Origin of the sequence: Sphaerisporangium sp. B11E5 (assembly GCF_039871875.1) — a bacterium.
Classification (GTDB): Bacteria; Actinomycetota; Actinomycetes; order Streptosporangiales; family Streptosporangiaceae; genus Sphaerisporangium.
This window is the reverse complement of the sequence record NZ_JBDPMD010000006.1, coordinates 1-57,671: the sequence shown is the minus strand read 5'-3', so window position 1 is coordinate 57,671 and position 57,671 is coordinate 1. Positions and strand designations below refer to the sequence as shown.

Here is a 57,671-nt window from a genome sequence, read left to right as displayed (position 1 = left end):
CCGGCGCGGCCCGTCAGCGGTGGCGGCCCCGGGGCTTGAGGCGGGTGGTGGGGAGGGCGGGGGCGGGGAGGGGGTCGCCGTCGAAGCCGGCGACGGTGCCGAACTCCTGGCCGTGCGACCACTCCTTGCGGAAGCGCTCGATGTCCTCGTGGCTGCGGCCCACGAAGTTCCACCACATGACCAGCTCCTCCTCGAACGGCTCGCCGCCGATGAGCAGGACCCGCGCGGGCGTCGGGGCGTGGAAGGCCAGCTCTGTGCGGCCGGAGCCGAGGTACAGCAGCGGCCCGGGGTCGAGCGTCACCCCGTCGGCCTCGACGCCGCCGGACAGGGCCAGCACGGCGTACTCGAAGTCCGGCCTGACCGGGAAGACGACCTGGGCGCCGTCCTCGAACGCCAGCTCGGCGCCGACCAGCGGGGTGTAGGTGCGGGCGGGCGAGACCAAGCCGTCGAACTCGCCCATGATGACGGTCGCCGCCACCCCCGGCCGGGTCGCCACCGGCAGGTCCGGGTGGTGGTCGAAGGCGGGCGGGGCGTGCCGGTGCGCCTCGGGCAGCGCCACCCAGAGCTGCACGCCGTGCAGCACGCCGTCACCGCCCTCGGCGGACTCCTCCGCGTGGGAGATCGCCCGCCCGGCGGTCATCAGGTTCAGCCGGCCGGGGGTGACGACCTGCTCGCTGCCGAGGCTGTCGCGGTGCAGCACCTCGCCGCGCAGCAGCCAGCTCACCGTCTGCAGGCCGGTGTGCGGGTGCGGGGGCACCCGCATGACGGCCTTCTCGGGGCCGTAGTTGTCGACGAAGCACCACGCGCCGACCATCCTGCGGTCGCGGTTCGGCAGCGTGCGGGTGACCTTCATCGCCCGCGGCCCGCCGAGCACGACCTCCCGGCCGATCAGCGGCTCGCGCACGGGACCGTCCAGGGCCTCGGCCCTGCCACCCCACGAGGTCTCCCGTGGTTCCTGTTCCAGGTTGCTCACCACACGACTGTACGGTCCGCTCGCGGGGGAAATACCAGAGTTTTGCCCGATTTGTGATGCAGGCCGTCACACGGCGTGCCGATCCGGTCACGCTACCGGCGGCGACGGCACGCCCGGACGCCGAGGCGGCGTCAGCGGGGGCGGGCCTCGACGTAGGAGACCGCGGGCATGGGGAGCTCGAAGGCGGTGGTGACGGTGCCGCGCTCGGCCCGCACCACGGCCGGAGGGTGGAGCTCGTCGAGCGTGTTGCGGGCCCGCAGCTCGGCCCACTGGTCCTCGGACGGCCAGTCGCCGCCGCCCATGGACGCCCACACCCCCTCGATGTCGGAGTGCCCGCCGTCGATCCGGTGGTGGGTCAGGACGTACTCGCCGTCGGCGAGCCCGGCGAGGGTGAGGGTGACCCGCCGGCCGAGAAGCGGGGCACCGCCGGCCTTGGCGTGGTCGAGCGTGCCGTTCCACAGCAGCGCCCCGACACGGCCGTCGTCGTGCCGGGCCGCCCACGTCTCCACCCCGCCCGCGTCGCCGGTGACCGCCACGGCCAGCTCGTGGTCGCCGAGCCGCTCGGCCAGGGCGAGCGCGAGATAGCGGGGCTTGCGCAGGTTCCCGACGGTGAGCAGGCCGAATCCGCCGTGGAACAGCCGCGGCGGCCGGCCGAGCTCCTCGAAGTGATCGGAGGCCACCCAGTGCGACAGCGCGTCCACCCGCCCCGCCGCCGACCGCATCCCGTGCAGGACGAACGCCGCGCCGAACGGCCCGTCGCCGACGCCGTGGAAGTGCGTCGGCGTCGGGCCCCACTCGGTCCACCAGATCGGCGTGCCCGCCCTGCCGTACCGGGCGAGCACCGGCCGCCAGTCCAGCGGCGCGTTGCCGTAGGTGTGGGTGGAGACGAAGTCGAGCGCCGCGCCCGATCGGACGGTGTGCGCGACGAGCTCCTCCACCCAGCCGTTGGCGGCGCTGGCGGGGCCGCCGACGCGCAGGTCCGGATGCACGCTCTTCACCGCCGCGGCGGTGACGTCGTACAGCCGGAGGTACTCCTCGGGGGTGCCGCTCCAGAAGACCTCCAGGTTGGCCTCGTTCCACACCTCGAAGGACCATTCGGCGACCAGCTCGGCCAACCCGTAGCGGCCGGCCAGGTGCCGCACCAGGTCGTGCACCAGGTCGCCCCACCGGTCGTAGTCCTTGGGCGGGGAGATGATCGCCCGGTAGTCGAAGACGGTCTTGGACGGGTCGGCGGCCAGGTCCCGCGGCATGAAGCCCAGCTCCACGACCGGACGCAGGCCGAGACCGGTCAGGGTGTCGTAGACCCGGTCCACCCCGGTGAAGTCGTGCACCGGCGCGCCGTCCACCTCGCGGTAGACGCCGAGGTCGTCGCCGAGGATGGCGTGCGCGCGCACGGCGCGCACGCCCAGTTCCTCGCGGGCCATGCGCAGCGCCCCGGCCAGCTCGGCCCCGATGGGACGGCCGCCGGTCTCCTCGGTGCTGAACATGTGCGACAGGTGTTCCGAGCCGATCATCGGCCGCCAGGGCCGGGGCAGCGGCCGGGTGACGCGCCCGGTGTCGACGCCGATCGCCACCGCGCGGTCCCCGCCGTCGTGCGGGGTCGCCGCGACCGGGGCCGAGAACTCGCCGTGGACGTCCATCGCGCCGAGGGCGGCCACGACGTAGTGGGCGGTCCTGCCCGGGGGGGCCGCCGTGTCGGTGTACCGGGTGCCCGGCACGCCGGCGACGTCCACGTGCGGCGGCTTGGTGCTGGTGAACGGCCCGTCCGGGCTCTCGCCCCGGTGGACGAGGTAGCCGATCGCCCCTTCCACCGGTTCCCACTCCAGCGTGACGTGCCCGGCGCCGGCGGACGCGCGCAGTCCCCGCGGCACGGCGGGAGGCGCGGGCGCGACGCCGGCGGCCGCGCTCGCGTCGCCCGACCTCCGGTAGATGCGCGCCAGCCAGTCGGTGCGTGCGGAATCGGTCATGTCGTCGTCTCCCCGATCGATGGGTGGGTTCCGCGAGGCCGGTCGCCGGTGTCAGCGCATCCGGGAGGCCCACTGCTCCTCGCCGAGCACGGGCTTGAGCAGCCGCTCGGCGCCGCCGCGGGTGTAGTAGCGGCGCATGGCGTCGCCGGCGAGGGCGTTGCCGAGGGCGGCCATGACCATCCCTTGGTCGAGGGCCAGGTACTCCTTGGCCACCATGCCGCTGCGCACGGCCACGGCGTCGTAGAAGCCGCCGGGGCCGTAGGAGTCGAAGTCCGCCCGCAGCCGCGCGAGGTTGTCCAGCGCCTCCCCGGCCGCGTAGCGCAGGGCGAGGAAGGACGCGTGCGGCGTCACCACGCCGTCCCCGTACCGGCTGGGTTCCGGCTTGGCGGGCCGGCAGTCGCCGAACCCCGGGTCGGTGGAGGTGCGCTCCTGGTCGGAGGTGTAGCCGTCGGTGTCCATGCCGAGGGGGTCCACCCCGTACTCGCGGTAGCCCCCGGCCGGGTTGTCGGACGGCGAGAAGCCCCAGTAGCCGTACTTCGCCTCCTTCATGCCGTGCTCGATCTGCGCGGCGACGTAGACGGGGTGGTTGCGGCCCCAGCTCCGCGCGCCCCAGACCTCCTCCGGGACCACGAGGTCGGCCATCAGGGCCTCGAACATGCTGCCGCCCCAGGTGGGGACGAACCGCATGCCGCGGTAGCCGTAGGTGCCCTCGAAGACCTCGATGCCCCGGTGGGTCCGCCAGGTGCCCTCGGGCTTCTGGTCGGACCAGCCCCAGTCACAGGTGCCGGGGAAGGTGCGCCACATCCCGAAGTAGTGGGTGGCGGGCACCTGGCCGAGCGCGATGGCGACGTAGCTGACGATGCGGGTCTCGGACATGGCGCCGTAGCGGTGACAGGTCGAGTACACCGTCGTGCCGGTGTGCGCGTAGTCGGTCTCCTGGGAGCAGCCCTCCGGCTTCTCCGGCCAGTAGCCGCCGGTCATCAGCCCGGTGCCGACGTCCGCCCGGCCCTGCGGGTCGTAGAAGGCGGTGAAGTCCATCCGCGACAGCAGGGCGCCGGCCTTGGCGGACTGCTCGGGCACGGCGTTCCTGACCATCGTCAGCGCGGTGGCCAGCCAGGCGTTGTCGACGCTCGACACGAACGGCCGCACCGGGTCGCCGGTGTCCGGCCAGGTCCGCACCACCTGCAGCGTCGCGGGGTCGTACCAGTTGTAGTACAGCCCGGTGGCGGCGTCGTGGTCGAGCCGCGCGATCGCGTCGAGCACACGTCCGGCGCGCGCGGCGGCCTCCCGGCGATCGATCAGCCGCAGGTCGCGGGCGGCCAGCGTGCTCCACAGGTAGGTACCGGCGTTGGTCGGCGAGGTCACCCTGGCCCGGGTGGACAGGTCGCCGGACACCTTGTCGGCGGGCAGGCCGGTGCCGGGGTCCACCATGGCGGCCATGGACCGCCAGGTGTCGGCGGCGTACCGCCGGAGCACCGAGGCACGCGAGTCGGCCGCGGCGGCGGGGACGCCCGTGACCACGGGTGCCGTCCCGGCGGCCAGGGCGAGTAAGCAGGCGAGCATTTTCTTGCGCATGGGCACCTCAGATCGCTCGAACTGTCGGGGGGTCATCTGAGCCCGGCCGTGGCCACGCCCTGGACGAAGTAACGCTGGAGGAACACGAACAGCAGCAGGACGGGGGCGATGACGACGATCACTCCGGCCAGCAGCAGCCCGTAGTGGACGGCCTCCCGGCCCGACAGGCTCGCCAGCGCGACGGGCAGGGTGTACATCTCCTTGTGCTGGGCGACCACCGCCGGCCAGATGAAGCCGTTCCACGAGGTCATGAAGGTGATCAGGCCGAGGGTCGCGAGCACCGGCTTGCACAGCGGCAGCACGATGCGGAAGAAGATGCGCAGCTCCCCCGAGCCGTCCACCCGGGCCGCGTCCACGAGCTCACCGGGGATCTCCCCCATGAACTGCCGCATCATGAAGACCCCGAGCGGGGTGACCAGGCCGGGCAGCACGATGCCGGCGTAGGTGTCGGCCAGGTTGAGGCTCGCCACCGTCACGAACTGCGGGATGAGCAGCACGATGGCGGGCACGAACATCTGCAGCAGCACCAGGCCGAAGATCACCCGGCCGCCGGAGAAGCGCAGCTTGGTGAGCGCGTAGGCGACCATCGAGCAGAACAGCAGGTTGGCGGCCACCACGACGGCCGCCACGACGACGCTGTTGAACGTCACGCGCACGACGTCCATCCGCTCGAACAGCATGGCGTAGTTGTCGGTGACCCACCGCAGGGGCAGGAAGGTGGGCGGGTCCCGCCGCAACTCGGCGTCGGTCTTGAACGAGCCGAGCAGGGTCCACAGGAAGGGCCCGGCGACGGCCACCAGCCCGATCGTGAGCGCGGCGTACAGCGCCGCGACGCGTGCCCTCTTCACGGTCACACTCCTCACCTCCCGGGCCGCAGCCATCGGAACTGGGCGAACGAGAACGCGGCGATGACGGTGAACAGCACGGTCGCCGCCGCCGCGCCGTAGCCGTAGTCGCCGGACCCGAACTGGTTGAAGATCGCCAGCGAGGCCGACAGGGTCGAGTTCAGCGGCCCGCCCCTGGTCATCACCAGGGGCTCCTCCAGGAACTGCATGAACCCCGCGGCGCTGTAGACACTGCAGAACAGCAGCGCGGGGCGCAGCATCGGCACCGTGACGCGCCGGAACCTGGCCCACGCCCCGGCGCCGTCCACGGCCGCCGCCTCGTACAGCTCCTTCGGCACGCCCTGCAGCGCGGCGAGGAAGACGACCATGTCGAAGCCGAAGTTGCGCCACGCCGTCATCACGACCAGCGCCGGCAGCGCCGTGCGCTCGTCGAGCAGCCAGGCGGGCCCGTCGACGCCCACGGTCCTGAGCAGGTCGTTGACCAGCCCGGCCTGCGGGTCGAGCAGCAGCCGCCAGGCCACGGCGACGCCGATGATGCTCGTGACGTAGGGCAGGTAGTAGCCGAGCCGGAAGAACGTGCGCAGCCGGCCGATGCCCGAGTTCAGCAGGACGGCCGCCGCCAGGCCCAGCGCGATGGTCAGCGGCGTGGTGGTCACCACGAAGAACAGCGTGTTGGCGGCCGCCTTGCGCATCGTGTCGTCCTGGAACAGGCGCTCGAAGTTGCGCAGGCCGACGAAGTTCACCGCGAACGGGTCGCGCACGTCGGTGCTGCGCATGTCGGTGAAGCCCATGACGAGCCCGGCGAGCAGCGGCAACGCGTACATCAGGGCGAACACCGCGAGGAACGGGGCCGAGAACATCCACGCCTGGACGTTCTTCCCCGGCGGGTTCCCCGCGGCCGGCCGGCCGGCGGCCGTTCCCCGCGCACGTGTGCCGCGGCCCGTGCCCCGCCCGGCGCGAAGGCCGCGGCGCGCCAGGCCGGGGGCGGGGGCCGCGGCCATCACAGGCCGGTGCCGACCGCGTCGGCCTGCGACTGGATGGCCTTGGCCGCCTCCTGCGGGGTCGACCGGCCGAGGACGACCTTCTCCACCTCCTGGTCGATCACCTTGGAGATCTGGTCCCAGCTCGGGAAGGGCGGGGGCGACTTGGCGTCCTTGAGCTGCTCGCCGAAGACGGCGACGCGCTTGTCCGCCTTGAGCTCAGGGCGCTGCCACGCGGCCTGGACGGCCGGCAGGTCCTTGACGGCCTCGAACCAGGCGGCCTGCGTGGCCGGGTCGGTGAGCCATTGGACGAACTTCCAGGCGGCGTCCCTGTTCTTGGCGTCCTTGAAGACCACCAGGTCGCTGCCGCCGATGAAGCTCGTGCCGCCCGCGCTGCCCTTGGGGTAGGGCGCGACGTCGAACTTCCCGGCGAAGCCGGGGCCGCCGTCCTTCTCCATGGCGGCGATCATCCACGGCCCGGAGAAGTACGCGCCGACCTTGCCCTTGAAGAAGCTCGCGGGGAACGACGCCGGGTCGACCTCGCTGGAGGCCAGGCCCTCCTTGAAGTAGGACTGCTGCTGGGCCAGGGCCTTGACCATCTCGGGGGTGTCGAAGGTCCACGTGCCGTCCGGCCCGGTGATCGAGCCGCCCTGCTGCCAGACCAGCGGGAGGATCTCCTGCCAGGACCCCACGGTGTAGTTGAGGTTCATGCCCTGCGTGGCGCCGGCCTTCTGCAGGCCCTTCGCGAAGGCCTTGGTCTGCTCCCAGGTGGCCGGAGGGGTGAGCCCGGCCTTGGCCGCCAGGTCCTTGCGGTAGTACAGGACGCGGGTCTCCACGTACCAGGGGACGCCCCAGGCCGTGCCGTTCACCTCGACCGTGTCCCACGCGCTGGGGAAGAACGCGGACTCGTCGATCAGGTTGCCCGGTGTCGGGTCCACCGCGCCGGTCTTGGCCAGCTCGCCCATCCAGGTCGAGCCGATCATGCTGACGTCGGGGGTCGCGCGACCGGCGATCGAGGCGGTGATCTTGTCGTGCGCGACGTCCCAGCCGATGGGCGTCACCGTCACCTTCAGGCCCGGGTTGGCGGCCTCGAACCGCTTGGCGAAGGTGGCGAGCGCCTCGCCCTCCGAGCCCATGGCCCACACCGCGAGGGTGCCGGTCACCGGGGCCGCGGTGTTCACGTCCTTGGGCTTCTCCGCGGCGCCGCCCGTCCCGCGCCCGCAGCCGGGCAGGACGATCAGCGCGGCGGCCAGCAACCCGGTCAGGGCCCTGGTGCCGCGCGCGGCCGCCCGGGCGCGTGCCCTCCGGACGTGCGCCGGGGGCGCCGCCGCCCCGTACGCGGCCGTCGTGTGCGTCTCTCGTGTCGTGCGTGCCGTCCTGTGTGCCGTGGTCCTGTACGCCGTCAACTCAGTGACCTCCTGGGGGGTGCGGCCCGCAGCTGTCCCTGACGATCAGCTCGGTGCCGAGAGTGCGATGGCTTCGCTCCAGGCCCGCGCCGTCGATCAGCCGGTCCAGCGCGCGGGCGGCCTGGGCTCCCAGCTCTCTCATGGGCTGGCGCACGGTGGTCAGCCCGGGCCGCGCGTGGCGCGCGGCCATGATGTCGTCCCACCCGGTCACGGCGACGTCGTGCGGCACGGACAGGCCCAGGCGCTCGGCGGCGAGGATCACGCCCAGCGCCACCTCGTCGTCGGAGCAGATCACCGCCTCCGGCCGCCCCGCGCCGCCCAGCAGCGCGAGCGCGGCCTGGTAGCCGCTCTCGACGGTGTACTCGGCGGTGGCCACCGGCTCGACGGCGTCGCCGAGCACGGCGCGCACGCCCTGCCAGCGTTCGTCCACGTCGTCGCCGGTCGCGTACGGCGCGCCGAGGAAGGCGAACCGCCGGTGGCCGTGGCCGCGCAGGTGGGTCGCCACGGCCCGCGCGGCCTCGGCGTTCTCGCTGCGCAGGGTCGCCGCGCCCGGCCTCGGAGCGTGCGAGATGAGCACCAGGGGCAGGCGTGAGGCCACCAGCTCGTCGACGACGTCGCCGGGGACCGTGCTGCCGAACACCGCCAGGCCGTCGACCCGCCCGGCCAGCTCCCGCACCAGCTCCCTGACCGGCCCGCGGTCCTTGGTGGACAGGATGATGACCGAACGGCCGAGCTCGGAGGTGACCTCCTCGTAGCCGATGAGAACCTCGGCGAAGTAGGGCCCGGAGAGGTTGGGGAAGACGATGCCGTTGGCGGCGTGCCTGCCCTCGGCGAGGCTCACCCCCGCCCGGCTGGGCGTGAAGCGCAGCTCCTCGACGGCGCGCAGGACCTTCTCGCGGGTGGCGCCCGCCACCGGCCCGGTCCCCCGCAACGCCCGCGAGACCGTGGCGATCGACACCCCCGCGCGCCGCGCGACCTCGTAGATCGTCACGCCACCCGGCACCGAGGCGTCCCGGCCGTCCATGCGTCCTCCTGGCTGTAAGCGCTTACATCGCAGAAGACGAGGAAAGCGGTGGAAGCGCTTACAGTGCCAGGCACCATGCCCGCGTCACCGGAATGTAAACAACATCGCACAACAACCGCTGGCACGGCTCGCGCCGGCGGCGCGAGCCGTGCCTGGGCGAGGGCTACTCGACGGTGACGCTCTTGGCGAGGTTGCGGGGCTTGTCCACGTCGCGCTCCAGGGCGACCGCGGCGTGGTAGGCCAGGAGTTGCAGCGGGATGCCGAGCAGGATCGGGTCCAGCTCGACCTCGTTCTTCGGCACCACGATGACGTCCTCGGCGAGGCCGCCGTCCGGCACGCGGTGGCCGACCATGAGCACCCTGCCGCCCCGGGCCCGGATCTCGCCGAGCGTGGTGAGGTTCTTGTCCAGCAGCTCGTCGTCCGGCACCACCGCGACCGTCGGCATCTCCGGGCCGATCAGCGCCAGCGGGCCGTGCTTCAGCTCGCTCGCAGGGTACGCCTCGGCGTGCACGTACGAGATCTCCTTCAGCTTCTGCGCGCCCTCGCGGGCCACGGGGTAGCCGCGCACCCGGCCGACGAACATCATGCCGGGGCTGGTGGCGTACTTGCGGGCCAGCGCCTCGATGGCGTCGCTCTGCTTGACGATCTCCTGGATCTGGTCGGGCAGCTTGCGCAGGCCCTGCACGATGCGCCGCCCGTCCGCCGGGGACAGGTCGTGGATGCGGCCGAAGTGCAGCGCCATCAGGGCGAACGCGACGGCCGTGGAGGTGAACGCCTTGGTGGACGCCACCGACACCTCCGGGCCCGCGTGCAGGTAGACGCCGCCGTCCACCTCGCGGGCGATGGCGCTGCCGACGGCGTTGACGACGCCGAGCACCCGGCCGCCCTTGCGCTTCAGCTCCTGCACCGCGGCGAGGGTGTCGTAGGTCTCGCCGGACTGGCTGACCGCGACGTACAGCGTGTCGTGCTCGACGACCGGGCTGCGGTACCGGAACTCCGAGGCCGGCTCGGCGTCGGCGGGGATGCGGGCCAGCTCCTCGATGAGCTGGGCGCCGATCTGCCCGGCGTAGTAGGCGGAACCACAGCCGATGATCTTCACGCGGCGGAACGCCCGGGTCTCCCGGGCGTCCAGGTTGAGGCCGCCGAGATGGGCGATGTGGAAACGGTCGTCCAGCCGCCCGCGCAGGGTGCGGGCCACCGACTCGGGCTGGTCGGAGATCTCCTTGAGCAGGTAGTGCTCGAAGCCGCCGGTGTCGTAGTGGCCGGCGTCCCAGTCGACGGTCAGCGGCTCCTTGGAGGTGGCGCGGGCGTCCATGGTGAACGTGCGGAACCCGTCGGCCTTGAGCACGGCCAGCTCGCCGTCCTCGAGATGCACCACCTGGCGGGTGTAGCGGACCAGGGCGGCGACGTCGGAGGCGCAGAACATCTCCTTCTCGCCGATGCCGAGCACGATGGGGCTTCCGTTGCGGGCCACCACGATCTCGCCGGGCCGCTGCGCGTCCAGCACCGCGATGCCGTAGGTGCCGACGATGCTCTTCAGGGCACGGCGCACGGCCTCCTCCAGGGAGTCGGCGTCCTGCACGGTGCGGGCGAACAGGTGGGCGAGCACCTCGGTGTCGGTCTCCGACACGAAGACCGCGCCGTCGGCGATCAGCTTGGCGCGCAGCTCGTCGGCGTTCTCGATGATGCCGTTGTGGACGACCGCGATGCGCTCGGCGTTGTCGAGGTGGGGGTGGGCGTTGACGTCGTTGGGCACGCCGTGGGTCGCCCAGCGGGTGTGGCCGATGCCGGACCCGCCCTTGAACCGGGCGGGCACCGCCGCCGCGAGGTCGGCGACCCGGCCCTTGACCTTGCGCACCTTGAGGCCCCGGTTGCTCACCACGAGACCGGCGGAGTCGTAGCCGCGGTACTCCAGGCGCTGCAACCCTTCCAGCAGGATCGGCGCCGCGTCCTTCGGCCCGACGTACGCCACGATTCCACACATATCTCGATCTCCTTGGCGCTACCCGTAGACGATGCGGCGCAGTTGCCGCAGCGACAGCTCCGGTGCCGCGACCCGCCGGGCGGACAGCTCCGCGGCGATGCCGGGAAAGATCCGCTCGTTGGTGAGCCCCTGGGCCTTCATCTCACCGTGACGGCGCCGCACGTACTCCTCGGTCGACTCCGAGAAGTAAGCCACGACCTCCGCCACGACGCGCGCAGCCTCACCCGGCCCGAGTGACGTCGTCCGGGTCAGGTGCGCGATCAGGTCCTCATAGGACTGTCGTGCCGTGGACACAGGCCAGGACTTTACGCATGAACGCACGACCACGCCAAGATTCCTGCCCGAATTCGGGCAGGACAACGCCAGAACTCACCCTCACCTCACCCATGCGACTCCCTGGCCGAGCCCCGCCAAGACCTGCCCCCGCGCTACCCAGGATTCCACCCCGCAACCATGGCCCCACACACGCCGAGAACCCGCTAGAGTCGACCCATCACCGGACGGAGATCGCACCTGTTCCATCCGGTAAAGTAGGACTCGCGTCGAAGGGCCACCCGCCCGACCTCGACGCACACGCGGACGTGGCTCAGCTGGTAGAGCATCACCTTGCCAAGGTGAGGGTCGCGGGTTCGAATCCCGTCGTCCGCTCTGATTACCCGATCCACCCGGGGCGATTAGCTCAGTGGGAGAGCGCTACCTTGACACGGTAGAGGCCACTGGTTCAATCCCAGTATCGCCCACCATCGTTTCCCAGGCTCAAGCTCTATCCGTCGTTGAGGCAGAACCAAGGGCCGGCGCCTCCACAGGGTCGCACGAGCCGGCGCCTTCCACCGGGTCGTTCTCATCAGCCGCGAACTCGCCGCGCTCCCACCGCCCGAGATGATGGTGAACCGCCGTCATCATGAATACGAATGGTGGCTCCAGCATGATGCGCCGGCGCCGATCTGGACCGTGGTCGCGGGGGCCGTGCAGACCGGCCGGACCCTCGAGGAGGTGATGGGCCGCCTACGTCGGCTCGGTTTCACACTCCCGCAGCTTCCCGCGCTACCCGCGATCCCAGGGCTCTCGGCGGGCACGAGTGCGGTTCAGCCGTGAGAACGTGCGGCGATCCGTCCCCACCACCGGGTCAGCGGACCGGTGAGCAGCCGGACGAGCAGTGCGTGGTAGCCGACGCCAGGGAGCGTCACCGCGAGCACGAAAGCCAGGACGAGGAGGGCCGTGGCCGTGAAGGCGGCCCTGACGACGCGCGGCGGGATCGGGTTCTCCGCGACCACCGCGTCCGGGGTCATGACCACGAAGCTCAGCACGAAGCCGAAGATCTGCGGCCAGTGCTCACGCACCACCTCGGCCGCCGGGCGGCCCACGCCTCCGGAACCATCTCCACCAGGGGGAGGATCAGCAGGGTGAGGGCGATCACGACGACGGCCTCGGTGAACAGGACGAGCCGGTCAGGGGCCGGCGGATGGTCATGGCGCCGCAACTCCACCCTCACCCCTTCCCGGCCGGCCGGGGGTGGGGTGCGAAACCCGCGCGCCACCGTCTCGCGTACGGCGGGGGCGAGCGTCTCGGGTCAGGCGGGCGATTGCCGGGGTCTTCTGGCCAGGGTGAGGTAGGCGATCGGGCCGAAGGGCTGGATGGCGAGGATCGGCCACCACAGTGCCTTGCTTCCCCGGAGGCGGCGCTGGGGGCGGCGGAACAGGTCCACGGCGGCGGTCGCGGTGAGCGCGAGTTCGGTGGAGGCGGCGACCAAGACGGCCGTTTTCTGCGCCTCGGTGAGGTCCGACCAGCGCTTGCGGTTCCCGCCGCACCGGGTGGCGTTCTCGGTCATGGTGTTCATGAGTCCTGCCTTTCTGTCAGCGGACCCCTGCCCACAGGGCACGCTCGTGGGATCTGGGGTCGTCGACGACTTCTGAGGTCGTGTCGAAACGCATGGTCGCCCTGCGGGCGAGGTCGTACTCCGGCCAGCCGCTCTCTCCTTTGGCGGCGAACGCGGTCCAGGAGGCGTGCATGAGGTCGGCGAGCCGCTGCGGAGGGCGCGTCCCGAGGAGCGGTCCCATGAACGGCTTGAGCGCGGGGTCCAGGGTGTCGAAGACGAAGGGGATCTCCAGCGCGTGGCACGCGCCGAGGAGCCCGCCGAACTCGGGCGAGGGCCAGGCGAACTCGTACATGAAGGTGGCCGAGGGGGCCGCCGCGTGCGCGTCGGCCAGGCGGATGGCCGGGACGCGCATCCACCAGTCGGTCTGGACGGCCGCGAGCAGGTCGCCGGGACCGGCGCCTGGACACGCGGCGCGGTAGGCCGCAGGCGCGTGGGCCGGAAGGCCGCAGGCTGCCGTGGCCGCCGCCAGAGCGTCGTCGGTGACCTGCCCGATCGCGCCGGACAGGACCAGGAAGAGTCTCCACTCGTCGGTGTTGGTCCCGACCATGAGATCGACGTCCGCGGCGGCACCGGCGGCGATGCGCTCGATCGGCGGCGCCGGGACGCTGTCCCCGTCGACCACCGGCTGCCACGGCATGGTGGTGGCCACGACTTCGCTGCCCCAGCGCTCCGGGTCGGGGCGGGCGGCGAGCGCGGCCTTGAGGTCGGCCTGCGCCGTGAGCAGGCGGCCGACGGGGACGGCCGCGATCGCCTCCAGGGTCGCCTCGACGCCGAGCCGTTCGGCGAGCCGCTCACCGACCAGGCGCGCGGTGGACGCCGTCATGACGGTGTGGGCCGCGCCGCTCTGGGTGATGGCCCGCCGGAACAGCCCCGCGGCGCGCGGCATCGACAACAGCGTGCCCACGCTCATGGCGCCTGCCGACTCGCCGAAGACGGTGACGTTGCCGGGATCACCGCCGAAGGCGGCGATGTCGTCCCGGACCCACTCCAGGGCGGCGAGCTGGTCGAGCAGGCCGAGGTTGGCGCTTCCCTCTCCCAGGTACAGGAAACCGTCGGCGCCGAGCCGGTAGTTGACGGTCACGCACACGACGCCGTCCCGCGCGAAGCGGCTGCCGTCGTACGACGCCCCGGACCCGGCCTCGAACATGCCGCCGGGGATCCACACCATGACCGGCAGGCCGGCCGCGCCTGTCTCGGGTGTCCAGATGTTGAGGTTCAGGCAGTCCTCCCCAGGAACCGCCGGGTCGGGGACGAGTCCCTCGATCCGCGGATCGAGGGGACGTGGCTGCGGCGCCTCGGGACCGAAGGCCAAGGCGTCGCGCACGCCGTCCCACGGCCGCACCGGCCGCGGCGGCCGGAACCGGCCGGCGCCGAACGGCGGCGCCGCGTAGGGGACGCCCTTGAACGAGTACACCCCCTCGGTGCGGCTCCCTCTCAACCTGCCGTACCGGGTCCTGACGACCGCCGTGTTCACCATGTTGTCTTCTCCTTCCGCGCATCGGCGCCGGTGGCTCGCCCTCGGCCCGGCCGGCCCCGCGCGGCGCGTGCGGTGCCCGAGGTCACCGGCCGCCGGGCACGACCTCCCGTCCCCGGGGACCGCGCACGCGGGGCGTGGTGCCGGGTTCAGGCGAGGGTGACGGTGTCGTCGAGGTAGACGTCCTGGACGGCGTGGATGAGGGCGACGCCCTCGTCCGTGGGGCGCTGGAAGGCCTTGCGGCCGACGATCAGGCCCATTCCGCCGGCACGCTTGTTGATGACGGCGGTGCGCACGGCTCGCGCCAGGTCTGCGGCGCCGGAGGAGGAGCCGCCGGAGTTGATCAGCCCTACCCGGCCCATGTAGCAGTTGGCCACCTGCCAGCGCGTGAGGTCGATCGGGTGGTCGCTGGTGAGTGCGTCGTACACGAGGTCGTGGGTCTTGCCGAAACCGATGGCACGGAAACCGCCGTTGGTCTCGGGCTGCTTCTGCTTGACGATGTCGGCCTCGACCGTGGCGGCCAGGTGGTTGGCCTGTCCGGTCAGGTCGGCGCTGAGGTGGTGGTCCACGCCGTCCTTCTTGAAGGCGGGGTTGCGCAGGTAGGCCCACAGCACGGTGAACATGCCGAGTTCGTGTGCGGCCTGGAACGCCTGCCGGACCTCCTGGAGTTGCCGTGAGCTCTCGGCGGCGCCGAAGTAGACCGTGGCGCCGACCGCGACCGCGCCGAGGTCGAACGCCTGCCTCGCCGAGGCGTACATCACCTGGTCGTAGCGGTTGGGGTAGGTCAGCAGTTCGTTGTGGTTGAGCTTGACGATGTACGGGATCTTGTGGGCGTACCGGCGGGAGGTCATGCCGAGGACGCCGAGGGTGGAGGCGATGGCGCTGCATCCGCCTTCGACGGCAAGTTCGCACAGCGCCATCGGGTCGAGACAGCGGGGGTTGGGCGCGAACGACGCCGCCGCCGAGTGCTCCACCCCCTGGTCGACCGGCAGGATCGACAGGTACCCGGTGCCGCCCAGCCGGCCGTGGTCGACGACATGCTGCAGGTTGCGCAGCACAGCAGGCGTCCGGTCGGTGCCGGCCAGGACGCGGTCGACGAAGTCCGGGCCGGGCGGGACCAGCCAGTCGCGCGGGACGGTCACGCACTCGTGGTCGAGCAGCGAGGCGGCCTCCTCGCCCAGCAGTTCCTTCAGATCCATCAGCGTCTCCTTTTCCCGTGCGTACGCCTCCCGCGGGCACGCCGTGCTCGCGGAGGCGGACGCCGCCACAGGGCCGGACCCGCCGGCGGCCTGTGGAATCGGTCAGAACTGGAACACCAGCCGGGCGGCGACGTGGCCGCTCAGCACCTCGTCGAAGCAGGCGTTGACGTCCTCGAGGACGCGCGGCTCGGCGTTCACCTGGGTACGGCCCGCCGCGTGCAGCGCGAACACCTCCGCCAGGTCCTGCCGGGTCCCGACGATCGACCCGATGACGGAGATCCCGCCCAGCACGGTCTCGAAGATCGGCACCCGGATGGCGGCGTCGCCCGCGGGCAGTCCCACGCACACCAGGCGGCCGCCGCGCCGCAACGACCGGTACGCCTGCTCGAACGGCTCGGCCGAGGCCGTCAGGACCACCGCCACATCCGCGCCGCCGGCCTGGCGGATCTCCTTCACCGGGTCGGCGGCGCGGGCGTCGACGACCTGGTCCGCGCCGAGCTTCTCGGCCATGTGGAGCTTGTCCTGCTCGATGTCGACGGCGGTGACGAAACCGCCGACCAGCCGCGCGTACTGCACCGCCAGGTGCCCGAGGCCGCCGACCCCGAACACCGCGACCCGCTCGGCCGGCGTGACGCCCGCCACCTTGATCGCCTTGTAGGTGGTGACCCCGGCGCACGTCAGCGGCGCCGCGTCGAAGGAGGACACCCCGTCCGGCACCTCCACCACGCCGTTGACGTAGGCGACGGCGTACTCGGCGTAGGCGCCGTCGACGGAGTAACCGCTGTTGATCTGGCTCTCGCACAACGTCTCCCGTCCCGAGACGCAGTACCGGCAGCGTCCGCACGCCGATCCGAGCCACGGGATCGCGACCCTCGTGCCCAGCCACTCCTCCGGCACGCCGTCGCCGGTCCTTTCGACCGTGCCGACTCCCTCGTGGCCGGGGACGAACGGCGGCCTCGGCTTGACCGGCCAGTCCCCGCGGGCGGCGTGGATGTCGGTGTGGCACAGCCCCGACGCCTTCATCCGCACCAGCACCTGGCCGGGCCCTGGCCGCGGGATCGGCATGTCCCGGATCTCCAGCGGCTTGTCGAATCCGGTGACCACTGCTGCCTTCATGACCGTCTCCTGTCGTCTCTGCCGTGTCCGGCGCGTCTTTTGTGCACGTCCTGTGCGGCGGGACCGGTGCGGGCGCCCGCACCGGTCCCGCCTCCGGCGGTCAGTAGGTCGTCCTCATGCCGTCCATGGGAGTGAGGAGGTCGCGTCCGCCGGACCCCTTCCGGCCGCCCGGGGCGGGCAGGGCGTGCCGGACCGTCGCGATCAGCCACAGCGCGACCACGGCGTAGACCAGCACGGCGAGCGCGACCTCGTTCGCGGTGATCAGGGCGGCCACCGCCGCGATCAGCGCCGTGACGCCGAGCGCGGTCGCGACCACGTTGTAGGCCCGCGTCGCGGCCGTGGCCGTCCTCCCGGTCAGGTCACCGGCCGAGCCGAGCGCGCAGCCGCCCACGGTGCCGAGGACGAGGACGGCACCGGCGGTCCACCTGACACCTGAGACGAAGGCCAGAGCCACCCCCTCCAGGTAGCAGACGTAGACCGCGACCACGGCCGCGGCGCAGATCGTCGTGACCGCGTCCTTCCAGGTCAGCCTCATGACACCGAGCCTCCTTCCCCTCCGGGGCCACTCAGGTGAGGGCTTTGGCTCCACGGTCGTACGGGACGGGTCCGGGCGGCAGTGCCGAAGGGCCCGGGCCGCCCGGCGTTGTGCCCCGCTTCCGCGGCCGGCCGGTCCCGGCCGCGCGGCCCCGCCGGAGGGCCGGACGGGCCGCGAGGTCCGGACGTTCGGCCCTGCCGCCCTTCCCCGGCGCGCGCGACGCTCGTGTCAAAGTGTCTCGGGGAAGAAGATGATCATGATGTTCCCGATCCGTCATCTCATCACCGGCACCGCCATGGCCGTCGCCGTGACCGTGCCGGCGGCGTTACCGGCGCAGGCGGCCCAGGTCGCCCAGGTGCCCACACTGGTCGGCATCCGCGCCGCCCACTATCCCGGTCTGGACCGCCTCGTGTTCCGGTTCCGCGGCGGCGTCCCCGCGTGGGTGCGGGCAGATTACGTCTCCCGGCTCGTCGACGAGGGCTCCGGGCGCACCGTCGGCGTGGTGGGCGACGCCCTGCTGCGGGTGCGTTTCGCGAGGGCCGGCGACGAAGGCGCGCACGGCGGTCCGGCCTACGGCGCGGCGCGCCGCACCTACCCGCTGCCCGGGGTCATCCAGGTGGTCTCCGCGGGCTCCCGCCACACCACGCTCACCTTCGGCGTCGGCCTGGCCAAGCGGGTGCCGTACCGGATCTACAAACTCACCCGGTCCGATCTCGTCGTGGTGGACATCACCACTCGCTACCGCACCGTTCCGGTACGCGACTACTTCATGGACACCGCCCGCTACACCACCGGGCACATGCCGTACACCACCGCGGTGCGGCGGCCGGTCATCCCGCCGGCCACCGCGTACGGCGCCCTGCAGCGGCTGTTCGCCGGGCCCACCCAGGCCGAGAAGGCGCAGGGGCTGCGCTTCGTCTCCTCCAAGGCCACGGGCTTCAGCAAGCTCACCGTCAAGAGGGGGGTCGCCAGGGTCTACCTGACAGGCGACGTCGGCAGCGGAGGTGCCGCCTTCACCGTCGCCGACCTGATCGGGCCGACGCTCAAGCAGTTCCCGTCCATCAGGTGGGTCAAGATATACGACGCCGCCGGCCGCACACAGCACCCCTACGGGCCGTCCGACTCCATCCCGGAAACCCTGGAGCCGTAGCCGGCGCCGTGTGGCGGGGCCCGGACGGCGATCCGCCGTCCGGGCCCGTTCCGACGGCGTCGCCCGTCGTTTCCGGCGACCGGTGGAAACCCGTCACCGCCGCGCCGGAAAACCTTTTCGGCCTCCTTCGCGACGGACCGTCGCGGGGCCGTTTCCGGATCGCTTGGCGACATATCACCGATTACGGCCCGCCGCGTCCCGGCGGGCCGGAAAGCCGCTCTCACCTGGGGTTGGGCTCCGACTTTTCCACCATTGTTTGCCAATCGCCCGTCAATCGGAGGACGACAGGCTTGGCCGGGCTTCGAAAACAAGTGGAAACGAGGGCGAGATGGCCGAGCAGACGCACACCACGCACAATCCCTTCGAGGAGCTGGTGCCTGCCACCGGGATCGGGGACTGGGCGTACCAGGCGCGTACCGATCTGGCCAGGTACATCAAGCCGCTGACGATCAGGGACGAGGTCAAGCCGTACGCCGAGGCGGTGGAGCAGCGGTTGCGGGCCCTGGAGACCGCCGTCAAGGTCAAGAAGGTCCCGGAGGGCACGGCGCGCGCCCAGTTCGTCGAGTGGCTGCTCGCCAACGACTACGGCGGTTTCCTGTTCTACTCGGACAAGCACGACGCGGAGGTCCAGGCGGCGAACGCGGCGGCCGCGCAGAAGGCCACGGACCGGATGATCCAGAGTGCGCGCGAAGTGGCCGTCCAGACGCGTCACGGCTACAGCGGCGTGGGCGACAAGATCGGCACCGTGGTCGTCGGGATGGCCGACACGGTCGGGGGCGTCACCCACGTCGGTCACAGCGGCGGCTACACCCGCGCCCAGCAGCAGCACCCGCTCATGGCGGAACTCGTCGCCTGGACGAAGCAGCGCGAGGACTGGGACACGGACGCGTGCGCCGAGGTGGACGCGATGAACAAGTACCTGCTGGGCTCCACCCACACACGGCTGAGCCAGATCCCGCGCGGGAAGCTGTTCTTCCACGCCGAGACCTACAACTGGTCCGACGGCAAGTGGCAGGCGCGCAAGGCGTGCGGCAACTGCGACCAGTGGCTGAAGAGGATCGGCGCGGGCCGCGTCTGAGCGGGCCCGGGGCGGCGCGGCGCGGTCATCGCGCCGGTTCCCCGAGTTCCCTGAGGGACGCGGACAGGCGATCCGCGGCGTGGTGGGCGGCGGTCGTGGCGGGGGTGTGCGGGGTGAGGAGGCGGCCGTCGCGTTTCACCACGGTGCCGGCGACGAGGACGGTGTCGACGTTGCCGGGGTGGGCGGCGGTGACGACGGTGGCGACGGGGTCGTGGCGGGCGCCGGAGAGGTTGACGGCGTCGGTGCGCAGGAGGACCAGGTCGGCGTGTTTGCCGGGGCGCAGCGAGCCCACCTGGTCGTCCAGGCCGAGGGCGGCGGCGCCGTCCAGGGTGGCCATGCGGAGGATGTCGGCGGCGGCCGGGCGGGGGGTGTCCCCCTCCCGGCCGGCGTGTTCCAGGCGGGCGGTGAGCAGGGCCGCGCGCATCAGCGAGAACATGTCGCCGGGGGACGAGGTGACGACGTCGGCGCCGAGGGCGGTGGTGACCTTGGCCTCGCGCAGCCGGGTGATCACCGGTGGGCCGTGGCCCATCTGGGCCTCGACGCCGGGGGCGACGGCGACCGCGCCGCCCGAGCCGGCGATGAGGCGCAGCTCGTGGCCGGGCAGCGAGTTGCCGTGCACGTAGAGGGTGCCGGGGGCCAGCAGGTCGTGGTCGCGCAGGGTGGCGACGGGGTGTTCGGCGAGGGGGCCGCTGGCGACGTGGACGGCGATGCGGAGGCCGAGGTCGCGGGCCAGGAGCCAGTCCTCGCGCACCGTCTCCAGCGGGCTGTACGACGGGCCGCGCGGCGCCAGCACCATGCGCAGCAGGGACGTGTCGCCGGGGAAGTGGGCGGCGCGGACGCGGCGCACCTCGGCGGGGTCGCGGACGCCGGGACGGCCGCCGCCGGGGCCGAACAGGGGGTAGCCGTAGCCGAACACGGCGCGCACGCCGGACTCGCGCAGCGCCGACAGAACCGCCTCGGTGTGGTCGGGTGACTGCTGGATGTCGGAGTAGTCCTGCACGGTGGTGATGCCGCCGTCGAGGCACTCCAGCGCGCCGGCCAGGGTGGCGGCGCGCACGTCCTCGGGGGTGACGCGGCGGGCGAGGCGGCGCTGCACCAGGGACACGTAGTCCATCAGCCCGGCGTCGGGGGCGATGCCGCGCAGCACGGTCTGCCACAGGTGCCGGTGGGCGTCCACGAAGCCGGGCAGCACGATGCGCGCGGAGCAGTCCAGCACGGCGGCGCCGGCGGACGGCAGGCCGGGGCCGACGGCGGCGATCCGGCCGTCCTCGACGAGCACGTCCACGCCGTGCCGGGCGTGCGGCTCGGGCTCGGTGTCGATGACGGTGGCGCCGCGAAGCAGCAGGCGGTCGGCGGGCATGGCGCTCCCCCGTGCGTCGGGACGTGGGCTACGCCGAGCAAGGTACCCCGGCTCGCCTCACCACCCACAGGACACGCCGGTGCGACCCCGTGGCGCGTGGGGCTTTAGAAGGCGCAAAGGCAGCCATTAGGGCGACCGGTGATGGTCGGGACAGGCAGACGGACCCCATGGTCCTGAGGCGGCGGTCCGCGGTGCATCGGACGAACCATGCGCCGCCCGGATGAAGGAGAGCCCGGCGCACGATGGTAATCGAGCCCAACTCCGCTGTTCCCGATGGACGGACCCCCGCCGCCGTGGACGTCCCCGGTGTCTGGGCGGCGCCCGGCGAGGACGACACCCGGATCGCCGTGGTGGGCCTCGCCTGCCGGCTGCCGCGGGCGGCCGGGCCGGAGGCGTTCTGGCGCAACCTCGCGGACGGCGTGGACGCGATCAGCGAGGTGCCCGCGGGACGCTGGGACGTGGACGCCTGCCACGACACGGACGCGGCGGCGCCCGGCAGGCGCGGCGGCTTCGTGGACGGGGTGGAGCTGTTCGACGCGGGGTTCTTCGGCATCGCGCCGCGCGAGGCGGAGGCGATGGACCCGCAGCAGCGGCTGATGCTGGAGCTGAGCTGGGAGGCGCTGGAGGACGCCCGCGTCGTGCCGGCGAGCCTCGCGGGCAGCCGTACGGCGGTGTTCGTCGGGGCCATCAGGGACGACTACGCGCTGCTGCTCGATCGCCAGGGCGCCGAGGCCATCACCCAGCACACCGTGACCGGCACCAACCGCGGCATCATCGCCAACCGGGTCTCCTACACACTCGGGCTGCGCGGCCCCAGCGTCACCGTGGACACCGCGCAGTCGTCCTCGCTGGTGGCCGTGCACCTGGCCTGCGCGAGCCTGCACGACGGCGAGGCGGACGTCGCCATCGCGGGCGGTGTGCACCTGAACCTGGTGCCCGAGGGCGCGGTCGGCGCCGCGAAGTTCGGCGGGTTGTCGCCGGACGGGCGCTGCCACACCTTCGACGCGCGGGCCAACGGATACGCGCGGGGCGAGGGCGGCGCGGCCGTGGTGCTCAAGCCGCTGCGCCGGGCCGTCGCCGACGGCGACCGGATCGTCTGCGTGATCCACGGCAGCGCGGTCAACAACGACGGCGCCACCGAGGGCCTGACCGTGCCGAACCCCGCCGCCCAGCGTGAGGTCGTGCGGCTGGCCTGGGAGCGGGCCGGCGTCCACCCCGGCGAGGTGCAGTACGTCGAGCTGCACGGCACCGGCACCCGCCGCGGCGACCCCGTCGAGGCCGCCGCCCTCGGCGCGGCCCTCGGGACCGGCCGGGAGGAGCCGCTGCGCGTCGGCTCCGCCAAGACCAACGTCGGCCACCTGGAGGGCGCCGCCGGCGTCGTCGGGCTGCTCAAGGCGGCCCTCAGCATCCGGCACCGCGCGCTGCCCCCGAGCCTCAACTTCGAGACGCCGAACCCGCAGATCCCTCTGGACGCGCTGCGCCTGTCCGTCCAGCGTTCCCTCACCCCGTGGCCCTCCCCCGGCCGCCCGCTCGTCGCGGGTGTCAGTTCCTTCGGCATGGGCGGCACCAACTGCCACGTGGTCCTCTCCGACTGGCCGGCTCAGGAGCCGCGGGTGGCGCCGCGGGACGGCCGGGGCGGCGCCGCGGTGCCGGTGCCGCTGGTGGTGTCGGGGCGCGGCGCGCGGGGGTTGCGCGGGCAGGCCGCGCGGTTGCGTGAGTGGCTCGGCGGCGGGGACGGGCTCGACGCCGTCGCGTCCTCGCTGGCCGGCACGCGGACGGTGTTCGAGCACCGCGGCGTCGTGCTGGCGGGCGACGTGGACGGTGCGCGGCGAGGGCTTGCGGCGCTGGCGGACGGGCGTGAGGACCCCCAGGTGGTCGTGGGGCGGGTCCGCGACGGGGGGACGGCGGTCATGTTCCCCGGGCAGGGAAGCCAGCGGGCCGGGATGGGGCGGGGGTTGTCCGAGGCGTTCCCGGTGTTCGCGGACGCGTTCGACGCGGTGTGCGCGGAGCTGGACGGGCACGTCGGGCGGCCGGTGCGGGAACTCGTGTTCGGCGAGGGCGAAGCGGGCCTGCTGGACCAGACCGCGTACACGCAGCCCGCGATGTTCGCGATCGAGGTGGCGCTGTTCCGGCTGATCGAGAGCTGGGGGGTGCGGCCGGACCTCCTCATCGGGCACTCGGTCGGGGAGATCGCGGCCGCGCACGTGGCGGGGGTGTTGTCCCTCGCGGACGCGGCGGGGCTCGTCGCGGTGCGCGGGCGGCTCATGCAGGAGCTGCCGGCCGGCGGGGCGATGGTGTCCGTCGAGGCCGCGGCCGAAGAGGTGCTCCCCCTGCTGGACGGGCGGGCCGGCGTCGCGGCCGTCAACGGGCCGCGGGCCACAGTGGTGTCGGGGGACGAGGACGCCGTGCTGGAGATCGCCGAGGCGTTCCGGGCCCGGGGCAGGAAGGCGACGCGGCTGCGGACCAGCCACGCGTTCCACTCGCCGCGCATGACGCCCATGATGGACGCCTTCCGCGCGGCCGCCGGCGCGTTGAGCTTCGCGCCGCCGTCCATCCCCGTGGTCTCCAACCTCACCGGCGAGCCCGTCGCACCGGAGACCTTGTGCGATCCGGAGTACTGGGTACGGCACGTACGCGAGCCGGTGCGGTTCATGGACGGCGTGCGGGCCCTGCGGGCCGGGGGCGTGACCACCTTCCTGGAGCTCGGCCCCGGCGCCGTGCTCAGCGCACTCGCCGGGGACTGCCTGCCGGGGGACGCGGACGTGGCCGTCGTGCCCGCCCTGCGGCCCGGCGCTCCCGAGCCCACCGCGCTCGTCCTGGCCGTGGCACGGGCCTTCACCCGCGGCACGCCGGTGGACTGGCACGCCCTCACCGGCACCACCGAGCCGGTGGACCTGCCCACGTACGCGTTCCAGCGCGAACGCCACTGGCCGGACACCACCGCACGCCGCGCCACGGCCGGGCCGGCCCTGCCCCACGGCGCGGCCACCGGCGGACCGGGCCACGGGCGGGAGGACGCGGACCCCCGCGGCCTCACCCAGGTGCCGGACCCGCGCGACCCCGACGGGGGCGAGCGGCTTCTCGACCTGCGCGGCCGCACCGAGGGCGAGCAGGAGCGTGAGGCGCTGGAGCTGGTGCGGACCGCCGTGGCGCTGGTGCTCGGGTACGTGACGCCCGGCGCGGTGGAGACCGACCGGCCGTTCAAGGACCTCGGGTTCGACTCGCTGACCCTCGTGGAACTGCGTGACCGCCTGGCCGCCGCCACCGGGCTACGGCTGCCGGCCGCCGCGCCGTACAGCCACCCCACCCCGGCCGCCCTGGCCCGCCACCTGCGCGCGGAACTGCTCGGCACGCGCCGCGACGGCGCCGCCGAGGCCGCGCCCGCCGCCACGGGCGAGCCCATCGCCGTCGTCGGCATGAGCTGCCGCTACCCCGGCGGGGTGACCTCGGCGGACGACCTGTGGCGGCTCGTGCTGGAGGGCCGCGACGCCATCGGGCCGTTCCCCGGCAACCGCGGCTGGGACCTGGAAACGCTGTACGACCCCGACCCGGCGAGACCCGGCACCTCCTACGCCCGCGAGGGCGGGTTCCTCTACGACGCCGACCGGTTCGACGCGGAGTTCTTCGGCGTCAGCCCGCGCGAGGCCGCCGCCATGGACCCCCAGCAGCGGCTCCTGCTCGAGACCGCGTGGGAGGCCCTGGAGCAGGCCGGCATCGCGCCGGACTCGCTGCGCGGCACACGGACCGGGGTGTTCGCCGGGCTCACCGCGCAGGACTACGGCCCGCGGCTGCACGAACCGGCGGGCGGCTCGGACGGCTACCTGCTCACCGGCGGCACCACCAGCGTCGCCTCCGGCCGCGTCGCGTACACGCTGGGGCTCGAGGGCCCCGCGGTGACCGTCGACACGGCCTGCTCGTCGTCGCTGGTGGCGCTGCACCTGGCCGCGAACGCCCTGCGGCACGGCGAGTGCGCGCTGGCCCTGGCGGGCGGCGCCACGGTGATGGCCTCCCCCGGCATGTTCGTGGAGTTCAGCAGGCAGCGCGGCCTCGCCCCCGACGGCCGGTGCAAGGCGTTCGCCGCCTCCGCCGACGGCACCGCGTGGTCCGAGGGCGCCGGCGTGGTGGTGCTGGAACGGCTGTCGGACGCCCGGCGCAACGGCCACCCGGTGCTGGCCCTGCTCAGCGGCTCGGCGATCAACCAGGACGGCGCGAGCAACGGCCTGACCGCCCCCAACGGCGCCGCGCAGGAACGCGTCATCCGGCAGGCACTCGCCGGCGCCGGCGCCGCCGCGCGGGACGTGGACGCGGTGGAGGCGCACGGCACCGGCACCACCCTCGGCGACCCCATCGAGGCCGAGGCGATCCTCGCGACGTACGGCAGGGACCGTCCGGCGGACCGGCCGGTGTGGCTCGGCTCGCTGAAGTCCAACGTCGGGCACGCGCAGGCCGCGGCCGGGATCGGCGGGGTCGTCAAGATGGTCATGGCGCTGCGGCACGGCGTGCTGCCGAAGACGCTGCACGTGGACGCGCCGTCCCCGCACGTCGACTGGAGCGCGGGCCACGTCGCGCTGCTCACCGAGACCACCCCGTGGCCGGACAACGGCCGCCCCAGGCGGGCCGCGGTCTCGTCCTTCGGCATCAGCGGCACCAACGCCCACGTCGTCCTCGAAGAGGCCCCCCGGGCGGACACCTCCGGGGATGAGGGCCGCGACCCTACCGGGCCCTGTGCGGTGGCCTGGCCGGTCTCGGCCCCCTACCCGGCCGGTCTGCGGGCCCAGGCCGGCCGGGTGCTGGGGCACCTCGGCGAACGGCCCGAGCTCGACCCCGCCGACGTGGGGTTCTCCCTCGCCACAGGCCGCGCGGCGTTCGAGCACCGCGCCGTGGTGATCGGGGACGACGCCGCGGAGCTGGCGTCCGGTCTCGCGGCCCTCGCCGCGGGCAGGCCGGCGCCCGGCCTGGTGACCGGCAGGACCGGGCCGGGTGGGGTCGCGTTCCTGTTCACCGGGCAGGGCAGCCAGCGGCCCGGCATGGGCAGTGAGCTGTACCGGACGCGGCCGGTGTTCGCGGCCGCCCTGGACGAGGTGTGCGCGCACCTGGACCCGCTGCTCGGCCGGTCGCTGCGGGACGTGATGTTCGCGCCCGGGGGAAGCGCGGACGCCGCGCTCCTCGACCGGACGATGTTCACGCAGGCCGGGCTGTTCGCGCTCGAAGTGGCGCTGTACCGGCTGATGGAGCACTACGGCGTGCGGCCGGACCACCTGATCGGCCACTCCATCGGTGAGCTCGCCGCCGCGCACGTCGCGGGCGTGTTCACGCTGCCGGACGCCTGCGCGCTGGTCGCGGCCCGGGGACGGCTGATGGGAAGCACCTCACCGGACGGCGTCATGATCGCCGTACGGGCCTCAGAGGGACAGGTCACCGCCGCACTGGCCGGGCTGGAGGACCGGGTGGCCGTGGCAGGCGTCAACGGCCCCACGTCCACCGTCATCTCCGGCGACGCCGACGCGGTGAAACGCGTCGCCGCACTGCTGGAGTCCCAGGGCCACCGTACGCGGCGGCTGCGGGTGGCGCACGCGTTCCACTCCCCGCACATGGACCCGATCCTGGCGGAGTTCCGCGAGGTCGCGGCCGGGCTGACGTACACCGAGCCCCGAATCCCCCTCGTCTCCAACGTGACCGGCGACCTCGCCACCCCCGGCCTGCTCACCTCACCGGACTACTGGGCCCGCCAGATCCGCGAGCCCGTCCGCTTCATGCCCGGCATCCACCACCTACGCACCACCGGCACCGCCGTCTACCTGGAACTGGGCCCCACCCCCACCCTCACCCCCCTGACCCGCGAGTGCCTCACCGAGGAAACACCCGCCGCCCCGACCAGCGACCCGACCAGCGCCCCGACCGGCGACCCCGTGGAGGCCGGCCACGTGGGGGTGCCCGCTCCCGTCGTGAGCGAGGCAGGCGCCGGACCCGTCCTCGTGGCGGCCCTGCGGCAGGGGCGGCCGGAGACCCGGTCGGTGCTCACCGCGCTGGCCCACGCGTACAGCCGGGGAGTGCCCGTGGACTGGGCACGCCACGTGCCCGGTGCGCGGCGGGTGCCCCTGCCGACCTACCCGTTCCAGCGCCGCCGCCACTGGCTGGACGCCGGGACCGGCGACGCCCTGGGCCTGCGCCCCACCGGCCACCCGCTGACCGGCGGGGCCGTGAGCCTGGCCGACGGCGACGGCCTCCTGCTCACGGGCCGCCTCTCCACGGCCACCCACCCGTGGCTGGCAGACCACACCATTCTCGGCACCACGGTCCTGCCCGGCACCGCGTTCGTGGAACTCGCCATCCACGCCGGCGACCAGGCCGGCTGCCCCTACCTGTCCGAGCTGATCCTCGAGTCGCCGCTGGTCCTGCCGGCCGGCGCCACGGTACGGGTCCAGGTCACGGTCGGCGGCGACGACTCCGGACGCCGCACATTCGCCGTCCACTCCCGGCTGGGCGAGGACGAGTGGACCCGGCACGCCACCGGCATCCTCACGTCCCACCCATCCGACATTTCCGAAATGTCCCACAAGTCGGGGCCCGATACCGTCGGTGCAGCCGGTGCCCACGATGCCCAAGGTGGTCCCGGCGCGGCCGGCACCTCCGACACGGCCGGCACCCCCACCGGCACGGCCGGCACCCCTGACGCAGCCAGCACCCTCAGCGCGGGCGTCACCACCGACACGGCCAGCGGCCCCAGCGTCACCACCACCGCCACCATCAGCACCGATGTCACCACCAGCACCGGCGCCACCATCAGCGCGGGAGACAGTGCCGGCATGGGGGGCATCACGGTGTGGCCGCCGTCTGGGGGCGTGGCTGTTGAGGTGGAGGGGTTCTACGAGCGGCTCGTGGGGCTCGGGTACACCTACGGGCCCGAGTTCCAGGGGGTCACGGGGGTCTGGCGGGAGGGGGACGATCGGTACGTCGAGGTGACGCTGGGGGCGGAGCAGCGCGAGGCGGCCGGGGGGTTCGGGGTGCATCCGGCGTTGCTGGACGGGGCGTTGCACGTGCTGGTTCTGGAGGCGGCGGGGGGTGACGGGCAGGTCCATCTGCCGTTCAGCTGGAGTGGGGTGACGCTGCACGGGACGGGGGCCACCACGTTGCGGGTGCGTCTCTCGCCCGCGGGGGCGGGGAGCTGGAGGCTGTTTGCCGTCGATCCGGCCGGGGACCCGGTGGTGACGGTGGAGGCGTTGCGTCTCCAGCCGGTGCCGTCGGGGCGGGCGGGCGTCACGCGGCGGGACACCCTTTACGCGCTGGAGTGGACGCCGGTCGATCCCGGGGCGGCGTTCAGCGGTCGTGTCGCGGTGCTCGGGGCCGATCCGGGGGCGGCGGCGGCGCTGGGTGCCGTGACGTACTCCGGTCTGGACGCGCTGGCGGAGGCCGTCGCGCAGGGGGCGCCGGTGCCCGACGTGGTGGTGGCGTCCTTGGAGGACGACCTCGGCCTCACCGGGGCCGTCGCGGGCGCGCACGCGGCGACGCACCGGGTGCTGGGATTGCTGCGGGGATGGCTGGCGGAGGAGCGGTTCGAGGCCGCGCGGCTGGTCGTGGTGACGCGTGGGGCGGTGGCGGCGGCGCCGGGGGACGGTGTGCCGGAGCTCGCCGGGGCGCCGGTGTGGGGTCTGGTCCGCACGGCTCAGTCGGAGCACCCCGGCCGGTTCCGCCTCGTCGACGTGGACGGCCCGAGTGCCCCGCTCGCGTCCGTGCTCGGCACCGACGAGCCGCAACTCGCCCTGCGCGCCGGGCACCCGCTCGCCCCCCGCCTGACCCGCGTACCCGCCGGCCCCACCACACGGGACCGGGCCGACCGGGACGGGCACACCACGGGCGAACACGGCACGGCAGGCCAGGACGGTCACGTCCCGCACGAGGGGGCGGCAGGGGACGTGGCCGGCGCCGACGCCGTCCTCGCCGGGACGGCCGCAGGGGGCAGCGGGGTCGCGCAGGAGTCCGCTGCCTCCGGAACGGCCTCCGGCGAGGGCGGTCCCGTCTCACCGGGGTTCAGGGCGGGGGGGACCGTGCTGATCACGGGGGGGACGGGGGTGCTCGGGGGGGTGCTCGCGCGGCATCTGGTGGAACGGCACGGGGTGCGGCATCTGTTGCTCGTCGGGCGGCAGGGGCTGGACGCGCATGGGGCGCGGGAGTTGCGGGAGGAGCTTCGCGGGCTGGGTGCCGAGGTCACCGTGGCGGCCTGTGACGTCGCGGACGGGGAGGCGTTGGGGCGGCTGCTGGCGGGGGTGCCGCAGGAGCGTCCGCTCACCGGGGTGGTGCACGCGGCGGGGGTGCTCGCGGACGGGACGATCGGGAACCTCACGGCCGAGCAGGTGGACCGGGTGTTGCGGCCCAAGGTCACCGCGGCGTGGAATCTGCATACCTACGCCGGGGACGTGGACGTCTTCGTCTTGTTCTCCTCGATCACCGCGACGCTCGGCACCCCGGGCCAGGGGAACTACGCCGCCGCGAACGCCTTCCTGGACGCCCTGGCCGAGCATCGGAGCGCGCGTGGGCTGCATGCGGTCAGCCTCGGGTGGAGTCTGTGGGCGCAGACGAGTGGCATCGGGGGCGGGCTCTCCGAGGCCGACCTGGCGCGGTGGGCACGCGGTGGTGTGACGCCGTTGACGGTCGAGACCGGTCTCGCCATGTTCGATGCCGCGCTCGCCACGGGACGGGCGACCGTCGTGCCGGCGCTGCTGGACGTGGCGGCCCTGCGGGGCGCCGCGGGGGTGGTGCCCGCGGTGCTGCGAGGGCTCGTGCCAGTGACGCCCGCGCGGCGTGCGGCGGCCACGGCGGTGGGCGATGGGGACCGGCCGTGGGTGGAACGCATGGCCGCGCTGCCGGGCGAGGAGCGACGGCAGGCGGTGGAGGAGCTGGTGCGCGGCATCGTCACCACGGTGCTCGGGCACTCCTCGCCCGGCGCGATCGACCCGGCGCGGGCGTTCAAGGACATCGGCTTCGACTCGCTGACCGGGGTCGAGCTGCGTAACCACGTGAACACCGCCACCGGTCTGCGCCTGCCCTCCACCGTCGTCTTCGACCACCCCTCCCCCGCCGCTCTGGCGGCGTACCTGCTGACCCGGGTGTCCGGGCGACCGGGGCCCGCCGCCGCGGCGCCGGTCGCGGCCGTCACGGACGAGCCCGTCGCGATCGTCTCCATGGCCTGCCGCTATCCCGGTGGCGTGCGCACACCGGAGGACCTGTGGCGGCTGGTGGACACCGGCACCGACGCCATCAGCGGCTTCCCGGCCGGCCGTGGCTGGGACGTGGGCGCGTTGTACGACCCCGACCCCGAGCACTACGGGACCACGTACGCCCAGGGCGGCGGCTTCCTGCACGACGCGGCCGACTTCGACGCGGCGTTCTTCGGCATCTCGCCCCGCGAGGCCACCGCCACCGACCCCCAGCAGCGCCTCCTGCTGGAGGTCGCGTGGGAGACGCTGGAGCGCGCCGGCATCGACCCCGTCTCGCTGCGCGGCTCGGCCACGGGGGTCTTCGCCGGCGTGATGTACCACGACTACGGCGCCCGCCTCCCGAAGGCCCCGGACGGCTTCGAAGGTTTCCTGCTGACCGGCAACACCGGCAGCGTCGCGACGGGCCGGGTCTCGTTCACGTTCGGCTTCCACGGCCCCGCCGTCACGGTGGACACGGCCTGCTCGTCGTCCCTGGTGGCGGTGCACCTGGCCGCGCAGGCGCTGCGCAACGGCGAGTGCGACCTGGCACTGGCCGGGGGTGTCACCGTGATGTCCACCCCCAACACCTTCATCGAGTTCAGCCGCCAGCGCGGCCTGGCACCCGACGGCCGCTGCAAATCCTTCGCCGCCGGAGCCGACGGCACCGCCTGGGGCGAAGGCGCCGGCCTCATCCTCCTGGAACGCCTCAGCGACGCCCAACGCAACGGCCACCCCATCCTCGCCGTCGTCCGCGGCTCCGCCGTCAACCAAGACGGCGCCAGCAACGGCCTCACCGCACCCAACGGACCCTCACAAGAACGCGTCATCCGCCAAGCCCTCGCCAACGCCGGGCTGACCCCCGCCGATGTCGACACCGTGGAGGCCCACGGCACCGGAACCACCCTCGGCGACCCCATCGAAGCCCAGGCACTCCTCGCCACCTACGGCCAAAACCGCCCGGCCGACCGGCCTCTGTACCTAGGCTCCATCAAATCCAACATCGGCCACACCCAAGCCGCGGCGGGCGTCGCCGGCATCATCAAGATGATCGAGGCGATGCGGCACGAACGCCTCCCGCGGACCCTGCACATCGACACCCCGACCCCCCACGTGGACTGGTCCTCCGGCGCCGTCACCCTGCTGACCGGCCCCCGGCCCTGGACGCGGGACGACCGTCCCCGCCGCGCCGCCGTCTCCTCGTTCGGCATCAGCGGCACCAACGCCCACCTGATCCTCGAACAACCCCCCGCCGCCGAGGCCGCACGGACCGGGGGCGAGGCGCCGCCCGTCCCCATGCCGTGGCTGCTGTCCGCCAAGAGCCCGGAGGCCCTCGCCGCGCAGGCCGGGCGGCTCGCCGGCTTCCTCGACGACCACCCCGGCCTCGACGCGCGCGACGTCGCGCACGCGCTGACCAGGCGGACGACCTTCGACCACCGGGCGGTACTGATGGCAGCGGAACCCCACCCCACCGCCCTGGCCGACCTGCGGGCGGGGACGCCGAACCCCGACGTGGTCACCGGCGTCGCGGGCCCGCGGGGCAGGACCGCGATGATGTTCACCGGGCAGGGCAGCCAGCGCCCCGGCATGGGCCGCGAGCTGTACGAACGCTTCGAGGTGTTCGCCACCGCCCTGGACGAGGTCTGCGCCCACCTGGACGTGCACCTCGAACGGCCGCTGAAGCCCGTCATGTTCGCGGAGCCGGACACCGAAGAGGCCCGCCTGCTGAACACCACCCGGTACACCCAGCCGGCCCTGTTCGCCCTGCACGTCGCCCTCTACCGCCTGGCGGAGTCCTTCGGCCTGCGCCCGGACCACCTGATCGGTCACTCCGTCGGCGAGCTGACCGCCGCCCACCTGGCAGGCGTCTTCCCCCTCCAGGACGCCTGCCTGCTCGTCGCCACCCGGGCACGGCTGATGCAGAGCGCCACCCCGGGCGGCGCCATGGCCGCGCTCCAGGCCACCGAAGAGGAGATCCTGCCCCTGCTGACCGGCGCCGGGGGCGTCACGGTCGCCGCCGTGAACGGCCCGGCGTCCCTGGTCGTCTCCGGCGACCGCGAGGCCGTCGAGGCCCTCGCCGGCCGGTGGCGGGAGTCGGGCCGCGAGGCGACCCTGCTGCGGGTCAGCCACGCCTTCCACTCCCCCCACATGGACCCGATCCTCGCCGCGTTCCGCGAGACCGCCGAGTCCCTGACCTACGCCGCCCCTGCCGTCCCGGTCATCTCCAACCTCACCGGACGGCCGGCGGGTGCGGAGATCACCACCGCCGCCTACTGGACCGACCACATCCGCCAGGCCGTGCGCTTCCACGACGGCGTCACCACCCTGGCCTCCCTCGGCACCACCACGTTCGTGGAGCTGGGGCCGGACGCCACCCTCACCGCCTTCACCGGCCAGGCGGCCGAGGGCGCCGTCGCCGTCCCGATGTGCCGCCCCGGGCGGCCCGAGGCCCACACGCTGCTCACCGCCCTCGCCACCCTGCACGTCAACGGCACCGACGTCGACTGGTCGCCGCTGCTGCCCGCCCCGGCCCGCACCGTGGACCTCCCCACGTACCCCTTCCAGCGGCAGCGTTACTGGCTGGACCACGGAGCGGCCACCGGAGCCGCCGCGGGCCTCGGCCTGCTCCCCGCCGAGCACCCGCTGCTCGGCGCGGGGGTGCAGATCGCCGACGACGACTCCTGGGTGTTCACCAGCCGGATCGGGCTCTCCGCCCACCCGTGGCTGGCCGACCACACCATCGGCGACAACGCCGTCCTGCCCGCCACCGCCCTCATCGACCTCGCCGTCGCCACCGGCGACCACGCCGGCTGCACCACGGTCGAGGAACTCGTCATCCAGACCCCGCTGGTCCTCGATCCCACGGCCACCCTCACCCTGCAGCTCACGCTGAGCGCCCCGGACGACCAGGGCCACAGGACGCTGAGCGTCCACTCCCGCCCGGGCACCACCGCCACCTGGACCAAGCACGCCACCGCCACCCTCTCCAGCGCCCCCCACGACCCACCGGCCCCGGCCACCCGCCCCGAGGACGCCGAGGCGGTCGACCTCACCGGCGCCTACGACGCGCTGGCCCGCGCCGGCTACCACTACGGCCCCGCCTTCCAGTGCCTCGACGCCCTGTGGCGGCACGGCGACCACCGCCACGCCGAGCTGCGCCTCCCGGACGAGGCCGCGAGCGCCGGGCACACCCTCCACCCCGCCCTGCTGGACGCCGCCCTGCACCCCCTGGCCCTGGACGCGGCGGCGGACGGCGCCCGGCTGGTGCCGTTCTCGTTCACCGGCATCCGCCTGTACGCCACCGGCGCCACCCGCCTGCGCGCCCACCTGGAACCGGCCGGCACCGGCCACCGCCTGACCCTGACCGACCTCGCGGGCGCCCCGGTCGCCACCGTCGACGCCGTCACCCTGCGCCCGGCCGCGGCCTCCGGCGACCCGCTGTACCGCGTGGACTGGACCCCGGTCACGGTGCCCACGGCACCGCCGGTGACCCGCCCCTGGGCGGTCGTCGGGCCGCACCTGCCGGCGCTGCGCTCCACCGTGCCGGCGCACCACTACCCGGACCTGCCCGCCCTCCAGCACGCCCTCGGCACCGGCACCGCGCCGCCGCCCGTCGTCATCAGCACCGTCTTCACCGAGGCCGCGCCCGGCGACACCGCCCTCGCGGCGCGCGAGACCGTGCACCGGGGCGTCGAACTGCTCCAGCGGTGGCTCGCGGACGACCGCCTGGCCGGCACCCGCCTGGTGGTCGCCACCGCCGGCGCCGCCCCGGTGGACACCACGCAGGACGTCGACCTGGTCAACGCCCCCGTCTGGGGCCTGGTCCGCACCGCGCAGAACGAGAACCCCGACCGTGTCACGCTGCTCGACCTCCCGCCGCGCCCGCCGGCCCCGGTGAACGGCCACGCCGGCGTGGATTTGTCGGTGGTCAGCGGCCTGATCGAGGCCGAGGAGCCGCAGGCCGCGATCCGCGACGGCCGTGTGCTGGTGCCCCGCCTCGTCGCCACCCCGCCCACAGGGGACGCGCTGGTGGTGCCGCGCGAAGGGTGCTGGCGCCTGGAGGTCACCGCCCCCGGCACCGTCGACGGCCTCACCGTCATCGGGCACGACGCCGGCGCGCGTCCCCTCCAGGCGGGCGAGGTCCGCGTCGACGTCCACGCCGCGGGGATCAACTTCCGCGACCTGCTGATGACCCTCGACCTCTACCCGGACACGGTCGTGATCGGCAGCGAGGCCGCGGGCGTCGTCACCGAGGTGGGCCCGGGCGTCACGGCGCACAAGGTGGGCGACAAGGTCATGGGGCTGGTCCCCCACGCCACCTCCTCGGCCGCCGTCACCGACCAGCGGCTCGTGGTCCCGATACCCGACGGCTGGAGCTACAGCCAGGCGGCCGCCGTGCCGGTCGCGTTCGGCACCGCGTACTACGCCCTCGTGGACCTGGCGGGCACCCGCCCCGGGGACAACGTGCTCGTCCACGCGGCGGCCGGTGCGGTCGGGCAGGCGGTCACCCAGCTCGCGCACCACCTCGGCGCCACCGTCTACGCCACCGCGCACCCGTCCAAGTGGGGCGTGCTCCTGGAGAACGGCGTCGCCCCCGAACGCCGCGCCAACTCCCGCACCACCGAGTTCGAACACCACTTCCGCGACGCCCGCATCGACACCGTCATCAACTCCCTCACCGGACAAGCCATCGACGCCTCACTGCGCCTGCTCAACGGAACCGGCCACTTCGTCGAGATGGGCAAGATCGAGATTCGCCAGGACATCGGTGAGACGCACCCGGGCGTCGCGTACCGGCCGTTCGACCTCATGGACGCCGGCCCGGACCGCCTCAACCGCATCCTCACCGCCCTGAGCGAGCTGTTCGCGAGCGGCGACCTGCGACCCCTGCCGGTCACGACGTGGCCGGTCACCCACACCAAGCAGGCCCTGCGCCTGCTGCAGGCGGGACGGCACACCGGCAAGTTCGTCGTCACCGTGCCCCGCCCCGAGGCCACCACGCTGATCACCGGCGGCACCGGCACCCTCGGCGCGCTGCTGGCCCGGCACCTGGTCACCGAGCACGGCGTGCGCCACCTGCTGCTCACGAGCCGCCAGGGCCCGGACGCCCCGGGCGCCAAGGATCTGCACGCCGAGCTGACCGGGCTCGGCGCCCACGTCACCGTCGCGGCCTGCGACATCGCCGACCCGGCGGCGCTGGCCGCGCTGCTGGCGTCCGTCCCGGCCGGGCACCCTCTGGGCACCGTGGTGCACGCCGCGGGCGTGGTGGCCGACGCGACCATCGCCGGGCTGACGCCCGGGCAGATCGACACCGTGCTGCTCCCGAAGATCCAGGCGGCGTGGAACCTGCACACCCAGACCCGCGACCTGGACGCCTTCGTGTTGTTCTCCTCCATCACCGGCACCCTCGGCACCCCGGGACAGGGCAACTACGCCGCCGCCAACGCCTTCCTCGACGCGCTGGCCCACCACCGCCACACGGGCAACCAGGTCGCCACCAGCCTCGGCTGGAGCCTGTGGGAGCAGACCAGCGCGATGAGCGGCAACCTGTCGGCCGCCGACCGCACCCGCCTGAGCCGTACCGGGCTGCTCCCGCTGAGCACCGAACGGGCCCTCGCGCACTACACCGCCGCCACCACGCACACCCGGCCGCACCTCGTGCCCGCCGTCCTCGCACCCGCGCACCCGGCGCCGCCGATCCTGCGCGACCTGGTGCCCGCCCCGGCGAGCACCCCGCGGCGCCGCGCCACCGCGGCCGGCGACCCCGCCGACACCACGCGGGCCTGGGCGCGGGCCGCCAACCCCGAGCAGCAGCACACCCTGATCCTCAACCACGTGCGCACGCACGCCGCGACCGTGCTCGGCCACCCCACCCCCGACACCATCAACCCCACCCGGCCGTTCAAGGACCAGGGCTTCGACTCGCTGACCGCCATCGAGCTGCGCAACCACCTGAACAACACCACCGGCCTGCGCCTGCCGAGCACCGTCGTGTTCGACCACCCCACACCGGTGGCGCTCACCCGGCACCTGCAGTCGCACCTGGCTCCCGAGGAGCCGCGCCCCGGCCCGCCGGTGCTCGCGGCGCTGGACGAGCTGGCGGACGGCCTCGGCGACGGCGACGCCCGCGAGCGGCTCGCGCTGCACCTGGAGGACGTGCTGCGGCGGCTGCGCGGCCAGGGGGCGGACCCCGGTGACGGCGGCGTGGACGCCGAGATCGAGTCCGCCACCGACGACGAGATCTTCGCCCTCATCGAGGACGAGCTGGGATCGGCGTGACAAGGCATGGATTAGGAGGGCTTAAGAGGTGCGACCGACGATGAACAGGGCACGGTTCCCGGCCGGCGGCCGGCGCGGACCGGCCGGTGCGCCCATGGGCCGGCCGGCGACCGGAGCCGGAAGGGGCCACGATGGATCGTCCTGAGATCCGCATCCTCGGGGTGGGCACGGCCCTGCCGGGACCGCTGATCGACAACGCCGAGCTGGTGCGCAGGTTCGGGCTGCCCGAGGTGTGGGAGCAGTGGATCGACACCTTCGTCGGCACGAGCAGCCGCCACTTCGCCCTGGACCTGGAGTCAGGCGAGGTGCGCTACAGCCTGGCCGACCTCGGCGAGCAGGCCGCACGGCGGGCGCTGGACGCCGCGGGCGTCGAGGCGTCCGAGGTGGACCTCATGGTGATGGGCTCGGCCACCCCGGACAAGCTGATGCCCTCCACCGTCACCGTCGTGGCGGACCGCCTCGGGGTGGACGACATCTCGACCTACCAGTTGCTGTCCGGCTGCACCGGGGCCATCCAGGCGCTCGACGTGGCGTGCCAGATGCTCACCACGGGACGGCACCGCACCGCGCTGGTACTCGGCGGCGACACCTGCGCCAAGCACCTGGACCCGTCCATCGACCTGGCGGAGCTGTCGCTCAACATGCAGGTCAACGCGGTGCTGTTCGGCGACGCCGCCGGCGCCGCGGTGCTCAGCACCCGGGACGCACCGGAGGCGCCCGTGCTTCGGCGGGTCTTCACCCGCCTGGTGGGCCGGGGCCGCGAACCCGGGCAGACCGTCGACTGGTACGGCTGGGCGGACCGGCACTCCGACCGCGAGCCGGTCACCGAGGACTTCAAGGCGGTCGAGGAGTCGGCGCCGGTGATGGCCGCCGAGGCGCTGCAGGAACTTCTCGACGACCTCGACTGGAAGCGCACCGACCTCGACTACGTGCTGCCCCCGCAACTGTCGGGGCACATGACGCGGCGGGTCATCGAGGCGCTGGACGTGCCGGGCGCCGAGGTGGTGAGCTGCGTCGCCGAGATCGGGAACACCGCGAACGCCATCCCCTTCATCCAGCTCGAACGCGCCATCCCCGAGATGGCGATGGGTGACCGCGCGGCCGGGGTGAGCGTCGAGGCGAGCAAGTGGATCAAGGCCGGTTACGCGGTGGAGATGCCGGACGTGAGCACGGGAGGCGTGTGACGATGTCGGACACACTGACGGGTGAACAGCCCGGGGCCACCGAGACCCCGCCGCTGGAACAGTTGCGGGAGATCTGGCGGGACGTGCTGAAGCTCGACGACGTCGGGCCCGACGACGAGCTGCCCTACCTCGGCGGCCAGTCCATGCAGATCATCCAGCTCGCCGTGCGGGTCGAGCGTACGCTCGGGGTGAAGCTGCCCCTGCAGGTCCTGGTGGAGGCGACGACCCTGCGCGGCGTCGCCGAGGCGGCCGTGGAGCTGCGCCGGCCGGGGGCCGCGCGCTGATGGAGTCCGTCACCGCCCCCACGACCCGCGGCCGCGCGTACGAGCTCGCCGACGAGGACCTGCGGATCCTGCTGCTGATCCGGCACTTCGAACGCACGCTGCTCGAGCTGTTCGAGCAGGGCGAGCTCAACGGGACGACCCACACCTGCCTCGGGCAGGAGTACGTCCCGGTGGCGCTGCGCCCGCTGCTGCGCCCCCGCGACTTCGTGTTCAGCAACCACCGGGGGCACGGCCACTACCTGGCCAGGTACGAGGACCCGCACGGCCTGCTCGCCGAGATCATGGGCCGTGAGGGCGCCGTGTGCAACGGCGTCGGCGGCAGCCAGCACATCCTGCGGGACCGTTACCTGTCCACCGGCGTGCAGGGGCAGAGCCTGCCCGTCGCCACCGGCGTCGCCCTCGGCCTGAAGAAGACCGACCCGGGGGCGCTGGCCTGCGTGTACATCGGCGACGGCACGTGGGGCGAGGGCGCGGTGTACGAGGCGCTGAACATGGCGCAACTGTGGAACGCCCCGCTGCTGGTCGTGGTGGAGCACAACGGCATCGCGCAGTCCACGCCGACCGCCGCGCAGATGGCGGGCACCATCGGCGGCCGGGCCCGCGCGTTCGGGGTGCGCCACCACCGGGTCGCGACCAGCGACATCGGCCGGATCAGGGACGAGCTGGCCCCGCTGCTGCGCGACGTGCGCGACCAGTGCCGTCCCCTGGTGGTGGAGTTCCTCACCAACCGGGTCGGCCCGCACAGCAAGGGCGACGACTCGCGTCCGCCTGAGGTGATCCGGCTGGCCCGCGAGCAGGACTGGTACCGGCGGTACGGCGAGGAGTTCCCCGAGCGGATGGCCGCCTTCGACGCCGAGGCGCGCGAGCTCGTCGGCCGGGTGGCGCGTGAGGTGGCGGCCCGGCCGCCGTCGGTGTGGGAGGACCGATGAGGGTCGCGGAGAACCTCAACCTGGCGCTGCACCAGGCGTTCGAGTCCGACCCGGCGGTCCACCTGCTCGGCGAGGACGTCGCCGACCCGTACGGCGGTGCCTTCAAGATCACCAAAGGGCTGTCGAGCCGGTTCCCCGACCGGGTGCTCTCGACGCCGCTCAGCGAGGGCGGCATCGCCGGCGTGGCGGCGGGGCTGGCGCTGGCCGGCCACCCCGCCATCGTGGAGATCATGTTCGGGGACTTCGCGGCGCTGGCGTTCGACCAGATCGTGAACTTCGCCGGCAAGTCGGTGTCGATGTACGGGCGGCGCCTGGCCCTGCCGCTGGTGGTCCGCTGCCCGTCGGGCGCGGGGCGCGGCTACGGGCCCACGCACAGCCAGAGCCTGCAGAAGCACTTCGTCGGGGTGCCCGGGTTGTCGCTGTACGAGATCTCGCCGTTCCACGACAACCGCGTGCTGCTGCCGCGGATCCTCGGGCGGGCCGAGCCCGCGCTGCTGTTCGAGGACAAGGTGCTCTACACCCGGCAGATGTTCGGCGACGGGATCGTGGACGGGGTGTTCTCCTTCGACCTCATGGAGTGCGGCACCGCGCGGGTGTTCCTCGACGACCCCGACACCTTCGACTGCGTGCTGATCGTGCCGGGCGGCCTCGCGCACCGGGCCGTCGCGGCGGCGCGCACGCTGATGCTGGAGGACGAGATCTCCTGCCTGGTGCTGGTGCCCGCGCGGCTGTACCCGTTCGACGTGGAGCCGCTGCTGCCGGCGTTGTCGCGGGCCGCGGCGATCTGCGTCGCGGAGGACGGCACGGCGGGCGGCACGTGGGGCGGCGAGGTGGCGCACCAGATCCACCGCCGGCTGTGGGGCCGGCTGCGTCGGCCGGTGACGCTGGTGCACGCCGCGGACACCGTGATCCCGACGGCGGTGCATCTGGAGGAGCAGGTGATGGTGCGTGAAGGCACCATCACGGCGGCGCTCAGGGAGACCCTCAGTGACTGACGTGACCGTGACCGGCGTGACCGACGTCCGGGTGCCGAAGCTCAACAACAACGACCAGTCGTACACGCTGACCGAGTGGCTGGTCGGCGACGACGAGCCGATCGGTCCTGACGAGATCGTGGCGACCATCGAGACGTCCAAGTCCGTGCAGGACCTGGTGTGCGCCGAGGGCGGCGTGCTGCGCCACCTCGTGCCGGCCGGGTCGGAGTGCGCGCCGGGTGACGTGGTGGCCCGCGTGGTGCCGCCCGGCACGCCGAGGTCCGCCGCGCCCGCCCCGGCGGCGGCGCCCGCCGTGGACGACAAGCCGGTGATCACCGCCCCGGCGCGGGCGCTCATGGAGGAGCTCGGCGTCGACCCCGAGCTGGTGCGGACCCTCGGGGTGAGGGTGGTGCGGCGGTCCGACGTCGAAGCTCTCGCCGAGACGGTGGCCCGGCCGCGCACGGCCACGCTGCCGCGCGTGCAGCAGGCCGTGGCGCGCACCGTGACCGTTTCGCACCGGACCATCCCCGCCGCGTACACCGCGATCCGGGTGGACGTGGGCGCGGCGACCGCGGCGGCGCTGGCCGAGGGACGGCGGCTGCGCAAGATCATCTCCTTGCCGGAGCTGCTGGTGGCCGCGGTGGCCACGCTGCACGAGCAGTTCCCGCTGTGCTTCGCCGAGCCGCTGGACGACCGCACCGCGCGGCTGAGCGACGCCCCGCACATCGGGGTCACCATCGACGTCGGCACCGGCCTGTTCGTGCCGGTCGTGCGGGACGCCGCCCGGCTCACCCTGGCGCAGATCGCGGACACCATGCTGGGCTTCCGGCAGACCGCCCTGACCGGCGCGTTCCGCGAGGAGGAGCTGACCGGCGGCACCATCGGCGTCACCCTGCACAACGACCCCGACGTCGTGCTCGCCGTCCCGCTGGTGTTCCCCGGCCAGACGTGCGCGCTGGCGCTGTCCGGCGCACGCGAGGAGCTGACCCGCGACACCGCCGGCGAGGTCGTCGCGGCCACGGTCTGCCACATCGGCCTCGCCTACGACCACCGCTTCGTCAACGGCCGCGACGCGACCCTGTTCCTCCAGGCCCTCAAGGAGGCCCTGACCAAGCCGGAGCGGCTCATCGCCCCCTGACCCCGGCGCACGAGGGGCCCCTGCCGTACGGCCGGGGCCCCTCGCCCATGCCTGAGATCGCCCCCGGGCACACGTCGGCCCCGTCCACGTCCGGGCGTGGGCGGGGCCGGCGCGGTCCTGTGGGTTACCTGCCGATCTCGAAGACCCAGCGGCGGCGGCCCTGGTCGACGATGGTGGTGATGCGGGTGGTCGTGGCCTCGGTCTGGCTGATGACGCGCAGGCCGGCCGCCGCGACCTCCTTCTCCAGCATCGCGGGATACAGCAGGTGGTTCCAGTGGGCGAAGATGGTGCTCTTGCCCACCCCGCCGTTCTCCGGGCGCTGGCTGAGGATGCACATCAGCCGCTTGCCGATCTGCTGGTCGAAGTACTCGGTCATGACGCACAGCACCGGCGAGGTGCTGTCGTGGCCGATGAACACGTGGCGGCGCTCCAGCGGCGTGCCGTCCTCGTTGAGCGCGGGCAGCTCGGGCAGCGTGACGAGGAAGCGGCCGTCGTCGGTGAGGTGCTCGGCGACCGAGCGGAACAGCGACGCGCGCTGCCCCTCGTCCAGCATCCACACCGTGCCCATGCCGAGCATCACCAGGCCGTACTTGCGGCCGAGGGAGAACCGGCTCATGTCGGCCTCGACGGTGTCGAGCTTGCCGGCGTACTTCTCCCACTTGGGCTCGCGCAGCTTGTCGGCGAGGCGCTGCAGCATGTGCGGCGAGGAGTCCAGGCCGGTCACCTCGAACCCGGCCTCCAGCAGCGGCAGCGTGGTGCGGCCGTTGCCCGCGGCCAGTTCGAGCACCGGGCCGGGGCGGCCCTGCGCGATGCGGATGAAGTCGATGACCTCGGCACGGTCGTCGCCCATCATGTTGTTGTAGATGTGGGAGCCCTCGGGTCCGTACAGATCCTCGACGGGCAGCTTCCCGCCGAACAGATCCGCTATCTGCCCCATGATCCCCAGCAACTGACCGGTGTCCTCGGGCATTTCATCCTCTCTTCCCTGATCCGACATGGCCCATCGACATGGCCCATCGCCGGGCGTGGCGGCGGAGCCGCGGTGCCCTTATTCGAGGGTTCGCGGCTAAAGAACCCCTTGCCGCGGTCTAAACCGGGTGCGGGCGCCGGGGGCTTTAGACGGCGGCAAGGGGTTCGTTAGCCCGCCGGATCAGCCTGGGCGGTGGGGTACGACGTGGCCGCAGCCTGCCCGCGAACGACGGCCGGGGTACCCCGCGGGAACCCATCGTCGCCGTGAAGGGGCCAGATGAGCACCGAGGCCAAGCTTCGTGACTACCTCAAGCGGACACTCTCGGAACTGCGCCAGACCCGGCGGCGCCTCGCCGACGCCGAGTCGCGCAGGAGCGAGCCGATCGCCATCGTGGCGATGGCCTGCCGCTTCCCCGGCGGGGTGCGGTCACCCGAGGAGCTGTGGGAGCTGGTCGACGCCGGGGTGGACGCGGTCGGCACCTTCCCCGGCAACCGCGGCTGGGACCTGGACACGCTGTACGACCCGGACCCGCAGCGGCCCGGCACGAGCTACGTGCGCAGCGGCGGGTTCCTGTACGACGCGCCCGACTTCGACCCGGCGTTCTTCGGCATCTCGCCGCGCGAGGCGACGGCGATGGACCCGCAGCAGCGGCTGCTGCTGGAGACGGCGTGGGAGACGTTCGAGCGGGCGGGCGTGGACCCGGGGCCGCTGCACGGCTCGGCGGCCGGGGTGTTCCTCGGGCTGATCCACCAGGACTACACGGTGCGGGTGCCCGAGTCGCGCAAGGCGCTGGAGGGGTACCTGCTCACCGGGGACGCGCCGAGCGTGGCGTCCGGGCGGCTGGCGTACACGTTCGGGCTCGAGGGCCCGGCGGTCACCGTGGACACGGCGTGCTCGTCGTCGCTGGTGGCGCTGCACCTGGCCACGCAGGCCCTGCGGACCGGGGAGTGCGACCTGGCGCTGGCCGGCGGGGCGACCATCATGTCGACGCCGTACAACTTCATCGAGTTCAGCCGGCAGCGGGGCCTCGCCCCCGACGGCCGCTGCAAGTCGTTCGCCGCCGCCGCGGACGGCACCGCCTGGGGTGAGGGCGTCGGCCTGCTGCTGCTGGAACGGCTGGGCGACGCCGAGCGCAACGGCCACCAGGTGCTCGCCGTCATCCGCGGCTCGGCCGTCAACCAGGACGGCGCGAGCAACGGCCTCACCGCGCCGAACGGCCCCTCGCAGGAGCGGGTCATCAAGCAGGCCCTCGCCAACGCTGGCCTCACGCCCGCCGACGTGGACGCCATCGAGGCCCACGGCACCGGCACCACGCTCGGCGACCCCATCGAGGCCCGCGCGCTGCTCGCCACCTACGGCCGCCACCGCCCGGCCGGCGACCCCGTGCGCCTCGGCTCCATCAAGTCGAACATCGGCCACACGCAGGCCGCCGCCGGTGTGGCGAGCATCATCAAGCTCGTCGAGGCCATGCGCCACGAGCGCCTGCCGAAGTCCCTGCACATCGACGCCCCGAGCCCGCACGTCGACTGGACCTCCGGCGCGGTGACCCTGCTGGAGGAGCCCTGCCCGTGGCCGAAGGGCGCCACCCCGCGCCGCGCCGCCGTCTCGTCGTTCGGCATCAGCGGCACCAACGCCCACCTGATCCTGGAGGAGGCACCCGACGGGGCCCCGGCCGCGGACGCGCAGGACGCGGACCCCGGCGACGAGGGCGAGGCCGCTCCCGCCGCCGTCGTGGTCACCCCCCCGCCTCCCGCCGTCGCGCCGGGCCTGCCCGTGCCGCTGGTGTTGTCGGCCAAGAGCCCGCAGGCGCTCATCGCGCAGGCCGAGCGGCTCGGCGCGTTCATGGACGCGCACCCAGAGCCGGGGGCGGGCGAGCTCGCGCGGGCACTGGTCACGACCCGGACGCGGTTCGACCACCGGGCCGTCGTCATCGGGGACGACCGCGAGCAACTGCGGCGGGGCCTGGCCGCGGTGGCGGCGGACGCGGCCACGCCGGACGCGGTGATCGGTCACGCCTCGGCGGGGCTCATGGCGGCGATGTTCACCGGGCAGGGCAGCCAGCGCCCGGGGATGGGCCGTGAGCTGTACGAGCGGTTCGCGGTCTTCGCGGCGGCCCTGGACGAGGTCTGCGGTCACCTGGACCCGTCGCTCGGCCGTCCCCTCAAGCCGATCATGTTCGCCGGGCCGGACACGGAGGAGGCCCGGCTGCTGGGCACCACCCAGTACACCCAGCCCGCCCTGTTCGCGCTCCAGGTGGCCCTCTACCGGCTGGCCGAGTCGTTCGGCGTCCGCCCCGACCACCTGATCGGCCACTCCATCGGCGAGCTGACCGCCGCCCACCTGGCGGGCGTGTTCACCCTGGAGGACGCCTGCACCATGGTGGCCGCCCGGGCCCGCCTCATGCAGAGCGCCACATCCGGCGGCGCCATGGCCGCGCTCCAGGCCACCGAGCAGGACGTCCTGCCGCTGCTCACCGGCGGCGTGTCGATCGCGGCGGTGAACGGCCCCCGCTCGCTGGTCGTCTCCGGCGACCGCGAGGCCGTGACGGCCCTCGCCGCGCGGTGGCGCGAGCAGGGCCGCGACGCCACCCTGCTGCGGGTCAGCCACGCGTTCCACTCGCACCACATGGACCCGATCCTGGAGGAGTTCCAGAGGACGGCCGAGACGCTGACCTTCAGCGCCCCGCACACGACCGTCATCTCCAACCTCACCGGGCGGCCGGCCGGCGAGGAGATCACCACGCCCGCGTACTGGGCCGCGCACATCCGGGGCACCGTCCGCTTCCACGACGGCGTCACCACCCTGGCCGAGCTGCTCGGCGCCACCACCTACCTGGAGCTCGGCCCGGACGCCACGCTCACCTCGCTGGCCACGCAGACCGCCGAGGCCGGGCGGCACACCGTGCGCGCCGTCGCGGCTCTGCGCCCAAAGCAGCCGGAGGCCCGCACCTTCCTCACCGCGCTCGCCACGGTGCACGCCAACGGTGTGCCGGTGGACTGGACGCCCCTGTTCCCGCCGGGGCCGGCGGCGACCGTCCCCCTGCCCACCTATCCCTTCCAGCGGCAGCGCTACTGGATGGACGGCCCCGCCACGGGCGCGGACGCGGCGCAGCTCGGGCTGGTGTCCACCGAGCACCCGCTGCTCGGCGCCGGGGTGCAGATGGCCGAGGACGACTCGTGGGTGTTCACCAGCCGGCTGAGCCTCGGCACCCACCCGTGGCTGGCCGGCCACACCATCGGCGACACGGTGATCATCCCGGCCACCGCCTTCATCGACCTCGCCATCGCCGCCGGCGACCAGGCGGGCTGCACGGCCGTGGACGAGCTGATCGTCCACACCCCCCTCCCCCTGGACGCCGACGCCGGCCTCACCCTCCAGCTCACCCTGAGCGCCCCGGACGAGCGGAACCACAGGACGCTCGGCATCCACTCCCGCCCGAGCCCCACCGCGACCTGGACCCAGCACGCCACCGCGACCCTCACCGCGGACGCCGCGCCCGTCCCGGCCCCCGACGGCGGGGCCTGGCCGCCGGCCGGCGCCGAGCCGCACGACCTGACCGACGCGTACACGCTGCTGACCCGGCACGGCTACGGCTACGGCCCCGCCTTCCAGGGCCTGCACGCGATGTGGCGGCACGGCGAGGAGCTGTACGCCGACATCCGCCTGCCCGACGCCGAGACGGGCGGGCACAAGGGCGTGGCGGGCCACACGATCCACCCGGCGCTGCTGGACGCGGTGCTGCACCCGCTGGCCATGGCCGCCGTGGACGGCGACGGGCCGGCGCGGCAACTGCTGCCGTTCTCGTTCTCCGGCATCCGCCTGTACGCCACCGGCGCCACCCGGCTGCGTGCCCGCCTGACGCCGACCGGGGACACCACCTACCGGCTGTCCCTGGCCGACCCGGGCGGCGCGCCGGTCGCGACCGTCGACACCGTCACCCTGCGCGCCACCACGGCCGCCTCCCTCACGCCGGGCGAGCCGCTGTACCGCGTCACCTGGACCCCGGTCACGCTGCCCGCCGCCCCGCCGCCGGCCGGGCCGTGGGCCGTGCTCGGGCCCGCCGCGCGCACCACGGGCGCCGAGGCCGTCCATTACCCCGACCTGGACGCCCTCCAGGTCGCTCTGGACGCCGGCACGCCGGCGCCGCCGGTCGTGCTCGTCACCACCTTCACCACCACGGGGTCCACCGCCGCGCGGCCGGACACCGCGCAGGCGGCGCGGGAGACGGTGCACCGGGCGATCGGGTTCCTGCAGCGGTGGCTGGCCGAGGAGCGGCTGGAGGGCACGCGGCTCGTCGTCGCGACCCGCGGCGCGGCCCCGGTGGAGACCGGGCAGGAGATCGACCTGGTCAACGCCCCCGTCTGGGGGCTCGCCCGCACCGCGCAGAACGAGAACCCCGGCCGCGTGCTGCTGCTCGACCTGCCGCCGCACGCCACCGGCCCGTACATCGCCAACCAGCCCGAGCCGGAGGGCGTGCCGGACACCCCGGCCGAGGTGGACCTCACCGTGGTGGGCGGACTGATCGAGGCCGACGAGCCGCAGGCGGCCGTCCGGGACGGCCGCGTGCTGGTGCCCCGGGTCACCGCCACCCCGGCGGCCGGCGACGCGCTGGTGGTCCCGCCGGAGGGCTGCTGGCGCCTGGAGGTCACCGCGCCCGGCACCATCGACGGCCTCACGGTCATCGGCCACGACGCCGACACCCGGCCCCTGGAACCGGGCGAGGTCCGGCTGGACGTGCGGGCCGCGGGCGTCAACTTCCGCGACCTGCTGATGACCCTCGACCTCTACCCCGGCCCCACCGTCATCGGCAGCGAGGCGGCAGGCGTCGTCACCGAGGTCGGCCCCGGCGTCACCACCCACCGCGTCGGCGACAAGGTGATGGGCCTGGTGCCCCACTCGACGGCCCCCACGGCCGTCACCGACGCCCGCCTCGTCGTCCCCATGCCGTCCGGCTGGAGCTACAGCCAGGCCGCCGCCACGCCCATCGCGTTCGCCACCGCCTACTACGCCCTGGTGGACCTCGCGGGCACCCGGCCGGGCGACAACGTGCTCATCCACGCGGCGGCGGGCGCCGTCGGGCAGGCCGCGACGCAGCTCGCCCAGCACCTCGGCGCCGAGGTCTACGCGACCGCGCATCCCGCCAAGTGGCCCACGCTGACCGCCAACGGCATCCCCGCGGAGCGCAGGGCCAACTCCCGCACCACCGAGTTCGAGGAGCTGTTCCGCGCGGTCACCGGCGGCACCGGCATGCACACCGTCGTCAACTCGCTGGCCGGGGAGTTCATCGACGCGTCGCTGCGCCTGCTCGCCGACGGCGGCCACTTCGTGGAGATGGGCAAGACCGACATCCGGCCGGGTATCCCCGAGGAGCGGCCCGGCATCAGCTACCAGCCGTTCGACCTCACCGACGCCGGGCCGGACCGTCTCAACGAGATCCTCACCCACCTGAGCGAGCTGTTCGGCCAGGGGCACCTGCGGGCCCTGCCCACCACCACGTGGCCGATCACCCACACCCGGCAGGCACTGCGGCACCTCCAGACGGGGCAGCACACCGGCAAGAACGTCGTCACCATCCCCACGGCCCAGGGCACCACGCTGATCACCGGCGGCACCGGCACCCTGGCCACGCAGCTCGCCACCCACCTCGTCACCCGGCACGGCGTGCGCCACCTGCTGCTGGCCGGACGCCAGGGGCCGGACGCCCCGAACGCGCCGGAGATCCGCCGTCAGCTCACCGAGCTCGGCGCCGAGGTCACCATCGCCGCGTGCGACGTCGCCGACCCGGACGCGCTCGCCGCGCTGCTGGCGTCCGTCCCGGAGGACCGGCCGCTGACCGGTGTGATCCACACCGCGGGGGTGGTGGCGGACGGCACCATCGCCGGCCTGACGCCCGAGCGGATCGACACGGTGCTGCTCCCCAAGATCGTCGCGGCGTGGAACCTGCACGTCCAGACGCGGCACCTCCCCCTGGACCAGTTCGTGCTGTTCTCGTCCATCACCGGCACGATCGGCACCCCCGGGCAGGCCAACTACGCCGCCGCGAACGTCTTCCTGGACGCTCTGGCGCACCACCGCCACACCCGGCACCAGGTCGCCACCAGCCTGGCGTGGACGTTGTGGCAGCAGGCCAGCGCCCTCAGCGGCAACCTCACCGGCACCGACCACAACCGGCTCGCCCGCAGCGGGCTGCACCCGCTGACCACGCCGCAGGCCCTCGCGCACTACACCAGCACGACCACCCACACCCACCCGCATCTGGTGTGCGCGACCATCACCCCCACCCACCCGGCGGCGCCGATCCTGCGCGACCTCGTACGGGGCGCGTCCACCACCAAACGGCGCACCACGCAGGCCGCCGCCACGGGCGCCGCGTCGGCGGGCGGCGCGGACGCCTGGAGCCGCAAGCTCGCCGCGGCGGGGAACCCGGAGCAGCGGCACAGCCTGATCCTGCACCACATCCGCACGCACGCCGCCGGCGTGCTCGGTCACGCGTCACCCGACACGATCAGCCCGCACCAGCCGTTCAAGGACCAGGGCTTCGACTCGCTGACCGCGATCGAGCTGCGCAACCACCTGAACAACTCGACCGGCCTGCGCCTGCCGAGCACCGTCACCTTCGACCACCCCACCCCCGCGGCGCTGGCCGGCCACATCATGACCCAGGTGGCCGACGCCACGCCCGCGGCCGCAGCGCCGCCCGTCCCCGCGGCGGCGCCCGCGGCGGCCGTGACGGACGAGCCGATCGCGGTGGTGTCCATGGCCTGCCGCTTCCCCGGCGGGGTGCGCGGCCCCGAGGATCTGTGGCGGCTGGTCGACACCGGCACCGACGCCATCGACGAGTTCCCCGGCGACCGCGGCTGGGACCTGGACGCGTTGTACGACCCCGACCCGAGCCACCCGAGCACCACCTACGCCCGCACCGGGGGGTTCCTGCACGACGCGGCGGACTTCGACCCCGCGTTCTTCGGCATCTCGCCGCGCGAAGCCCTGGCCATGGACCCGCAGCAACGGTTGCTGCTGCTCACGGCGTGGGAGACGCTGGAGCGCGCCGGCATCGACCCCGCGTCGCTGCGCGGCTCGGCGACCGGGGTGTTCGCCGGCCTGATCTACACCGACTACGCCGCGCGGCTGCCCTTCTTCCCGCCCGCCGTGCAGGGGTACCTCGGCACCGGCACGACGGCCAGCGTCGCCACCGGCCGGGTCTCCTTCACGTTCGGCTTCCACGGCCCCGCCGTGACCATCGACACCGCGTGCTCGTCGTCCCTGGTGGCGGTGCACCTGGCCGCGCAGGCCCTGCGCAACGGCGAGTGCGACCTGGCGCTGGCCGGGGGTGTCACCGTGATGTCCACCCCCAACACCTTCATCGAGTTCAGCCGCCAGCGAGGCCTGGCACCCGACGGCCGCTGCAAATCCTTCGCCGCCGGAGCCGACGGCACCGCCTGGGGCGAAGGCGCCGGCCTGGTACTCCTGGAACGCCTCAGCGACGCCCAGCGCAACGGCCACCAGATCCTCGCCGTGGTCCGCGGTTCGGCCGTCAATCAGGACGGCGCGAGCAACGGCCTCACCGCACCCAACGGACCCTCACAAGAACGCGTCATCCGCCAGGCCCTCGCCAACGCCGGGCTGACCCCCGCCGACGTGGACGCCGTCGAGGCACACGGCACCGGCACCACCCTCGGCGACCCCATCGAGGCCCAGGCACTCCTCGCCACCTACGGCGACAACCGGCCCGCCGACCGGCCTCTGTGGCTCGGCTCCGTCAAGTCCAACATCGGCCACACCCAGGCCGCGGCAGGCGTCGCGGGCATCATCAAGATGATCGAGGCGATGCGCAACGAGCGCCTCCCCCAGAGCCTCCACATCGACACGCCCACCCCGCACGTCGACTGGTCCTCCGGCGCCGTCGCCCTGCTGTCCGCCTCCCAGCACTGGCCGGACGGTGACCGTCCCCGCCGTGCGGCGGTCTCCTCGTTCGGCATCAGCGGCACCAACGCCCACATCATCCTCGAACAGGGTCCCGCCGCGGAGACCCCCGCGGCGGCGACCGAGGTGCCCGCGCCGTCCGCGACGCGCGTCCCCATGCCGTGGCTGCTGTCCGCCAAGAGCCCGGAGGCCCTCGCCGCGCAGGCGGGGCGGCTGGCGGACTTCCTCGACGACCGTCCCGGGCTGACGGCGGCGGACGTCGCGCACGCGCTGACGACCACACGCGCCACGTTCGACCACCGCGCCGTCCTGGTGACCGGCGACCAGGACCGTGAGCCGTACCGGCGGGCCCTCGCGGACCTGGCGGCCGGGACGGCGGGCGACGGTGTCGTCCGCGGGGTCGCGGGCGTCCCCGGCAAGACGGCGATGATGTTCACCGGGCAGGGCAGCCAGCGCCCCGGCATGGGCCGCGAGCTGTACGAACGCTTCGAGGTGTTCGCCACCGCCCTGGACGAGGTGTGCGCCCTCCTGGACGCCCGGCTGGGGCGCGCCATCAAGCCGATCATGTTCGCCGGGCCGGGCACCGAAGAGGCGCGCCTGCTGGACACCACCCAGTTCACGCAGCCTGCCCTGTTCGCCCTGCACGTCGCCCTCTACCGCCTGGCGGAGTCCTTCGGCCTGCGCCCGGACCACCTGATCGGTCACTCCGTCGGCGAGCTGACCGCCGCCCACCTGGCGGGTGTGCTCACCCTGGAGGACGCCTGCACCCTGGTCGTCGCCCGCGCCCGCCTCATGCAGAGCGCCACACCCGGGGGCGCCATGGCCGCGCTCCAGGCCACCGAGGAGGACGTCCTCCCGCTGCTCACCGAGGGCGTCTCCGTGGCGGCCGTCAACGGCCCCGCGTCCCTGGTGATCTCCGGCGACCACGAAGCCGTCACCACCATCGCCGCCCGGTGGCGCGAGTCCGGACGCAACGCGACCCTGCTGCGGGTCAGCCACGCCTTCCACTCCCCCCACATGGACCCGATCCTCACGGAGTTCCAGCGGCGCGCCGAGATGGTGACCTACTCCGCCCCGCGCATCCCGGTCATCTCCAACCTGACCGGGGAACCGGCGGGCGAGGAGATCACCACAGCGGCCTACTGGACCGACCACATCCGGGGCACCGTCCGCTTCCACCACGGCGTCACCGGCCTCGCCGCGCTCGGCACCACCACCTTCGTCGAACTGGGCCCCGACGCCACCCTCACCACCTTCGCCGCGCAGTCGGCCGAGCACGCGACGGCCGTCCCCGCGCTCCGCCCCAAGCAGCCCGAGGCCCTCGCCTTCGTCACCGCCCTGGCCACCCTGCACGCCACCGGCACCGAGGTCGACTGGTCGCCGCTGCTTCCCGCCGGAGCCCGGAAGGCGGACCTGCCGACCTACCCGTTCCAGCAGCAGCGCTACTGGCTGGAGGCACCCGCCGGCAGCGGCAACGCCGCCGAGCTCGGGCTGCTGCCCACCGAGCACCCGCTGCTCGGCGCGGGGGTGCAGATCGCCGAGGACGACTCCTGGGTGTTCACCAGCCGGATCGGGCTGTCCACGCACCCCTGGCTGGCCGGGCACACCATCGGCGACAGCGTGATCGTCCCGGCCACGGCGTTCATCGACCTCGCCATCGCCACCGGGGACCACGCCGGCTGCACCACGGTCGAGGAGCTCATCGTCCACACCCCGCTGACCCTGGACGACGGCGCCACCCCCACCCTGCAGCTCACGCTCGGCGCCCCGGACGACCAGGGGCAGCGGACCCTGAGCGTGCACTCCCGTCCGACGTCCACCGCCACCTGGACACAGCACGCCACCGCCGTCCTCACCGCCGCCCCGCACGCCGTCCCCGAGGCCGGGCCCGCCGGGTGGCCCCCGGCGGACGCGAGCCCGGTGGACCTCACCGGCGCCTACGACCTGCTGGCGCGGCACGGCTACCACTACGGGCCCTCCTTCCAGGGGCTGACGGCCCTGTGGCGGCACGGCGGCCACCTGTACGCCGACATCCACCTGCCCGGCCTGGACCGCCCGGACTCCACGGGGGCCGCCGCCGGCACCGGCCACCCTCTCCACCCGGCGCTGCTCGACGCGGCCCTGCACCCCATCGCCGTGCACACCCTCCAGGACATGGAGCCCTCCGGCGGGCGGCGGCTGCTGCCGTTCTCGTTCAGCGGCATCCGCCTGTACGCCACCGGCGCCACCCACCTGCGCGCCCACCTGGAGCCCACCGGCGACACCACCTACCGCCTGACCCTGACCGACCCGGCGGGCGCACCGGTGGCCACCATCGACACCGTCACCCTGCGGGCCGCCACCGCCGGCCCCGCGACCTCGGGCGACCCGCTGTACCGGGTCGCCTGGACGCCGCTCAGCCTGCCCGCCCCGGCGTCCCCGCCCGCCCTGCCCTGGGCCGTCCTCGGACCTGCCCCGCACACCACGGGCGAGGAGACCGCGCACTACGCCGACCTGGACGCGCTGCGAGCCGCCCTGGACACCGGCACCCCGGCGCCGCCGGTCGTCCTGCTCACCGCGTTCACCACCACGAACTCCGGCGGCACGGGTCCCACCGGCACGGGCTCCGGCGGCACGGGCGGCGAACCGGACGTCGCGGAGGCCGCGCGCGTGGCCGTGCACCGGGGTGCCGAGTTCCTCCAGCGGTGGCTCGCGGACGACCGCCTCACCGGCACCCGGCTCGTCGTCGCCACCACCGGGGCCGCCCCGGTGGACATCACGCAGGATATCGACCTGGTCAACGCCCCCCTGTGGGGCCTGGTGCGCAGCGCGCAGAACGAGAACCCCGGGCGCATCCTGCTGCTGGACCTCCCGCCGTCCGCCACGGGGCCGCTCATCGCCAACCAGGCGGCCGCGCTCCCGGACGACGGGGGCCCGGCCGAGCTGAACCTCTCCCTGATCGGCGGGCTGATCGACGCCGACGAGCCGCAGGCCGCCGTCCGTGACGGCCGGGTGCTGGTCCCCCGGCTGGCCGCCACCCCGGCCGCCGGCGACGCGCTGGTGGTCCCGTCCGAGGGCTGCTGGCGCCTGGAGGTCACCGCGCCCGGCACCATCGAGGGCCTCACGGTCATCGAGCACGACGCCGGCAGCCGTCCCCTCCAGCCGGGAGAGGTCAGGCTGGACGTCCGCGCGGCGGGCGTCAACTTCCGCGACCTGCTGATGACGCTCGACCTGTACCCGGGGGACGTCGTCATCGGCAGCGAGGCGGCGGGTGTCGTCACCGAGGTCGGGCCCGGCGTCACCACCCACCGGGCCAGCGACAAGGTCATGGGTCTCGTCCCGCACGCCACCGCCCCCGCCGCCGTCACCGGCGAGCACATGGTGGTCCCGATGCCGGACGGCTGGAGCTTCACCCAGGCCGCCGCCACACCCATCGCGTTCGCCACCGCCTACTACGCGCTCGTGGACCTCGCGGGCACCCGGCCCGGCGACAACGTGCTCATCCACGCGGCGGCGGGCGCCGTCGGCCAGGCCGCCACCCAGCTCGCCCACCACCTCGGCGCCACCGTCTACGCCACCGCGCACCCGGCCAAGTGGCCCACGCTCACCGCGAACGGCGTGGCCCCCGGACGCCAGGCCAACTCCCGGACCACCGAGTTCGAGCACGACTTCCGCGGCGCCCGCATCGACACCGTCGTCAACTCCCTCACCGGGGAAGCCATCGACGCCTCGCTGCGCCTGCTCCGCGACGGCGGTCACTTCGTCGAGATGGGCAAGATCGACATCCGGCCGGGCATCCCCGATGAGCGTCCCGGCATCAGCTACCAGCCGTTCGACCTCACCGACGCCGGGCCGCAGCGCATCAACCAGATCCTCACCCACCTCAGTGAGCTGTTCGGCCAGGGCCGGCTGAGGCCGCTCCCCACCACCGTGTGGCCGATCACGCACACCCGGCAGGCCCTGCGCCACCTCCAGACGGGCCAGCACACCGGCAAGAACGTCATCACCATCCCGTCCCCGGACACGACGGCCCTCATCACCGGCGGCACCGGCACCCTCGGCGCCCTGCTGGCCGAGCACCTCGTCACCCGGCACGGCGTGCGCCGCCTGGTCCTCACGAGCCGCCAGGGGCCGGACGCGCCGGACGCGCCGGAGATCCGCCGCCGTCTCACCGGGCTCGGCGCCGAGGTCACCGTCGCGGCCTGCGACGTCACCGACGCGGCCGCGCTGGCCGAGTTGCTGGCGTCCATCCCGCCCGAGCACCCCCTGACCACGGTGGTGCACGCCGCCGGGGTGCTGGCCGACGCGACCATCGCCCGCCTCACCCCCGAGCAGATCGACGCGGTGCTGCTCCCGAAGATCGTCGCCGCGTACAACCTGCACACGCAGACCCGGGACCTGCCGCTGGAGCGGTTCGTCCTGTTCTCCTCCATCACCGCGACCATCGGCACGCCGGGGCAGGGCAACTACGCCGCGGGCAACACCTTCCTCGACGCGCTGGCACACCACCGCCACGCGCACCAGAAGGTCGCCACCAGCCTCGGCTGGAGCCTGTGGGAGCAGAGCAGCGCGCTGACGGGCGGCCTCACCGGCGCCGACCACTCCCGCATGGCGCGCGGCGGCCTGCGTCCCCTCACCACCGCGCAGGCGCTCGCCCACTACAGCAACAGCGCCACGCACACGAGCCCGCACCTCATCCCGGCCACCATCACCCCGATCAGCCCCGTGCCTCCGCTGTTCCGCGACCTCGCCCCCGCGGGGCCGGCCCGGCGGGCGGCGGCGACCGGGGGCGCCGGTGGTGGGGCGTGGGCGGACCGCATGGCGGCGCTGCCCGTGGAGGAGCGTCAGCGGGCGGCCGAGGAGCTGGTGCGCACCATCGTGACCACCGTGCTGGGGCACGCCACATCGGGGGCCGTCGATCCTTCGCGGGCGTTCAACGAGCTCGGCTTCGACTCGCTGACCGGCATCGAGCTGCGCAACCACGTCAATGCCGCCACCGGCCTGCGGCTGCCCACCACGGTCGTCTTCGACCACCCGACCCCGGCGGCGCTGGCGGCGTACCTGGTCACCCAGATCCCGGGCACCGCCGCCGCCGATGCCGCCGCCGTGACGCGGGTCGCGACGGCCGTGGACGAGCCGATCGCGGTGGTGTCCATGGCCTGCCGCTTCCCCGGCGGGGTGCGCGGTCCCGAGGACCTGTGGCGGCTGGTCGACACCGGCACCGACGCCATCGGGGGCTTCCCCGCCGACCGGGGATGGGACCTCTCCGGCCTGTACGACCCCGACCCGGAGCGTCCCGGCACGACGTACGCCCGCGGCGGCGGGTTCCTGCACGACGCGGCGGACTTCGACCCCGCGTTCTTCGGCATCTCGCCGCGCGAGGCCCTGGCCATGGACCCGCAGCAACGATTGCTGCTGCTCACGGCGTGGGAGACGCTGGAGCGCGCCGGCATCGACCCCACGTCCCTGCACGGCACCAGCACCGGGGTGTTCGCGGGCCTCATCTACACCGACTACGCCAGCCGCCTGCCCACCCTGCCGCCGGGCCTCGAGGGCTACATCGGCACCGGCAACACCGCCAGCGTCGCGACGGGCCGGCTCGCCTTCACGTTCGGCTTCCACGGCCCCGCCGTCACGGTGGACACGGCCTGCTCGTCCTCCCTGGTCGCCGTCCACCTGGCCGCCCAGGCCCTGCGCAACGGCGAGTGCGACCTGGCACTGGCCGGGGGTGTCACCGTGATGTCCACCCCCAACACCTTCATCGAGTTCAGCCGCCAGCGCGGCCTGGCACCCGACGGCCGCTGCAAATCCTTCGCCGCCGGAGCCGACGGCACCGCCTGGGGCGAAGGCGCCGGCCTCATCCTCCTGGAACGCCTCAGCGACGCCCAACGCAACGGCCACCCCATCCTCGCCGTCGTCCGCGGCTCCGCCGTCAACCAAGACGGCGCCACCAACGGGCTCACCGCGCCCAACGGCCCCTCCCAGGAACGCGTCATCCGCCAGGCCCTCGCCAACGCGGGACTCACCCCCGCCGACATCGACGCCGTCGAGGCACACGGCACCGGCACCACCCTCGGCGACCCCATCGAAGCCCAGGCACTCCTCGCCACCTACGGCCAGAACCGCCCCACCGACCACCCGCTGTACCTGGGCTCCGTCAAGTCCAACATCGGCCACACCCAGGCGGCGGCAGGCGTCGCCGGCATCATCAAGATGGTCCAGGCCATGCGGCACGACCGCCTCCCGCGAAGCCTCCACATCGACGCCCCCACCCCGCACGTGGACTGGACGACCGGCACCGTCACCCTGCTCGCCACCCCCCACCCCTGGCCCCGGAACGACCACCCCCGCCGCGCCGCCGTCTCCTCGTTCGGCATCAGCGGCACCAACGCCCACCTGATCCTCGAAGAGCCCCCCGCACCGATCCCGGCCCCCGAGCCGGCGAAGCCGCCGGCCACTCCCCGCACCCCGGCCGCCGAGCACGCGGAACCCCCGGCCACCCCCCTCACCCCGGCGGGCCCGGCCACCCCCGTCCCGTGGGTGCTCTCCGCGAAAACCCCGGAGGCCCTGCGGGCCCAGGCGGCACGCCTGGCCGACCTCGCCGCCCCCACCGGCCCTGACGTCCCCTCCGCCTCCTTGGGGGACGTCGCCCACGCCCTGGTCACCACACGGGCGGCCTTCGACCACCGTGCCGTGATCCTCGGCGCCGGTCGTGACGTGCTCGCCGAGGCCCTGCGGGCCTTCGCCAGGGGCGAGGAGACCCCGGCGGCGACCGCCGGTCACACCACCAAGCCCGCGAAGACGGTGTTCGTCTTCCCCGGTCAGGGCTCCCAGTGGCAGGGCATGGGACGCGAACTGCTGGACACCTCCGAGGTGTTCAGGCAGCACATCGAGGACTGCGCGCGAGCCCTGGCCCCGCACACCGGCTGGGACCTCGTCGGCGTCATCCAAGGCGCGCAGGACGCCCCGTCGCTCAAACGGGTGGACGTGGTGCAGCCCGCCCTCTGGGCGATCATGGTCTCGCTGGCCGCCGTCTGGCGCTCCCACGGCGTCCACCCCGACGCCGTCGCCGGCCACTCCCAGGGCGAGATCGCCGCCGCGTACGTGGCGGGCGCGCTCACCCTGGAGGACGCCGCGACCATCGTGGCCCGCCGCAGCCAGGCCCTCGCCGGCCTCGCCGGCACCGGCGGGATGGCGTCCGTGCTCCTGCCCGCCGGCCAGGTGCGGGAACGGCTGAGAAGCCAGGGCGGCGACCTGCACATCGCGGCCGTCAACGGCCCGGTCACCACCGTCGTCGCGGGCGACCGCGGCGCCCTGGACGAGTTCCGGCTCCTGTGCGAGGCGGAGGGCGTCCACGCCCGCGTCATCGACGTGGACTACGCCTCCCACACGCCCCACATCGAACCGCTCAAGGACGAGCTCACCGCGGCGCTCGCGGGCGTCACCCCGCGGCCGTCCGGCATCGCGTTCTACTCCACGGTCACCGGCGACCGGCTCGACACCACCGAGGCGCTCGACGCGGCGTACTGGTACGCCAACCTGCGGCAGCCCGTGCGTTTCGAGGAAGCCGTCCGCGCGATGACCACCGCCGGGCACACCCTGTTCATCGAGAACAGCGCGCATCCCGTGCTCACCGGCGCCGTCCAGGAGACCCTGGAGTCGACCGGCACGCGGACCTGCGCGGCCATCGGGACACTGCGGCGCGACGAGGGCGGCGCGACGAGGATGCTCACCTCACTCGCGCAGGCGTACGTCAACGGTGCCCCGGTGGACTGGACGTCCACGGTCACGCCGTCCGGCTCCACCCCCGTGGACCTGCCCACCTACCCCTTCCAGGGGCGGCGGTACTGGCTGGAGGCCCCGGCGGACGGCGGGAACGCCGCCGGGTTCGGCCTGGTCACCTCCCGCCACCCGCTGCTCGGCGCCGGCGTGCAGGTCGCCGAGGACGACTCATGGGTGTTCACCAGCAGGATCGGCCTGAACGCCCACCCGTGGCTGGCCGACCACACGATCGGCGGCACCGTCATCGTCCCCGCCACCGCCCTCATCGACCTGGCCATCGCCACCGGCGACCACGCCGGCTGCACCACCGTCGAAGAACTGATCGTGCACACCCCCCTGGTCCTCACCCCCGGCACCCCCATCACCCTCCAACTCACCCTCGGCGCCCCCACCGACGACGGCGAACGCCCCCTGACCGTCCACTCCCGCCCGAACACCACCACGACCTGGACCCAACACGCCACCGCCACCCTCTCCACCCACCCCACCCCCCCAC

At 73.8% G+C, this 57,671-nt stretch carries 26 protein-coding genes and 2 tRNA genes; 11 read left to right on the top strand and 17 right to left on the bottom strand.

All coding sequences use genetic code 11. The features are described from left to right. Positions 1-13: 13 nt before the first annotated feature. The 9 genes from ABGB17_RS08125 to ABGB17_RS08085 form a co-directional block, all read right to left on the bottom strand. On the bottom strand, positions 14-973 hold the full coding sequence (locus ABGB17_RS08125; RefSeq protein ID WP_347627195.1) for a pirin family protein: 960 nt from the start codon (positions 971-973) through the stop codon (positions 14-16). 131 nt (positions 974-1,104) lie between these two features. Continuing rightward, positions 1,105-2,940, bottom strand: a complete 1,836-nt coding sequence (locus ABGB17_RS08120; RefSeq protein ID WP_347627194.1) for a hypothetical protein — start codon at positions 2,938-2,940, stop codon at positions 1,105-1,107. Between the two features lie 51 nt (positions 2,941-2,991). Then, a complete protein-coding gene (locus ABGB17_RS08115) occupies positions 2,992-4,515 on the bottom strand; it encodes a glucoamylase family protein (protein WP_347627193.1) in 1,524 nt (507 codons plus the stop codon). 32 nt (positions 4,516-4,547) lie between these two features. Continuing rightward, on the bottom strand, positions 4,548-5,363 hold the full coding sequence (locus ABGB17_RS08110) for a carbohydrate ABC transporter permease (RefSeq protein WP_347627192.1): 816 nt from the start codon (positions 5,361-5,363) through the stop codon (positions 4,548-4,550). Between the two features lie 11 nt (positions 5,364-5,374). Continuing rightward, the gene (locus tag ABGB17_RS08105) at positions 5,375-6,361 is read right to left on the bottom strand and encodes a sugar ABC transporter permease (RefSeq protein ID WP_347627191.1); all 987 of its coding nucleotides are present in this window, start codon (positions 6,359-6,361) and stop codon (positions 5,375-5,377) included. Beyond that, positions 6,361-7,746, bottom strand: coding sequence for an extracellular solute-binding protein (locus tag ABGB17_RS08100; RefSeq protein ID WP_347627190.1), 1,386 nt, complete (start codon positions 7,744-7,746; stop codon positions 6,361-6,363). The genes ABGB17_RS08105 and ABGB17_RS08100 overlap by 1 nt, the downstream gene beginning before the upstream one ends. A 1-nt stretch (position 7,747) precedes the next feature. Continuing rightward, positions 7,748-8,770, bottom strand: a complete 1,023-nt coding sequence (locus tag ABGB17_RS08095) for a LacI family DNA-binding transcriptional regulator (RefSeq protein ID WP_347627189.1) — start codon at positions 8,768-8,770, stop codon at positions 7,748-7,750. Positions 8,771-8,933: 163 nt separating this feature from the next. After that, on the bottom strand, positions 8,934-10,754 hold the full coding sequence (glmS, locus tag ABGB17_RS08090) for a glutamine--fructose-6-phosphate transaminase (isomerizing) (RefSeq protein ID WP_347627188.1): 1,821 nt from the start codon (positions 10,752-10,754) through the stop codon (positions 8,934-8,936). Between the two features lie 18 nt (positions 10,755-10,772). Beyond that, positions 10,773-11,048 carry a hypothetical protein gene (locus tag ABGB17_RS08085; protein WP_347627187.1) on the bottom strand — a complete coding sequence of 92 codons (276 nt, stop codon included), beginning with the start codon at positions 11,046-11,048 and terminating at the stop codon, positions 10,773-10,775. A gap of 281 nt (positions 11,049-11,329) precedes the next feature. Between ABGB17_RS08085 and ABGB17_RS08080 the strand changes: the two genes are divergently transcribed. Next, positions 11,330-11,402 (top strand) — tRNA-Gly (locus tag ABGB17_RS08080). 20 nt (positions 11,403-11,422) lie between these two features. Beyond that, positions 11,423-11,497, top strand: a tRNA-Val gene (locus tag ABGB17_RS08075). Positions 11,498-11,839: 342 nt separating this feature from the next. On the opposite strand, the gene ABGB17_RS08070 is transcribed toward ABGB17_RS08075, so the two are convergent. The 6 genes from ABGB17_RS08070 to ABGB17_RS08045 all read right to left on the bottom strand — a co-directional run bounded on the left by ABGB17_RS08070 (position 11,840) and on the right by ABGB17_RS08045 (position 16,954). After that, positions 11,840-12,118: a hypothetical protein gene (locus ABGB17_RS08070; protein ID WP_347627186.1), complete on the bottom strand. Its 279-nt coding sequence runs from the start codon at positions 12,116-12,118 to the stop codon at positions 11,840-11,842. Between the two features lie 206 nt (positions 12,119-12,324). After that, positions 12,325-12,591 carry a PLD nuclease N-terminal domain-containing protein gene (locus ABGB17_RS08065; protein ID WP_347627185.1) on the bottom strand — a complete coding sequence of 89 codons (267 nt, stop codon included), beginning with the start codon at positions 12,589-12,591 and terminating at the stop codon, positions 12,325-12,327. Positions 12,592-12,607: 16 nt separating this feature from the next. Then, a complete protein-coding gene (locus ABGB17_RS08060) occupies positions 12,608-14,107 on the bottom strand; it encodes a carboxylesterase family protein (protein ID WP_347627184.1) in 1,500 nt (499 codons plus the stop codon). Between the two features lie 146 nt (positions 14,108-14,253). Further along, positions 14,254-15,303: a class I fructose-bisphosphate aldolase gene (locus ABGB17_RS08055; RefSeq protein ID WP_347627183.1), complete on the bottom strand. Its 1,050-nt coding sequence runs from the start codon at positions 15,301-15,303 to the stop codon at positions 14,254-14,256. Between the two features lie 102 nt (positions 15,304-15,405). Further along, entirely contained in the window at positions 15,406-16,419 is a 1,014-nt protein-coding gene (locus ABGB17_RS08050; protein WP_347627182.1) for a zinc-dependent alcohol dehydrogenase, read from the bottom strand. A gap of 100 nt (positions 16,420-16,519) precedes the next feature. Beyond that, positions 16,520-16,954: a hypothetical protein gene (locus ABGB17_RS08045; RefSeq protein ID WP_347627181.1), complete on the bottom strand. Its 435-nt coding sequence runs from the start codon at positions 16,952-16,954 to the stop codon at positions 16,520-16,522. A gap of 256 nt (positions 16,955-17,210) precedes the next feature. On the opposite strand from ABGB17_RS08045, the gene ABGB17_RS08040 reads away from it, so the two are divergent. Further along, positions 17,211-18,104, top strand: a complete 894-nt coding sequence (locus ABGB17_RS08040) for a GerMN domain-containing protein (protein ID WP_347627180.1) — start codon at positions 17,211-17,213, stop codon at positions 18,102-18,104. Between the two features lie 328 nt (positions 18,105-18,432). Continuing rightward, positions 18,433-19,182, top strand: coding sequence for a hypothetical protein (locus ABGB17_RS08035; RefSeq protein WP_347627179.1), 750 nt, complete (start codon positions 18,433-18,435; stop codon positions 19,180-19,182). A 25-nt stretch (positions 19,183-19,207) separates the two neighbouring features. Here ABGB17_RS08035 and ABGB17_RS08030 read toward each other — a convergent pair whose 3' ends face one another. After that, positions 19,208-20,542 carry an amidohydrolase family protein gene (locus ABGB17_RS08030; protein WP_347627178.1) on the bottom strand — a complete coding sequence of 445 codons (1,335 nt, stop codon included), beginning with the start codon at positions 20,540-20,542 and terminating at the stop codon, positions 19,208-19,210. Between the two features lie 242 nt (positions 20,543-20,784). Between ABGB17_RS08030 and ABGB17_RS08025 the strand changes: the two genes are divergently transcribed. The 6 genes from ABGB17_RS08025 (at position 20,785) to ABGB17_RS08000 (ending at position 40,521) form a co-directional block, all read left to right on the top strand. Next, complete coding sequence (locus ABGB17_RS08025) at positions 20,785-36,012, top strand: SDR family NAD(P)-dependent oxidoreductase (protein ID WP_347627177.1); 15,228 nt, start codon at positions 20,785-20,787, stop codon at positions 36,010-36,012. 131 nt (positions 36,013-36,143) lie between these two features. Beyond that, complete coding sequence (locus tag ABGB17_RS08020) at positions 36,144-37,196, top strand: 3-oxoacyl-ACP synthase III family protein (RefSeq protein ID WP_347627176.1); 1,053 nt, start codon at positions 36,144-36,146, stop codon at positions 37,194-37,196. Positions 37,197-37,198: 2 nt separating this feature from the next. After that, positions 37,199-37,480 carry a phosphopantetheine-binding protein gene (locus ABGB17_RS08015; protein WP_347627175.1) on the top strand — a complete coding sequence of 94 codons (282 nt, stop codon included), beginning with the start codon at positions 37,199-37,201 and terminating at the stop codon, positions 37,478-37,480. After that, a complete protein-coding gene (locus ABGB17_RS08010) occupies positions 37,480-38,409 on the top strand; it encodes a thiamine pyrophosphate-dependent dehydrogenase E1 component subunit alpha (RefSeq protein WP_347627174.1) in 930 nt (309 codons plus the stop codon). Before ABGB17_RS08015 ends, ABGB17_RS08010 begins: the two co-directional genes overlap by 1 nt. Continuing rightward, positions 38,406-39,404: a transketolase C-terminal domain-containing protein gene (locus ABGB17_RS08005; protein WP_347627173.1), complete on the top strand. Its 999-nt coding sequence runs from the start codon at positions 38,406-38,408 to the stop codon at positions 39,402-39,404. Before ABGB17_RS08010 ends, ABGB17_RS08005 begins: the two co-directional genes overlap by 4 nt. After that, positions 39,397-40,521, top strand: a complete 1,125-nt coding sequence (locus ABGB17_RS08000) for a 2-oxo acid dehydrogenase subunit E2 (RefSeq protein WP_347627172.1) — start codon at positions 39,397-39,399, stop codon at positions 40,519-40,521. The genes ABGB17_RS08005 and ABGB17_RS08000 overlap by 8 nt, the downstream gene beginning before the upstream one ends. A gap of 124 nt (positions 40,522-40,645) precedes the next feature. Here ABGB17_RS08000 and mpaM read toward each other — a convergent pair whose 3' ends face one another. Continuing rightward, complete coding sequence (mpaM, locus tag ABGB17_RS07995; RefSeq protein ID WP_347627171.1) at positions 40,646-41,491, bottom strand: daptide-type RiPP biosynthesis methyltransferase; 846 nt, start codon at positions 41,489-41,491, stop codon at positions 40,646-40,648. Between the two features lie 276 nt (positions 41,492-41,767). Between mpaM and ABGB17_RS07990 the strand changes: the two genes are divergently transcribed. Beyond that, positions 41,768-57,671 (top strand): SDR family NAD(P)-dependent oxidoreductase (locus tag ABGB17_RS07990; protein ID WP_347627170.1); only part of this gene is annotated, 15,904 nt, incomplete at its 3' end.

Excerpts from the sequence above, each read along its gene's own strand:
- ABGB17_RS08095 (WP_347627189.1), bottom strand. The coding sequence starts at position 8,770 with ATGGACGGCCGGGACGCCTCGGTGCCGGGTGGCGTGACGATCTACGAG.
- ABGB17_RS08025 (WP_347627177.1), top strand. The coding sequence starts at position 20,785 with ATGGTAATCGAGCCCAACTCCGCTGTTCCCGATGGACGGACCCCCGCC.
- ABGB17_RS08120 (WP_347627194.1), bottom strand. The coding sequence starts at position 2,940 with ATGACCGATTCCGCACGCACCGACTGGCTGGCGCGCATCTACCGGAGG.
- ABGB17_RS08060 (WP_347627184.1), bottom strand. The coding sequence starts at position 14,107 with ATGGTGAACACGGCGGTCGTCAGGACCCGGTACGGCAGGTTGAGAGGG.
- ABGB17_RS08005 (WP_347627173.1), top strand. The coding sequence starts at position 38,406 with ATGAGGGTCGCGGAGAACCTCAACCTGGCGCTGCACCAGGCGTTCGAG.
- ABGB17_RS08015 (WP_347627175.1), top strand. The coding sequence starts at position 37,199 with ATGTCGGACACACTGACGGGTGAACAGCCCGGGGCCACCGAGACCCCG.
- ABGB17_RS08050 (WP_347627182.1), bottom strand. The coding sequence starts at position 16,419 with ATGAAGGCAGCAGTGGTCACCGGATTCGACAAGCCGCTGGAGATCCGG.
- ABGB17_RS08105 (WP_347627191.1), bottom strand. The coding sequence starts at position 6,361 with ATGGCCGCGGCCCCCGCCCCCGGCCTGGCGCGCCGCGGCCTTCGCGCC.
- ABGB17_RS08030 (WP_347627178.1), bottom strand. The coding sequence starts at position 20,542 with ATGCCCGCCGACCGCCTGCTGCTTCGCGGCGCCACCGTCATCGACACC.
- glmS (WP_347627188.1), bottom strand. The coding sequence starts at position 10,754 with ATGTGTGGAATCGTGGCGTACGTCGGGCCGAAGGACGCGGCGCCGATC.
- ABGB17_RS08055 (WP_347627183.1), bottom strand. The coding sequence starts at position 15,303 with ATGGATCTGAAGGAACTGCTGGGCGAGGAGGCCGCCTCGCTGCTCGAC.
- ABGB17_RS08045 (WP_347627181.1), bottom strand. The coding sequence starts at position 16,954 with ATGAGGCTGACCTGGAAGGACGCGGTCACGACGATCTGCGCCGCGGCC.
- ABGB17_RS08010 (WP_347627174.1), top strand. The coding sequence starts at position 37,480 with ATGGAGTCCGTCACCGCCCCCACGACCCGCGGCCGCGCGTACGAGCTC.
- mpaM (WP_347627171.1), bottom strand. The coding sequence starts at position 41,491 with ATGCCCGAGGACACCGGTCAGTTGCTGGGGATCATGGGGCAGATAGCG.
- ABGB17_RS08040 (WP_347627180.1), top strand. The coding sequence starts at position 17,211 with ATGATGTTCCCGATCCGTCATCTCATCACCGGCACCGCCATGGCCGTC.
- ABGB17_RS08065 (WP_347627185.1), bottom strand. The coding sequence starts at position 12,591 with ATGAACACCATGACCGAGAACGCCACCCGGTGCGGCGGGAACCGCAAG.
- ABGB17_RS08020 (WP_347627176.1), top strand. The coding sequence starts at position 36,144 with ATGGATCGTCCTGAGATCCGCATCCTCGGGGTGGGCACGGCCCTGCCG.
- ABGB17_RS08035 (WP_347627179.1), top strand. The coding sequence starts at position 18,433 with ATGGCCGAGCAGACGCACACCACGCACAATCCCTTCGAGGAGCTGGTG.
- ABGB17_RS08115 (WP_347627193.1), bottom strand. The coding sequence starts at position 4,515 with ATGCGCAAGAAAATGCTCGCCTGCTTACTCGCCCTGGCCGCCGGGACG.